The following is a 49,056-nucleotide window of genomic DNA, read 5'->3' as shown; positions in this document are numbered from 1 at the left end:
CCCGCGGTTTGAGTTCATCGAACGTTCTCATCACCGGGACGGGGCACAATCTCCCAAGCCGCCGCGTTTTCGCCCCGTCCCGCCGATGAGAACTTATGCGGTCACAGCATTGTTCCCCATTACTTTCAGCACCTTAGCGAGTAGCCGTACATCTGTCTGTTACCACAGCCGCGGCGAAAGACGAGCCGGACGCCGGCCTTTCGCGACTTTGATTCGTGGAGGACACCCATGCGGAAATGGGGTCGAGCCGCGGCTTGCGGACTGCTATGGTCCCTGGCACCGGCAATGTTTGGGCAAACGGCTGTGGATCTGCGGACCCAGTCGAAATCAGTGGATTGGCGGAATGCGGTAAAAACCTTCCCCGTTCGTTCGGGGATGAATCTCGGCTCGCAGTGCAGCGCGGGCGAGATATTTCTGCGCCAGGACGGTGAATCCGGCCGGGCGTTGTATTACTGCGATACGCAGGGGCAATGGCAGATTGTGGGCATGCCGGCGAACGGCGCCACGGGCCAGGTGTTGTGCCATGACGGCAATGCGCCGCACTGGTGCAGCCTGGGGGGGGACATGACAGGGACGGGCGCGGATAACCGGGTGATCCGGTTGCAGGGACGCCCGGTTAGCGAAACACCCCCTGATGACGGCTCCGTGCTGGGGTGGAACGACGCCCTGCAAAGCTGGACGCCGCAGGCGGCTGGACTCTGGCAGGCCGGGCCGGGCATTGGCATCGTCGATTCCGTGCTTACCGTCGATGATGCGGTGGTACCGCAGTACATGGTCGGCAGCGGAGCAGCTGCCGGGCCGTGTACCCCTGGCCGCGATTCTTATGTCGATATCATCTCAGGCCAGTTCTATTACTGCGGCCAGACTGACACATGGAAGACTGTGGCCGATCTTACCGGCGTGGCCAAAGTTACTGAATCCAATACGTTTTCGGCTGGACAGAAACAGCTATTCACACCCAGTGCAGCCACCGCCGGACTCAACGTCGGAACCCTGGCTGGAGACCCGTCCGTGCCGGTCAACGGCGACCTGTGGTACAACTCCGGAACCGGAAAAGTCAGGGCCCGGCAGAACGGCGCCAATGTGGATCTCAGCGGCGCAACGGGCAGCCCGGGAGGACTCCAAAAGCCCTCCGCAAAACGGTTTGCACTGTTCCAATACACTGGTAGTGGCACCGCGTTGCCGGGCATCGGAGATGCTCTAACAACACAGGGAACCGGATCTGCCTCGCTGCCGGCATCGGATGCCGATGAGACCGCCTTGAACCTGGCTTCGACCGCATCTGTCGACAGCCGGGCCGAGGTAACTGGCAGCGCTATTTGGCGGACCGGCCGGAACCTGCGCCTGGAGGCCAGGACCCGCATGCTGGAGACAACGGGAGTGCGCGCATTTATCGGGATCACCAGTGACAACGGCGCCGGAGCAACGGCGTTGCCTATCGCCACCAGCCGCCATGCCGGCTTTCGTTACGATGCCGCCTCCGACACCACGTGGAAGTGCTATCGCGACAACAATACAGGCACTCCGGGGAGCATGGATTCCGGCATCGCGGCGGACTCCGCATGGCACCTGTTCGCGGTAGCATTCGACGACGCCAACTCAACTGTACGGTGGTATGTCGACGGCGCCCAGGTGTGCTCGGCTACAGGTAACTACCCTGGTGTTGTCGCCGGGACCAATTACAACGTGCACTTCCTGGTCGCAAGCCGCACCACTGAAGCCGTTTCCAAGAACCTCCGCCTTGCCCATTTGTACATGGAGAGTGACCGCTAATGAAACCGATCCTCGTGGGGCTGCTGCTGGCGTTTCCGGCCGTGGCCCAGAATCTCCTTGTAACTGCTGGTGACAAAGCGGTTTTGCAGGCAGAAGCGGCCGCCAATTCGGCTCGCTGGAAGGCCCTCAAGGCCGACTGTGACGCATTCTATCCCCGGATTGTCCAGAATCTGGCGCCAAACATGGCTGACTCCAACTACTCGGAGTTCAATTCGAATGGCCCATTTCCCTACGGCTCGACACAGATCAAGGGTGGATATGAAGGCGGCGACCTGAACAACACCATCCTGCCGCTGGCGGCGTGCTACCTGGCGACGGCGGGCAACCCCGGTTTTACGGACCAGGCCCGCGCGGCGGCCTACGGCGCCAAGGCGAAAGACATTCTGATGAGCGTTTCCAGGCCCACCGCCTGGATGGCGCGGTCCATGCCCGTAGCCAATATTGTGGTCAGCAACGGAACGGCGACAGTGGCGTCGGCCCATGGTGTGAATAATGCACCCGGGGTGTTCTTCACCATCGCTGTAACAGGCACGGGGAACGCGCTGCTCGATACGCGCCAAAGAGCCGTCACTGTGAGCGGATCTTCATTCACGTTTCCCACGACAGCAGCCGCTGGGACCTACACCCCCACGGCATTGGATTTTCTCATTGGGACCGATGGGGAGAGCGGCTGTAACGCAGTCGGCAGGCCCTTCTCAATCGGCCAGATTGTGAAGGGTGCAACGACGCGGCTGAATACGATATCCGGCTCAGCCTATCGCGTGGGGCAGCAGGTGCGAGTGTGGGGCTTACAGGCCCCCTACGATGTACTGAACGGAGTTTGGACGGCCGCGGCAGGCACTTTGAACGCAGTGCTGATGATCCCGGTGAACACGTCCGGCCTCACCACCACCACAACGATCCCGCTGGGCGCATATTCAGCTCCCATCGAGGAGGCCTTTGCAGTGACGGCCGTGACGGCCGGGACTGCGACCACATTGACCGTGTCGGGCGCTGCGTTCACAGTTGGGCAGAACGTCCGGGTCTGGGGTTTGGCCGCTCCCTACGATGTCCTCAATGGAACCTGGACGGCTGCCGCGGGCTCCGCGGGCACCAGCCTGAAGATCAGCTACGACAGTTCAGCGCTGGCGAACGGGACGATTCCGTCCCTGACCGCCTTCGCTGGAGACCTGACGAGACTTAAGCTCAACGCCCAGACGATCAACGGGATCCGCATCGGCGACCTGTTCAGGGTGAGCGGTGTTCGCGGGTGCACCATCGCCAATGACACGTGGAAGATCGCGGCCTTAACCAAACCCCTGACCGTGACCTATCCGGATGGGCGCACAGCACCGGCCCTGCAGGGCGAATGCTCCTATGACGCCCCTCGCCAATCGCCTGACGCCGGTTACCATCTCAGAAACCTGTTGCCGTTGCTGGCAACCGGCTACGACTGGCTGGCGCCGCTGCTGAACTCCGCCGAAAAGCAGGCTGTCGTGGACAAGATGGTGGAGACATTCTGGGTTGCAACGGACGGAGCCATCTATCCCAACCTCGTCCATCCAATGCACAACTACTACACCTCTACGATCACTGGGTTCATTCTCGCGGATGTTGCGATGGGATCAGCACTTCCTCAATGGCTCCGCGACTGGATCGAGGACCGCACCAGGGCCATGACGAGCTATTACAACATCTGGCTGTCCAATGGCGGCTACCCGCAGGGTTTGCGTGATTATGGCAACACGGAGCTCGGCCATCTCTACCGGGCCGCTTTAGCCAAGTACAAGGCCGGTGTGGACTGGCGCGCCGCACCCTACAATTTCGCCTGGCTGAACGGCACACTCCAGTACATGATTGGGACTGTGGCACCGGACGGGGTGCAGGGGGACGACTACGGTTATGTCTCCACGCTGGGCGGGGTACAGACCTCGCAGGACACCCGCGTCTCGGCTGAAGCCACACTCGCCATTGCGGCCTGGGCCAACGCCGTCGGCCACGAAAGCGCACCGAGATTCTCCAGGTTCCACCGCGAAACGCTAGCCAATGTGAAGGCCGCGGCTGCTTCCGGCATCCTGCCTGGCTATACAAACGCCTATCAGGCCGGCGTGCGTTCCGTGCCTGGCTGGGATTTCGTCCTGGAGCACGATTGGAACGAGTCCGCATGGACGCCAACTGCGCTCACTTACTACGGATATAGCGGCGATTTCGCCATTTCGCGAACCGCCTGGAATGATCCCAATGCGGTCTACCTGACCCTGCAGGGCAACATCTTTGTCGACTATGCGGCCCAGGGCAAGCAGAAGATGAAACTGGGAGAGATCACGATCAGGCGGGGCGGCGCAAAGAGGCTGGTTATGACAGCGGATGGCGCTGTGGCCAGGACAAACTCCAAGGCCGCCATAGACGACCTCCACAACACCAACGCCTACAGCAACCAGGGCATTGCCAAGTACAACCGTTTCTATAACGGATTGTGGGCCAGCGCCACGACACTGGGAGGAGGGCAGTATTACCAGAACTGGTGTATTGCCGGAGCAGTGCGAGGCACGAATCCGGATCTGACAGACCGGACAAGGATCCCTTCTTATGAGGCCTCCGTCACCAGTGTCAGGGACGACTCGCGACCGCGGTTGACGCACAAAGTGGATCGCACTTCCTTCAGCTACTGGAAGGCGGAGAACCTGGAGTGCTACTACACCTACTCGGCTACACAGGTGGCTCCGACGACGGACCACAAGAATCACGTGCTGTCGTGGAAACGGGAGGCTGTGCTTCTGCGGCCCTCCGGCGTGGCCGTGGTGCGGGACGTGAGCAAGGTGCGGTTCGATGCCGACGACCGGTTCATTAACTGGATCGTGCCCAAGGGCGGCTCTGTAGCCGACGTACCGGGCGGTAAGCAGTTCACCGTGTCCAACACCCTGCTGGGCGGCGATATCGGCGCCATCACGTTCCTGCAGCCTGACGGGTTGCAGGTAAACCAGGTGGATTGCATCAAGAGCGACCAGAAGACCAGTTACAACGCCTGCGACCGGCTGGAAGTGCGGCCGGCCGCCAACGACCACACCGACGATGTCTTCTACACCATCCTGGATCCCAGCGGTGATCTGGGCGCGCTGCACAGCGCCGCCCTGCTGCCATCCACCAATGGAACGGCCATGGAGATCGGCACGGACGCGCTGGTGGCATTCGCCAGCGAAACGTTGCCCATGACCTACACACTGGCCACGATCAACCAGAGAGACCACGTCATCATCGGGTTGACTCCGGGTGTTACGTATAAAGCGATCACCGGCAGTTCGACCATCACCATTACCACCACCGGCACGCTCGGCCAGAGCCTGGTGGCCGATTCAGCCGGGACGATCAGTTTCCAGTTCGGGCTGGACCCGGCCCAACCGCACATCTTCACCTCGTCCTTGCCCGACGCCGTGCAGAATACCGCCTACACGGCTACCCTGACGGCGGTGAGCGGGACTCCTCCTTACCAGTGGTCTGTCGTATCCGGAACTCTTCCGGCCGGCTTCAGTCTCCAGGCGAATGGAGCTATCACGGGCACGCCAGGACAGGCCGGCCTGTTCCCTTTCCGTCTGCGGGTGCAGGATGCCACGGCGAAAACGGAGGAAGCGGACCTGACAATCAAGGTCCAGGCTCCGGTCCAGACCGTGCAGATCACAACGGCCTCGCTGGCTGACGGCCAGGAGAATCAAAGCTACGAGCAACTGCTGGCGGTTTCAGGCGGCACGCTGCCGCTGCAGTGGTCCGTAACCAGCGGGGGGGAGTGCCTGGGCGGCCTGGGCCTCAACCTCGACCAGGGAGGGCGAATCCACGGCAAACCGCAGGCCAGCGGTGTCTGCGACCTGGCCATCCGGGTGGTGGACGCCGGGCAGTTCAGCGCCAGCCGGCAGTATCAATTGCTGGTGCATGGCGTTGTGCCACTGATGACGGCATCGGCCATGACCGGCAGCTCGAGTGCCGTGATTGCCTTCGGCTATACAGGGCTTAATCGAGAACAAGGCTGTGAGGTAAACGCACTGAACGGAGCGGCGATCCAGGCTTCGGCCTCGTCCGCCTCGGGCTACAGCCGGCGCTCTGTCCTGCTGAGCGGACTGCAGCCGGACACGCCATACCGCGTCTCGGCCTATTGCGGCAACGCCGGACTGACGCAAAGCCTGTCGTTCCGGACGAGGCCCGTGCAGGCAGGCGCATCGTCCATCACCATCAACCTGTCGCCTCCTGCGCGAGTGGGTGCGCGGCAGGCGATGGTCCAGTACGGCATCCAGGGGCTCACCAGTACAATCTCGGAGGATTGCGCTGAAAAGTGCAAGGTAGTGCTGAGCGGGCTGTCCAGCGGAGCACTTTACCAGTACCGCTGGCAGTGGACGGGCGGCAAAGGAACACCCGCTGGTTCCATCCGGTACTTCGTGGCTCCCTGAGGCCGCGGCGGGCGGGGTGGTTTATTGCGCCATTCCGCCCGCGCATTAAGGATCAGACGGAAAACTCACGCTATGCTAGTTGAGGTAATTGTAGAGCTCTGAAACACCCCTATGTCTAACAACCACTTGGACGCCCTGATTGAGAAGATTCGGACCAAGACTGCCCATGTCGGTGTCGTGGGATTGGGATATGTCGGCCTGCCGCTAGCGGTTGAGTTCGGCAAAGCTGGATTCCATGTCACGGGTATCGATGTCTCGGAGGAAAAGGTCCGGCTGATCAATGAAGGTGTCAGCTACATTCAGGATGTGCCCACCGAGGAAGTGGCGCATCTGGTGAAAAGCGGCCTGTTGAAGGCAACCACCGATTTTGCGGCGGTGCGCGAGCTGGATACCATCAACATCGCGGTCCCGACACCGTTGCGTAAAACCAAGGACCCGGACATGAGCTTCGTGGTCGCCGCCTCGCAGGCGATCGCCGAACACGCCCATCCCGGACTGCTGTTGATTCTCGAATCCACGACCTATCCCGGCACCACGGACGAGCTCATTCAGCCGATGATCGAAGCCAAAGGCGTGAAGGTGGGCGAAGAGGTATTTCTCTGCTTCTCGCCGGAACGCGTGGATCCCGGCAACCCGAACTTTCAGACCAGGAACATCCCCAAGGTGGTGGGCGGCATTACGCCGGCCTGCACCCAGGCGGGCGCGGCCCTCTACCAGCAGGCACTGGAAACCGTCGTGCCGGTGAGTTCGACACGCGTCGCCGAGATGGTGAAACTGCTGGAAAACACCTTCCGCATGATCAACATCGGCCTGGTGAACGAACTGGCGCTGATGTGCGACCGCATCAATATCAACGTCTGGGAAGTGATCGACGCCGCCGCTACGAAGCCCTTCGGCTTCATGCCGTTCTACCCCGGCCCGGGTTTGGGCGGCCATTGTATTCCCATCGATCCCTTCTACCTGTCGTGGAAGACCAAACAGGCCGGCATCGAGGCGCGATTCATCGAGCTGGCCGGCTATATCAACGGCTCCATGCCGCACTTCGTGGTGGACAAGGTGCAGAACGCACTGAACGAACACTGCAAGCCGCTGAAGGGTTCGAAGGTTCATGTGCTGGGCGTGGCGTATAAGCGCGACATCGACGATGTGCGCGAATCGCCCGCGTTGGACATCATGCACCTGTTGTCCCGCCGCGGCGCCGTGGTGAGCTACTCCGATCCCTACATCCCGTCCATCCAGGTGGAGGGCCACCGCTATGAGAGCCAACCCATGGAAGCGTCCGTCGCCGCCGCCGACTGTGTGGTGATCATCACCGATCACAAGTGCGTCGACTACTCCGGCACGGTGCGGGATGCTGTGCTGATCGTGGACACACGCAATGCCCTGAAGGCGTTCTCCGATCCGAAGATCTTCCGGCTGTAAGGCTTATTCCACACTGCAAACAGGCCCGTACCGAGCGTTCGGTACGGGCCTGTTTCATTTTCCGGGTGTGATGCTTAGGACGGCAGCAATTGGCGCAGCGTCGGAAAGATCTTCTGGGTGAAGCGGACCGCTTCATCCTGCGCCGCCTGTTCGCCGCGGCTGTCCACATTGCAGATGACTCGCACCAGCGATGTGTCGGTGCGGTGGAAGCGTAACGAATCGATCACTGTATAGAACTTGGCCGCGTACTCGTCGGCCACGACGCGGTGCGGCGTCTGATACCAGTACAACACCACGCTGCTGGCCTCGCCGCGCTGGATGATATAGCGGTTTACGGTGATGGGGCTGTCTTCGCCCGGCACCTGGACCGCCATGCGGCTCGAATCGCGGGGCGTCCAACCTGATCCGGGCAGGCAGACTTTTGGTGAATGCGGCGAAATGCCCGTAGACTGTGTCTTGAAGAAGGCTACGTACAGGCTGGCGGAGGAGTTGGCGGCCGCATCGATGTAGACGCGGTTGATCGCATCATCAGCCTTCAACAGCGCCTGGACTTCCGGTTCAATCGGCACATCCTGCACCATGCGCCAGGAGCCAATCTGCGATGAGAGCCGGCTGAGAGGGTCGAAGTGCGGGATGGCTTCCCCTTTGGGATAAGCGTAATAGGCGACAGCCTGAAGCCCCAGCAGCAGGGTCATCCAGCGAAATCGCGACGCCGAAAAGAATTTAGGCAGGGACATGCGAATGCCTCCTCGACCGGATAGAAAGCGCCATCAGAATCAGGCGGTGCGTGAAGACGAGTGCGACCATGGCCACTACAAACACCACCCAGCCTTCCATGATGTGATAGATGCCCTCGGCGTAGTCCCGATTCCATTCACTGAGAATTCCGGTCATGACAATACGCGAAGCATTGGCCGAAATCGCGATAGGAATGGTCAGGATGAACAACGCCACTCGCAGCCATGTGCGGCTTTCCACCAGATAGCCGTAGATCAGCGACAGGAAGCCCAGCGATAACAGCGACCGGATGCCGCTGCAAGCCTCCACCACCGAAAGCTTCTGGCTGGCCAGCTCCAGCACGTTGCCGTCGCGGAATACCGGGATGCCAATCAGGCTGAGGCCGCTCTCCGCCAGCGAGCTGGAAAGCAACTGCAGCGGCAGCGTGATCTGGCTGTAGACAAACAGGGGAATGCGGATCATGAAGGGCAGCAGCAGCAGCGGGAAGGCCAGTTCCTTCACCATGGGCCATCCACAGAAGGCGAGCAGCACGCCGACCAGCGCCATCAGGAAGCCAACACGCATCACGAAGAACTCGGCGCCCAACTGGCCCGCGACGAGGGCCACAAAGGAGAGAACCACCAGAACCCAGCCCGACCAGTGCGGTGCCAGGGGCACTTTCTGCAACGCCTCCCGGCGCTGCCAGACGACATAGCCGACCATGGCGGGCACAAAAAAGCCGTGCCCCATCTCTTCCATGGTGCCCCACTCCACCACCATCTGATACAAGACGTGGAAGTAGATGAGTCCGATCAGAAGACCAAACCAGAGGACTGGCCACCAAATTCCTGCAACACGTGGCGACTGCGCCTCCGGGGCATCCTGCATATATGGTTTAGTATGCCACAGGGCTTCTAGGCGAGCTACTTAGCGCTATTTCACAAACTTGCAGGGTTTCACGGGCCACATCCGCCCAGCTCCGCCGGTGCCTGGAGGCAATCTGACCGGCATCCCAGCTGCGCCGCAAGCTCTCCTCCAGGGCCGTGCCCAGCTTCACCGGATCACCCGGCGGCACAAGAATCCCGGAATCCTGATCGATGAGATCGGGAATTGCACCCACTGTGGAAGCCACGACCGGACGGCCGCAACTCAGCGCCTCGAGCACCACATTCGGGCAGCCTTCCGAATAGCTGGGCAGGCTCAGGACATCGGACGCCGCCAACCACTCCGCCACGCCGGCGGGCGCGGCCGGCCCGGCCAGGCGTGTACGCGCCGTCAAGCCGAGCGATTCCAGACGCTGGCGCAACAGTCCCGCATCCGGCCCTTCTCCGACATAGACCAGCAGCAGGTCGGGCTGAGAGGCGCTCAGGCGGGCTGCCGCCTCAGCCAGGTCCAGCACCCCCTTAGTGGCCAATAAGTGACCTACATACAATACGATACGCGCATTCGCGGGAAGTCCCAGGCGGGTCCGTGCGGCCGCCTGCTCGGACGGCGTGAACAGGGCCGTATCGCAGCCGTTGGTCACCATATGCACACGCTCCGGCGCCGCGCCCAGGCCGCGGGCGATCGCAGCCAGCTCGGAGCTCACCGTCAGCACTCCGTCGGCGTGACGCACGGTCCAGGCCACGCGGGCCCGCGTCCAGCCGTCCTTGATCCGCAGCAGGTCAGACCCGCGCGACCCCACCACGACAGGCTTGCCCAACTGGCGCCCCAACTGCACGGCGCCAAAAGCTTCGGGATAAAGCCAGTAGGAGAGGATCACGTCCGGGTTCCAGGCCCGTACCTCGGCCGCTACCGAGCGGCGGCTGCTCCAACCGTTCCACAACCGGCCGATCACGGGCAGCGTCGAATAGGCCCGGTAGATGGTGGGGATGCCCCGCGGGTTGTAGTCCGGGCCAGGCAGTTTGGCCTCAAAGGTCTTGGGCTGCAGGAACTTCAGGGGCGGATAGCGGGAGATGGGGCAAAACGCGTGCAGCTCGGCGTGGGCACTCAGCGCGAATGCGGTTTCCAGCACCGGCTTGCCCCGGTAAGGCTCCTGCGGCAGGGGAAATAGAGGTGTAATGAGCGCGATCCGCATCGGCCTTAAGCCTTTTCGACGATTCCGGCCAATTCCAGCAGGCGCCGCACCTGGCGTGGCCGTTCATACGACCGGATGAGCTCTTCGTCGCGCTCTACCAGTCCTTGGTTCTGCTGCTTCCGTTCCAGCATCAGCCGCAGCAGCGCCTGGATCTCCTCCGTGCTGCCGGCATCGGCACACCAACCGGCGCGGGTCTGCTCCATCAGTTGCCGCACCTGGCTGCCCTTGGGCGCCAGAGCCAGAATCGGTTTACCCGTGGCCAGATACTCGAACAGTTTGCCGGAGTGGGCGTTCTCGTCGCCAACGATCAGCAGCAGACAGTCAGCGTCCTCGAGTTTCTTAAAAGCTTCCACCTGGGGCAGGAAACCGCAGCGCTCCATCTGGAACGGACGGCCCTCAAACCACGGTTCGGCATCGCGGGCGATGCGGCCGACAAAACGCAGCCGAAGCCGGTCGCGCTCAGCCGCGGGCAGGCCCTCCACGGCATCCAGGAACACTTTGGGTGAATAGACCGGGTTGGTATAGACCGTGCCAACGTAAACAATGCGCAAAGCTTCGCCTCCGCTGGGGCGGGACTGGAAGCCGGCGAAAGCGGCCGGATCATAGCCGTTCGGCACGCACAGGAACTTGGAATCCGGCTGGTCGGGGTGCCGGTTCCGGATCGCCTGGCGCCACGGCTCCGTCACGGTGGAAACAAAATTGGCGGCATGCACCGCCCCGCGCTCAAGTTCAGCGCCCTGCTGATAGCGCGCAGCGGAGCCCACTTCGTCCAGGCGCGGCAGGTAGTAACTCAGGAACTCGTCGCGGTAGTCGCACAAAATCAACAGATCAGGAAAGCGGCGGCGCAACTCGGCCGCCACCGCCAGGCTGGAGAAGGGCGGGACGTTGATCAGCACCGTGCCGATGTCGCTGTCACGGATCAGGCGGGTGGCGCGGCGCAGGGCCCACGGCGCCCACACCTTCTGCGGGTCTGGAGTGGCCAGCAGGTCCACCAATCGGCCCAGCAGACCGCGCCCGGCGGGCTTGGCCGCTGCCTGCGGCGGGGCGGTAGCCTGCGTGCCCGGACGCTTGCCGCGGGATAGGCGCTTCCAGATCGCATCGCGCCAACGATAGGGGACCTCGGGCGTAAACGTCCGCACTACGCGCACTTCGCGCGGGATACGGCTGGCCAGCGACGGATCCAGAACCGGTGTCGAGGGGTTGGCCGCCGACAGCACCGTCACCCGGCAACCGCACTCCGGCAGGTAGCGGGCATAAGCCAGCGCCCGTTGTACGCCGACACCTCCGGCTGGTGGAAACAGGTAGCTGATCAGGAGGATGTGGCGTCGATTCATCAGGAAGGGTGAAGAGCGGCGCCAGGCGCGCCGAACCGTTGAAAAGTCTAGCACGGCCGGTCCCGGGGACGCGGCGCGCACTTTGTTACCATACACCCTTCAGACGTCGAAATGCGCATCGCTCACATCGTTGGAACCCTGGACATTGGCGGCGCCGAAATGCTGGTGTTGCGGCTTTCCAAACTCCAGAAAAGCCAGGGCCACGAGCCTTCTGTTCACTATCTCTTCGGCACCGGGGTGATGGAGCCCGCCTTTCTCGCGGCCGGCATCCCGGTCCACAGCCACAACGGGGGAGGCAAACGCGACCGCATCCGATCGCTGGCCCGCGCCTTCCCTGCCCTGGGTATTGAGGCCGTTCACTGCCACAACGTGGCGCCGACGCTGCTGGGTACCCTGGCCGCCCGTTGGGCGGGCATCCGGTGCGTCGTCAGCACCCGCCACAACATGGGCCGCTCCGCCAGTCGTGTCGATGACGCCAAGTACGCGCTGGCCGGCCGGCTTTGCCGGAAAGTGGTGGCTGTCTGCGACGCTGCCCGCCGTAACCTGGTCGCCGCTCCGTTTGCCGACGCCAGCCGCATTATTACCATCTACAACGGTACGGATCCCGTCGATCTCAGCGGGATCCAGCCGCCGCCCGGCACAGGCGGCTTCGTCCTGCTGCAGGTGGGCCGCATGGCCGCACCCAAGGATCCTCTCACGCTGTTGGACGCCTTCCACCAGATGCGGCCCGAGTGCCCCGAGGCCCGGCTGTGGGTGGTGGGCGATGGGCCACTGCTCGAACCCTCCAAAGCCCATGCCAAAACTCTCGGACTGGGTGATGCAGTTACCTTCTGGGGCCAGCAGACCGATGTCCGGCCTTTTCTCGCCGGCGCTTCCCTCTTCACCCTGAGTTCGCGCAGCGAGGGCGTGCCCGTCGCCCAACTGGAAGCAATGGCAGCGGGACTACCCACGGTTGTCACCGCCGCCGGCGGCATGCCCGAAGTGGCCGCGCCGGGCGAAGGTTCGGCGATTGTACCCATCGGCGACGCCGCAGCCTTGGCCCAGGCCTACCTGCGCTATGCCCGCGACCCCGCACTGCGCGAACGGGCCGGCCAGGTAGCCCGGCTGCATTTCCAGCAGAACTTCACCCTGGAGCGGATGAACGCCGACTATTTGCGGCTGTTCGCGGCCAGATAGCGGTAGAGGGTCGAACGCGAGACGCGCAAGGCGCGGCATACTTCGGCCACCTGGGCCGAAGGCTGGGCCAGCATGCTTCGCGCCATGGCCGTCTGCCGTTCTGTCAGTTTCCGCGGCCGGCCGCCGCTGCGCCCGCGAGCCCGGGCCGCTTCCAGGCCCGCACGGGTGCGGTCGCGGATCAGGTCCCGTTCAAACTCGGCCAGCGCGGCAAAGACGTGAAACACCAGCTTGCCGCCGCTGGTGGTGGTATCCAACTGCTCGTGCAGGCTTTGCAGGCCCACCTGACGCTCCTGCAGCGCGGTGACGGTCTCCACCAGGTGTTTCAGCGAGCGGCCCAGGCGGTCGAGCTTCCACACCACCAGCGTGTCACCTGCCCGGGCATAGGCCAGCGCTTCGGCCAGACCGCGCCGGTCGTCCTTCGCTCCGCTGGCCGTGTCGTGAAAGAGCCGTTCACAGCCCGCCTTGTCCAGGGCATCGCGTTGCAGATCGAGATTCTGATCGGAAGTGGAGACGCGGGCATAGCCGATACGCATGGTGTCATTCCGTCCCAAAACTCATACTCATCGCATAGTTTTGAAACTCTGATTATAAGACGGCTTTTGGGACACCCACCCAGCCGAGCCGGAGAAAATGGCCGGCTGGATTGGGACTGTCTCAAAAACGACCGTTTTTGACACCACGCCGGGCAGGCGGCTTCCCTGCCCCGATTCCGCTGTTTAGCGGCTCTGGTAGTTCTTCGTGTAATAGGCCTGATAGTCGCCCGAACGGACGCGGGCGATCCAGGCTGTGTTGTCGCGGTACCACTGGATCGTTTCGGCCAGGCCTTGCTCGAACGGCACCAGGGCTTTCCAGCCGGTCGCCTTCTCGAGCTTCTCCGTCGTGATGGCATAGCGCCGGTCGTGGCCCGGGCGGTCGGCTACGGTGGTCATGAGGCTGCTCGGCTGGCCGACGGCCTCAAGGATCATCTCGACGACGGCGCGGTTGGGCAGGGCTCGGGAGCCGCCCACGTTGTAGATCTGTCCGGCCGCGCCCTTGGTGAGCGCGGCCCAGATCGCCCGGCAATGGTCGTCGACGAACAGCCAGTCGCGTACCTGCATGCCGTCGCCGTAGATGGGCAGCGGCTTGCCTTCCAGCGCGTTGGAGATCATCAGCGGGATGAGCTTTTCCGGGAACTGGAAAGGGCCGTAGTTGTTCGAGGCGCGGGTCACCGTCACGGCCATTTTGAAGGTCGTGTAGTAGGAGAGCGCCAGCAGGTCAGAGCCGGCCTTGGAGGCCGAATAAGGGCTGGAAGCCTTCAGCGGATACTCTTCGTCGGCGTCATGAGGCTCGTCGATGGAGCCGTACACTTCATCGGTGGAGACGTGCAGGAAGCGGGCCAGGCGCGTGGCGCGGGCCGCCTCCAGCATGGAGAAGGTCCCTTTCACGTTCGTTTCGACGAAGGCGGCCGGCCCCAGGATGGAGCGGTCTACGTGCGATTCGGCGGCGAAGTGAACAATGGCGTCCGGCTTCTCTTCCTCGATCAGCGCAATCACCTGGGCGGTATCGCAGATGTCGCCCTGCACAAAGCGGTAGCGCGGATCGTTCTCGACGGAAGAGAGGTTTTCGAGGTTGCCGGCGTACGTGAGTTTATCCAGGTTGACGAGCCGGCCGACCCAGTTTTCCTGGAGGGCCAGGCGCACGAAAGCCGAGCCGATGAAGCCGGCTCCGCCAGTGATGAGCAGTCTCATTTGTGCTGTAGCTCCCAGTCGTAGTGAATTCCGGGATCGTTGTAGGCGATGCGCCCTTCGTCGGCCGGGTCATAGAGGCGGTTAGTGAGATACACCAGCATGGCCGGCACGGTGCCGATCACTTTGTAGCCGTGGCCGACGCCGGGTGGAATGAGAATCTGCCAGGGCCGCATCTGGCCGACATACAGCGTATTCTTGACGCCGAAGGTGGGCGAATCGGGACGCAGGTCGACCAGCGCCACCTGGAACATGCCCTGAACGACGGCCCAGACGTCCGTCTGATGGAGATGAAAATGGAAAGCCTTGATCGCGCCCGGATAGGTGAGCGCGGCGCTGACCTGGGTGGTTTCGAAGGGATAATCTTTCACCAATCCCTGCCCCAGGCGGGCGACTTCCAGAAAGTAACCGCGATCATCCGGCCATAGCGAAAACGGCAGCACCTGGACGCCGCTGATCAGATTCTTGGATTCGGGCGAGGTGATCACGTGCCCGATGCCCGCGGGGCTCTCGGGTGTGCGAATTTCAGGCACAGCGCTCATGCGGGCTTCTTCCTGCTTTCAGAGACCAGATGGGAGGCGCGGAGCAGCGAGTCGAAGGTACCGGCGTCGGTCCACCATCCATCCAGGAAGGCGTAGCTGAGGCTGCGCTCCCGGATATAGGCATTATTGACGTCGGTGATCTCCAGTTCGCCGCGCTGTGACGGCTCCAGGGTCTTGATCTTGTCGAAGACCGTTGCATCGTACATGTAGATGCCCGTCACGGCGTAGTTCGACTTCGGGTCCTTCGGCTTCTCCACGATATTCACGACAAAGCCATTCAGGATCTCGGCGACACCGAAACGTTCCGGATCAGTGACTTCTTTCAACAGGATCTTGGCCCCGACGGCCTGCTTATCGAACTCCTGTACGGCTTCACGGATGTTCGTCTCGATGATGTTGTCGCCCAGGATCACACACACGTTTTCGCCATCGGCGAAGTGCTCGGCCAGGCGCAGTGCGTCGGCGATGCCGCCTTCGCCTTCCTGGTATGTGTAGTTCAGGTTCGCCAGCCCGAGCTGGTGCCCGGTACCCAGCAGTTGTAGAAAATCACCAGCGTAGTTGCCGCCCGTTACGATGAGGATGTCCCGGATACCCGCATCGACAAGAGTCTGGATGGGGTAGTAGATCATGGGCCGGTCGTAGATCGGCAACAGGTGCTTATTCGTGATCTTCGTCAGCGGGAACAGCCGGCTGCCCTTGCCGCCCGCCAGGATAATGCCCTTCATATTGACTCCGATAGACAGTGGAAAACCACAGGTTTAGCCATGATAGCGTAGGTTCCGCCAGACTATGGTTCCAGGACGGTAATGGGACGCTCCGGCCATGGCCGCAAAGCCCGCTACACTGAAGCCAAACTCCCTGATGCTAATCCTTTGCGCCGTCTTCGCTATTCTCCTGCTGGGCGGCTCGCTCTACCCTTGGCACTTTCATTCCGGTCCCGACCTCACCAGTGCGGCGATGGATGTCCTTTCGGCCTGGCCGGCCCGCCTGGAACGGTCGATGCTGCGTGACATCCTTGTCAATCTGGTCATCTACATCCCAATCGGATTTACCGGATTCCTGTGGCCCGGCTGGCGTTCCCGCACCGCTCGATGGACGGTTCCCCTGCTGGCCGGCACGACACTCTCCTTCTGCGTCGAGACCCTGCAGCACTACTTTCCGCCGCGCATGCCCAGCACTCCGGACCTGCTCTGTAATGCCTGTAGTACGGCAGCCGGGCTGATTCTGGCCTCCGTTTTCGAATCCGTGCTGGAGTCCCGTCACATCCAGTGGCGCCGCCGCCACTCGATTCACCTATCCTCGGCGCTGCTGCTGCTATTACTGTGGGGCGCCTCGCTGGCCTGGCCGGAACGCATCTTTCCCCTGGCTATCCTGCCAAAGATCCGCCTTCTGCTCAGGGGCAGCGCCTGGTCACCGCTGGAGATGGTGGCCGGTGCCCTGCCCTGGCTGCTGGCCGGAGAGCTGATGGTCTCCATTGCCGGCGCGAGAATGCGCGGCTGGTGGCTCTGGGGCCTGTTATTCGTCCTCTACCCGCTGCAGTTGGTCATGCCGGGCCACACCTTCACCTGGTCCGCCGTCGCGGGGTCCGTCATAGCCGTCGGGCTGCTGACAGCATGGCCCGGCCTGCTGGCGAGGCAGGGTCCGGTATTAACCTGCGGTTGGCTGCTGTGGATCGTGCTGGACGGCCTGCGCCCTTACCGCCTGCTGCAGGCGCCCAACGATTTCCAGTGGGTTCCCTTCCTCGACATGATCACCAGCAACTGGATGGTGTCGGTTGGGGTGCTGCTGCATAAGACCTGGATCTATGGCGCGGCATTCTGGTTGCTCACCCATACCGGACGGCGACGTTCCACGGCGGCCGTCCTGGTTGTGTCCATCGTGACGGCGGTGGAGGCCGCGCAATGCTGGCTGCCCCGGCGAGCGCCCGGGTTCACCGATCCGGCGATTGTTCTGCTGGCGGCTGCCCTGCTGGCGCTGGTGGACCGCCGCTACCGCATCACCAGCTTGCCGCGGGACCATTCGACGGCCCGCGCATCCACTTTCCGCTGACGCGTTGCCTTCAGGCTGCAAAGAACCGGACCAGGCAGTCGCAGACATACTCGATATCGCCATCCAGCAGGCCGGAGTGAATGGGCAGGGCCAGGACTTCGCGGCAGGCCCGCTCGCTCTCCGGCAATGCCCCTTCGGCGTAGCCGAGTGACAGATAGCAGGGTTGGCGGTGCAGTGGGATCGGGTAGTAAATTTCGGTTCCTACCCCCTGAGACGCCAGGAACGCCTTGAGCTCATCGCGGCGCTGGGTGCGGATCACAAACTGATTCCAGGCGTGGTAAGTCTGCCAATCGGCGGCCTGGGGCACGCTGATGGGCAAGCCTGCCGGTGCGAGTAGCTGCTGATAGCGGGCCGCGTTCCGCTGCCGCGCCTCGGTCCAGCCGTTCAGATGGGGCAGTTTTACCCGCAGGATGGCCGCCTGCAGGGTATCCATGCGCGAATTGAAGCCAATCCACTCGTGACGGTACTTTTCGCGGGAGCCGTGGACGCGCAGCGCCGACAGCACGTCAGCCAGAGCCTTATCCGTGGTGACCACCATGCCGGCGTCGCCGAAAGCGCCCAGGTTCTTGCTGGGAAAAAAGCTCAGCGTACCCATGGCACCCAGGCTCATACACGGCCGGCCGCGGTAAGTGGCTCCAATGGATTGGGCTGCATCTTCAATGACGGTCCAGCCGTGGCGGGCAGCCACATCCAGAATGGGATCCATGTCGGCCGAGCCTCCGAAGAGGTGCACGGGGATCACAGCCTTCAGCTTCGGATGGCTGCGGGCGGCCTCCTCCAGGGCGGCCGGGTCGAGGTTGAAGGAGTCCGGCTGGATGTCGACGAAAACGGGAGTAGCCCCGGTACGAGAGACTGAACCGGCGGTCGCAAAAAAAGTAAAGGATGGGACCGCGACCTCGTCGCCCGGCCCGATACCGGCGGCCATGAGGGCCAACAGGATGGCGTCACTGCCGTTGGCGCAGCCGATGGCGTGGGCTATGCCCAGGTGAGCGGCCATCTCGCGCTCGAACTCGGCATGGTCCGGGCCAAGAATGAAACGCTGGGAATCGAAGACACGGGCTACGGCTGCCTCGATTTCCTGCCGGAGCGGCCCGTTCTGGGGATGCAGGTCGAGTAGCGGCACCTGCCTGGTAGAGCTTACTGCGCTAGGGACAGACATAAAACCCCTTCAACCTAGCATAGGCTCCATCGGGGGGCTGTTTGCCAGATCCACTTGTGAAAAGAAGAGGGACCGCGGTACGGGGTGTGTTGTGTTGGTCCGGAAGGATGTTTCTCACAGACAGCCGCGTTCGGCTATAGATATATACGTATACTCTGTATATAGAACTAGTGGCTGTCTAACTAACTGAAAACAGGATAGTAAGCATAGACAAAGGGGTGCCATTTCACCTGTCTAGGGGGTGCCAATTCACCCGTGGGGGTGGTACCAATTCACCCGTCAGGGGGTGCCAATTCACCCGCCGGCTGGGTGCCAATTCACCTGTGGAAAAGTGACGTTTTCCACAGGCTTCTGTGGAAAACTTTGGTCTCGGGCAGGCAGTTCAAGGGCCTCGGAGGCCCAAATTGGACTATGGTCAGGTTCAACCTGTCCACTATGGTCATGCTGGACATGTCCAACGTGACCACTATAGTCACTTTCAATATGACCACTGTTAAGCCAGGGGGTACCATTTCACCTGTTCCCTGCCCTGTCCGCAGGTTTGCGCTGGGGGCGCGGATCACTCCGGCGGAGCGACGGCGGGCCGGCTGGGGTAGATTTTGAGGCCGCCGGTGACGGTCTCCAGCTTCAGCTCCGGATAGACATGCCGCACCTTATCCAGGGCTGCGATCAGCTTGCGTTTGAAGTTTCGGCGGTCCGAGTAGTCGGTTCCGAACTGATTCATGAACTCCTGGTATGTGATCACCTGCGGCTGGCCTTTGCGGTACAGCGAGTAGGTCTTATAGGTAGCCCAGCCATACAGGTCCAAGGCGAGGGGGGAGTTCTTGATGGCCTTCAGGGCCCGCATGTCGATGGGGATCACAGAGGTGGTAACGGCCTGGAAGAACTCCTCGCCCAGTTCGATCCAGCTCTGCCAAAGCATGCCTTGACGGACGTCCTTCGGGTCCCACCACAACTCGCGGCGGGGGGCGATGAGCATCCCCTGGGTCTGCTGTCCCACCATGCCCTGGACATGACGGGTGTACTGAAATCCGATGCTCGAGGAGAACAAGCGCATCATCTGGTCGCGCAACCGGTGGGCATCGCCGCGAATACCCCGCCCGCTGTTCGGATTGAGTCCGATGGAACGCATGAAGGAAGCCAGGTTCTGGCCCAGTTCCAGTTGGCGGCGTTTGGTGCGCACTGCCTCGCGGGTCATCCAATACAGCAGGAGCCTGGGGATTGTGCCGTAGGGGTAACCGACCGGCTTGCCGTGTTCATCAATGCTGGTGCGGCCGATCACCAGGGTGACGTCGCCATTGGTGCGGGTCCAAAGCGGGACATCGCCTGGATCGCGGTGTGGAAGTGTCACCTGTACCAGGTGACGGGCCATATAGGAGAGTTCCGACAGCAGCGGTTCGCGCTGTTGGATATCGGCTGAAGAATCGATCAACTGCCGCACTAGCGGTGTTGTCTCGACACCAGGCAGAATGGCCTGGGCGCTGGCGTCGCGTGTGCCGCGTCCACGGCGGACACGGGCCAGAGGTTGATGTCCGGAAAGGAGATCGCTCACTTTATCCATGGAATTTCCTGAACATGACTACAGTAGTCATGTTGAACTTGTCTACTGTAGTCATGTTTAAACTGTCCATAGGGGTCAAGCTCAGCTTGTCCATAGTGGACAGGTTCAACCTGGGGCCTATGGTCACGTTTCCGGCCGCTCCGATTGGGGGAGATTCCCGGCCGGTTGGGCGTAGACGAAACCGGGACCGATTTTGGCCACAAACAGGCGATTGCGCCGGACCATGCGAGCCAATGCCTCGGCCGGAGAAAAGACACGGTAGAGGGTGGGGCGGCGGGTATAGATGTCAGCCGGCCGCTGGATGGCGACGAGGTCCTTTTCTACGAGCTTATCCACGACACGCTGGACGGTCTTGCGGGAAAGTCCGGTCTGGCGGCAGAGGAGTTCATAGCCGATCTCGCACAGGTAGTCGCCCTGGGGGGCGGGGGTGGTGTGGGCGCACAGCGCCTGATGGGCCACCTTTTCGGCGTCGCTCATGACATCGTCGATGGACTGGATGAGGCGGATGCGGGCGCGCGGCACCATCTCGCCGGCCTCGGTTTGCCAGAAGCGGCAGCTCTGGAGCAGGGAAGCGGCGGAGGCAATGGCGTCGGCGGGAACTGGGGACAGGTTGAACGTGTCCACAGTAGTCAGGTTGAAGTTGACCACAGTGGACAGGTGAGAAGGCGCAGGGGGCGCAGGGGCAGGCAGGGCAGCGGGCCGGAAGAGATGAGAACCCACGCCGCGGCCCACGGCGGGATTGTGGATCAGCTCCTCAAGCTCGCTGGGATCGTAAAGGGTCGAACTCTTCCTAGACCGCGATGTTTTCAACGGTTTGTGCTTTCACCGAGCCATCGAGCAGGGCAATGATCTGGGCGGCCACGAGGTCATAGTCTTCCAGTGCTTTCGATTTGGGGTCGTAATCGACCAGCATGCTGTGGGCCCGCGCCGCCTTGCCGATGCTCTGGTCCGTACGGACGGCGCTAAGTACCGGCAACTGGAAGGTTTCGCTCAACTGAGTGACCATCTTCATGACCACGTCGGTGAGCGCGTAGCGGCGGTTCACGATGGTTGGCAGCAAGCCCAGAATCTGAATGGGTGCACGCACGCTATCACCGATCGTCTTGGCTGAGAAGATAGTGGCGCCAGCGCCGGAAACGCTCAATGTATCCATCGAGATGGGAATCACGACATGGCGGCACAGGACGAGCGAACAAGCCTGGGTGAGGGAGATGGAGGGCGAGACGTCGACGACCAGCGCATCGTAGTCGTTCTCGTAAGGCCGGAAGACGTTGTCGAAGACATGTTCGCGGCCATACATGGCGAAGATGCGCTGCTCCATGGTGGTGGTTTCGCGGTTGCCGCAGATGACGTCGAGGTTTGGCGACACGTTGACCACGCAGTCCTGCAGGCGCAACTGGCTCAGCACGAAATCGGCTAAGTAGTTCTCCGGCCGCAGTTTGAGCAGGACGGCCACGGAGCCTTGCGGGTCGGTATCCACGAGCAGGGTCCGCAGCCCCCGGTCGGCGAAACAGCGGGCCAGGTTGATGGCCGTGGTCGTCTTGCCGACGCCACCCTTCTGATTCCCGATGACTAGCTTGATTTTCACCTTGTCCACCGTTTCAGTCCGGTACGGAGCTCTTCCAGGTCAAATTCGCTCCACATCCGGTAGCCGTTGTCAGGGTTGCGCAGCGGCTCGGGGATCTTGCCGGCCGCGAGCAACCGGTAGAGGGTTCGCACACTGATCCCCAATGCCTTGGCTGCCTGACTGCTGCGGTAAAGCCCCGCTCGTTCGCGCACTCGCCGTATCATTAGCTACACCCATGTTAAATTGCGATTCCGGGCGTCGCAAGCATAAACCTATGACAGAATTTCAAAACTGAGCCATTTGCGCACAAGTCACGACTTTCTGGGCACACCCCGGCAAAATGCGGTGTGGAGGCAGGGCAGGGAAGCGGCGCGAATGGATCTCCCTGCCGGGATGGCTGTTCCGGCGGATAATAGTCGCGATGCCTGTGCCTCGAGTCAGCGTACTGATGCTCACGTTCAACCGCCCGCAGTTTATCAGCCGGGCGATTGAAAGCATTTGCGCTCAAACATTTACGGATTGGGAACTGCTGGTGGTACACGATGGGCCCAACGAGGAGATCGCCGGCATCATGGAGGGTTGGGCGGCGAAGGATGCGCGGGTACGCTATTTCCGCCGCCTGCAGCCGGGCAACATCGCGCAGGCGAACAATTACGGACTACGGCAGGCGCAAGGCGAGTATGTCGCCATTCTGGACGACGATGACTTCTGGCGGGTGCCAGACAAACTGGAGCGGCAGGTCCGTTTCCTGGACGAGCATCCGGACCATGTGGCGTGCGGCGGCGGCGCTGTCTGTATTGACCTGGAGGGCAGGGAAACGCTGCGCTACCTACGGCCGGAGGAGCATACCGACATTGTGCGGCGGGCCCTGCTGGCCAATCCGATGGTGCATTCCACGACGCTGTTCCGGCGAGCGGCGGCCGAACAGTCAGGTTTCTATGACGAATCCCTGCCGGGGTTCCAGGATTGGGACCTGTTCCTGAAGCTGGGCCGCCTGGGGCGGCTGCACAATTTCCAGGAGCACTTCCTGGCCTACCAGATCTGGGAAGGCGGCGGCAGTTTCAAGGCGCAACGCGGCAATACGTGGTCAGCGGTCCAGATTGTGAAGCGCCACGGGCCGCACTACCGCAGTTATCCGCTGGCCCTGGCGATGGCCTGGAGCTACTACGCCTATGCGCGGCTGCCGTTGGGGCTGCGCAAGGCGAGTTTCTCGATCCTGTCGCGAGCTAAGAAGTCGCTTTTCTCGCCGAAGTAGGCGTCTAGTCGCGGGCGTGCAGCAGTTCCGGGCTGGAGACCAGGTAATCGACGGTGCGTTCGACGGCTGCCCGGATGGTCAGCTTGGGCTTCCAGCCGAGGGCCCGGATGCGGGAGCACTCCAGCCAGATGAACGGGTTATCGCCGATCCAGCCGCGATCGCCGCCGGAATAGGAGAATTCGGGCTGTACACCCAGGCGGCCGCAGATATAGCGTACTGAGTCGTTCAACTCGCAGTATTCGTCGGTGCCGAGGTTGAAGACGTTGGTTTTGCCCTCGGCTTTGTCGACGGCGAGGACGATGGCGTCGAGGCAGTCCTGAATGTAGAGATAGCTCTTGCGCTGCAATCCGTTACCGAGGATGTGGAGGTGGGTTGGATCGGTGCCCAGGCGCTTCACGAAATCAAACACGTGGCCGTGGGTGTAGCGTTCGCCCAGGATGGAGACGAAGCGGAAGATGAAGACCTGGATGCCGAAGCCTTCGGAGTAGGCTTGCAGGATGCCCTCCGCGGCCAGCTTGGAGGCGCCGTAGAGGGAGGTCTGCACGGGCATGGGGCAGTCTTCCGGGGTTGGGATGACGGCGGCCTCACCGTAGACGGAACCGGTGGAGGAGAAGCCGATGCGCGGCACCTTCTCGAGACGGGCGCACTCGGCCACATTCCAGGTGAAGATGGTGTTCTGTTCCAGGTCGCGGCGCGGATGGTCGGTGCCGAAGCGGACATCGGCGTTGGCGGCCAGGTGGAGTACGAGATCGGCTCCACGCATGGCGGCGCGGAGTGTCTCAAACTCGCCCAGGTCGGCCCGAACCAACTGAAAGCGCGGGTTTTTAGCGGCCCCTTCCAGGAAGGACTCCTGCCCGGTGGAGAAGTTATCGTAGCCGACGACGGTATGGCCCAATTCCAGATACCGATCGACCAGGGAACTTCCGATAAAGCCGGCGGCGCCGGTAATGAAAACGCGCAATGGATCCTCCAGCCTTCCATCAAAGCATATCCGCGGCGCCGGGCTGAGCGTTACACTGACTGGAGCCCCTTGGGCGTAAGGAGGAATCTGTCCGGTGATCATTGCCAGGAGTCCTTTGCGTGTCTCTCTAGGAGGAGGAGGAACCGATTTACCCTCTTATTATCAAGAACATGAGGGGTTCTTGATCGCAGCCGCCATCGATAAACACGTCTACATCACGGTGCACGAGCCCTTTGTGGACCAGGTGATTGCCAAATACTCGAAGCTGGAGCAGGTGCAGCGGGCGTCGGAACTGCAGCACCCCATTATCCGGGAAGCGCTGGGCTTGGTGGGCATTGAGACCCACATAGAAATCGCCTCGATGTCGGACATTCCGGCCGGTACGGGGCTGGGCAGCTCCGGCAGTTTCACGACAGCACTACTGCGTGGTCTAACCGCCTTACAAAACAAACACATAGCACCGGCGGACCTGGCTGAGCGGGCGTGTCACATTGAAATTGAACGGTTGGGCGAGCCGATTGGTAAGCAGGATCAGTACATCGCCGCCTTTGGCGGGGTCTCCTGCTTCACGTTCCAACGCGACGGCAAGGTGGTGGTGGAGGCGTTGAAGGCCGATACCGAGACCCTGGCCAATCTGGAAGACAACCTGTGCCTGTTCTTCACCGGGTATACGCGCAGCGCCAGCAACATCCTGCGCGACCAGGACCAGCGCAGCAAGCAAAACGACAGCGCCATGCTCGACAACATGCACTTCACCAAGGAGTTGGGCTATCGCAGCCGGGAGGCCCTGGAGAAGGGCGACCTGCACGAGTTCGCGGCGCTGATGCACACGCACTGGGAGCGCAAGCGGGCGCGCACGCAGGGCATGTCGAATTCACAGATCGACATCTGGTATGAGATGGCGCGGGCGCATGGCGCGCTGGGCGGCAAGCTGATTGGGGCCGGGGGCGGGGGATTCCTGATGCTCTACAGTGAGGAGAAGACCCGTTTGCGCCACGCGATGCGGGAGGCCGGGTTGCGGGAAGTGCGATTCCGGTTTGATTTCGAGGGAGCCATCGTCGTCGCCCGCAGTTGACGCAGGAAAAGCATGGGTTACATCGTCTCCTGGATTTACATCGTCTACTACCATCTCTCCCTGCCTGATCTGTTTCCGTCACTGATGTCGCTGCGTATTGGCATGGTGTTGTTGGGGCTGGCCGGGTTAGTGACGCTATTTTCCTTTATCAGCCAGCGGGTGATGGCCGACTACAAGACCCAAGTCCTGTTCTTGCTCATATTCACAGGGTTCATCATGTTTACGCGCCTGATGCACGGCTGGTTTGGCGGGGCACCGGCTGCGTTGGTGACCTACCTGCCGGCCTGCGCGGTGTTCTATATGGTGGTGGGAAATGTGGACTCTTTGGGCAAGATCAATGCCCTGAGAACCGGGCTGCTGTTCGTGGCCATGTTCTTTGTCGTGATGGGCATCCTTGATTTCTATACCGGTCCACGGGAGACGCCGTTTGTCATGTTCCAGGGTTCCCTGGACGAGGCGCGGGCTGCATTGGAAGGCGGCATGCGGCGCACTCGCGGCCTGGGCCTGATGAACGATCCGAACGACTTCGCGCAGTTCCTGGTCTGCCTGATGCCGCTGACTTTGCTGATGGGCCGGGGGAAGCCATTGGTCCGCGTGGTGATTGTCACGCCGATCCTCGGGCTGCTGCTGTTCGGCGTCTACTTGACGCGTTCCCGCGGCGCGTTGGTGGGGCTGTTGATCATGATTGTGCTGGCTGTCTGGGACCGGTTCCGCTGGTTCGGGTCACTGGTGGCGGGCGGGGTGGGCGGGGCTGTGCTGTTGGTGTATGCGAAAGTGCTGATGCAGCGCGACGTCTCGTTGGAGGCTGGAGCCGACCGGTTGGACATCTGGTCGGATGCATTGGGCGAGATCAAGCGTTCGCCGTTGATGGGCGTCGGGTTCGGCAGTTTTGCCGATATCGCCTCACTCACCACGCACAATTCGTTTCTGTTGGCGCAGGTGGAGTTGGGGCTGGTTGGTTTTGTGCTGTGGTTTGGGCTCTTCGTGGTGGTCCTGATTCCTTTATGGAAGATTGCCGCGGCACGGCCGGTGAGTGACACGACGGATCCGCTGACTAATACGGCCCGGGCGCTGCGCACCGCAATTATCGGCTTTCTGGCGACGGCCTGGTTTCTGTCCCGTACATACGCCGCCTTCCCGCTGGTGCTATTGGGCATGGGCGCGGTGGTGGAGCATCTGCACCAGCAGGCCACGGGACAGGTTCTGGTGCCCCGGCCGAAGGTGTGGCTGACAGCGAGCGTAGGAGCAGCGGTGGCTACGGTGATCCTGGCTTACCTGATGGTCCGGTTTGGCAGAGTGTGACAGAACCAAAGAGCGATGGAGCGTATCCGATGGTAAGCATTCTCCCTCCAGTGGCGATTCTGGCTGGCGGCCTGGCCACGCGCCTGCGGCCGGTGAGCGAGAAGATTCCGAAGTCGCTGATCGAGGTGGCGGGCGAGCCGTTTCTGGCGCATCAACTGCGCATGCTGGCCGGGCAGGGCGCCCGCCGGGTGGTGTTGTGCTGCGGCTACCTGGGTGAGATGATTCGTGATTTTGCCGGCGATGGCAGCCGCTTCGGGTTGGACGTGGAGTACAGTTTTGACGGCCCGGCGCTGGCGGGCACGGGCGGGGCCCTGCGCCAGGCGTTGCCTCTGCTGGGCGAGCGGTTTCTGACGATTTATGGAGATTCCTACCTGCCCACGAGTTATGCCGCCGTCGACGCCGATTTTGCGGCCAGCGGGCTGCCGGCGCTGATGACGGTGTTTCACAACGAAGGGCGCTGGGACACCAGCAATGTGGAGTTTTCCGGCGGGCGGCTGCTGGTCTACGACAAGCAGCACCGCACGCCGCGCATGCGGCATATCGATTACGGGCTGGGCGGCTTTCACCGGGACGCCCTGCTGGAGTTCGCGCCGGCCGAAGGGGCCTTTGACCTGGCGGGCCTGTATGGCCGCCTGCTGGCCGCCGGCAGGCTGTATGGCCGTGAAGTGGAGGAGCGGTTCTATGAAATCGGGTCCTTTGCGGGCATACAGGAGCTGGATGAGTATTTGAACAAAGAGAAAGAGTGATGCCATGACTTTCACTGAACAATTTCTGAACGAGGCCATCGAAGTGATTCGCGGCCTGGACCAGGCAGCCATCAACCGCATGGTGGAGTTGCTGGCCGCCACGCGCAGCCGCGGGGGCCGGTTGTTCCTGCTGGGGGTGGGCGGCAGCGCCGCCAATGCCTCGCATGCGGTGAACGATTTCCGCAAGATCACCGGGCTGGAGGCCTATGCGCCCACCGACAATGTCAGCGAATTGACGGCCCGCACGAACGACGAAGGCTGGGCCACCGTGTTCGAGAGCTGGCTGAAGACCAGCCGCCTGCGGGCCGAGGACGCGGTATTCATCTTGTCGGTGGGCGGCGGCAACCTGGAAAAGAACGTCAGCCCCAATCTGGTGGCGGCCCTGCAGTATGCCCGGCAGGTGGGCGCGACCATTCTCGGTATTGTCGGGCGCGATGGCGGCTATACCGCCCAGGTGGCCGACGCGTGTGTGATCATCCCCACGGTGAACGTCACGCATACCACGCCTCATGCCGAAGCCTTCCAGGCCGTGGTGTGGCACCTGCTGGTGTCGCATCCCGATCTGAAGCAGGTACAGACGAAGTGGGAATCGGTACGCTGAAGTGGCCCGCCGTGCTGTATTTCTCGACCGGGACGGGGTGCTGAACCAGGCGGTGATCCGGGATGGCAAGCCTTATCCTCCCGACCGTGTGGAAGAGGTGGAACTGACCGGGGGCGCGGCAGAAGGACTGCAGGCGTTGAAGCAACGCGGATTCCTGCTGCTGGTCGTCACCAACCAGCCGGACGTTTCGCGCGGCAAACAGACGCGGGCAGCGGTGGAGGCGATCCACCGGTATATGGCGGAGCGCCTGCCGGTGGATGAGTTCCGGGTGTGCTATCACGACGACCGCGACGGCTGCGACTGCCGCAAGCCGAAGCCGGGCCTGTTGACCCTGGCGGCGGCCGACTATGATATCGACCTGGCGGGCAGCTACATGATCGGCGACCGCTGGCGGGATGTGGATGCGGGCGCGGCGGCGGGCTGCCGCACGGTCTGGATCGATGCCGGGTATCAGGAACGGGGGCCGGGACAACCGCCCGATGCCCGCGTGGCCAGCTTGCCGGAGGCGGTACGCTGGATCGAGAATGCGGAGGATGTCGGGCGTAAGGAGGGTGTCTGAGCATGGGACGGGGGCAATTGCTGAGAAGTTCGCGGGTTCGTTTCGGAGTCGTGGCGGCTGCGTTACTGGCCGTGGCGGCGCTGGGTAGCGGAGGCCAATGGCAGGTTGTGGCGGGCATGGCGGCCGTATTGGCCGTGGTCTATGCGTTCCGGCACACGCTATTCCGCCTGGTTTTGTGGGCGATTGGCCGGGCCCAGGGCGTGCCCTTGAGCGTGGCGTTGCGGCATGCGGCGCAGGATCGCGCCATGGAGTGCGAAGTGGAGCGGCTGCGGCAGGCGTCGCGCATGGTGGAGAAGGATCCGGCCGGGTATGAGAAGTGGGAAACGCCGCTGGGGGCGTACTGGATTCCTTCCCGCAAGATTGCCGGCGACGCGCTGCTGGAGATGCTGGCGGAAGAGTCGATGGAGATCTACGGCCACGGGCCGGCCGGCGTCAATGCCGGCGATGTGGTGCTGGATTGCGGCGCCAATGTGGGTACCTTTGTTCGGGAGGCCCTGGCGGCCGGTGCGTCGCGGGTGATTGCCAGCGAGCCCACAGCCGAGAACCTGGAGTGCCTGCGCCGCAACTGTCCCGAGGCCCTGGCCGATGGGCGCCTGGTGCTGGTACCGAAGGGTGTCTGGCATGAGGAGACCACGATCCAACTGTTCGTGAGCGATTCTCCGGCCGGAGACAGTTTTGTCGTGTCGGCGAAGAAGGCGGAAGGGCCGGTGCTGGAAGTGACCACCATCGACCGTATTGCCGAAACGCTGGGGCTGGAGCGGCTGGACTTCATCAAGTTCGACATTGAGGGCGCTGAACGCAATGCGCTGCGCGGAGCGGCCAAAACGCTGCGCTCGCTGCGGCCCACGCTGGCGGTTTCCGCCTATCATCTGAAGGACGACCCCGACGTATTGAGCGGCATCATCGGAGAGGCCGGGGCCGGATATCAAAAGACGGCGATTGGGGCGCGTCTCATCGTCCCGGGCCTGCTGAGCAGCTATATGCTGCCCATCGTGCTGTTGTTCCGGCGCGCCTAGAAACGCCGAGTAAGCTCGGGTATCCCGCCGGCGAGTTCGGTTCCATATGCCCAAGTAGCTCAGGCGACGAGGGTGGCACCGCACTTCCGCGGAGAGCGAATAAAAATAGAATGAATGGGTTTGATCCCTCAGCGGCGGTGGATTGCGCGCACCGTGGGGCTGTTTGACTCGAGGGCGGCGATCGGGATCGTCTCTGCCTGAGTGAGAGAAGAAAACGGGAATAAATGGGTTTGATCCCTCAAAGCCGGTGGATCGATCGTTGCTGAAGGGAATCGGCCGAAGGAATCTCTACGAGAAAAAAGGGGGGGGGGAATGGCTTTGGTCAACCATAGTTGTACGACGCTCTCCCCTTCCGAGTTGAGGCGCAGTGCGCCTCCGGAGTGGACATGGAGGTTCAGGATTCAAAGATCGGCTGGGTGCAGGCTTGGCCTGGGATCCAGCGTGCAGATTGTAATCCTCCCTCCCAGGGTAGGAGTGCGTGTGGTTCGCAAGCGATTGAAAATGTGGGTAAGAAATAGTTCGACCGGTGGGGACCGGAAACGAGAAGGCGTTCAGTTTCGGGCATTCCCCCCATAACTGGCCCCACTTACCAGTGGGCGCAGATCTGAGTAGCGCTAGCCGTGTATTTCTTTCACGTTCCCAGCGACAACTGGTCAGGTGCTCGACCGCCCCGAGAGTCATCAGCAGGCTGAGACCAATGCAGAACCTCACGCCTGGCCGCCTTGCCTGTGCGGGTGGAGCAGAGGGCGTGTTCTGGTGAAGAGCAGGCGGTTTATGAGATTCTGATTGGATATCGGAAGGATGCGAAATCGGAGACGTCTGTGCAGAGCACCACTGGTTTGAAAGTCAAATTGTTTGCCGACGGGGCGGAAAAGGCGGCCATGCTGGGGCTGTACGCCAACCCCATGATTCAAGGGTTCACCACGAACCCGACATTGATGCGCAAGGCCGCGATTACGGATTACGAGGCCTTCGCCCATGACATTCTGGCCGCCATTCCGGACCGGCCGATTTCCTTCGAAGTGTTTGCCGATGACTTCGCGGAGATGGAGCGGCAGGCGCGCAGGATTGCGACCTGGGGCTCGAATGTCTATGTGAAGATTCCCGTCACCAACACGCGCCGCGAGCCGGCGGCTCCGCTCATCCGGCGGCTGTCGCAGGATGGCGTGAAGTGCAATGTGACGGCGCTGCTGAGCCTGCGGCAGGTGCGCGAAGTGACGGAGGCCCTGACGGGCGGCGCGCCGTCCAATATCTCGGTGTTTGCGGGCCGCATCGCCGATACCGGGGTCGATCCGGTGCCGCTGATGGCCGAGGCCGTTGCGATCATGAGCCCGCATCCGCAGATGGAGCTCATCTGGGCCAGTCCGCGGGAACTGCTGAACGTCTTCCAGGCGGATCAGGTGGGCTGCCACATCATCACGGCCACGCCGGATGTTCTGAAGAAACTAAGCCTGGTGGGCAAGGATCTGGAAACCTACTCGCAGGAGACGGTCCAGATGTTTTACGAGGACGCCCGCCAGTCCGGTTTCACGCTCTAGGCGGGGCGATTCTCAGCAGCATCATGATCCGATTACCGCGGCACGCCGAAGTCTGGTTGGCTGGATATCTTCGCAGCCGGATGGGGGCGTTGAGTGCGGCGCCCGCGCGCCGTATCTGGGTGGCTCTCACAGACCACTACGAGCCTTACTGGAAGAACAGCGACGAAGACCTGGCGCGCGAACGGGTGGCGCGCTGGAGCCGGACCTGGCCGGAGATTGCACGGCGGCATGCCGATTCAGCGGGCCAGCCGCCGAAGTACACCTTCTTCTATCCGGAGGAAGAGTATCGCACGTGGCATCTGGACGCCCTGGCGGCCATGACGGAGGCCGGCATCGCCGATGTCGAAGTGCACCTGCATCATGACGACGATACGGAAGAGCACTTTCGCGACCTGGTGAGCCGCTACCTGGAGACGCTGCACACGCGTCACGGCCTGCTGCGCAAGGAGAACGGCCGGTTGATGTTCGGCTTTATCCATGGCAACTGGGCGCTGGACAATTCGCGTCCCGACGGCCGCTGGTGCGGGTTGAACAACGAAATCACCCTGCTGGAACAGCTGGGGTGTTATGCGGATTTCACCATGCCGTCCGGCCCCTCACCCACGCAGGCGCGTCAATTGAACCGGCTGTACTGGGCGGTGGACGATGCAGCGCGGCCGAAGTCGTACGACCGCGGTCCGCTGCTGGGGGCAGGGAAGGCGCCGGCGGGTGCGCTGCTCATGATTCCGGGGCCGTTTGCCCTGCGTTGGGAGACGGGGCGGCCTATCCCGCAACGTTGGGTGCCGAAGGTCGAGATTGGCGAAATAGCGGGTCATCTACCCATGACACAGGCGCGATTGGAGAGGTGGCTGGCGGTGGCTCCGCGAGTGGGCGGCGATGTGTTTATCAAGCTGTTCGCGCATGGAGCGCCCGAAAAGAATGCCTCGGCCCTGCTGGACGGACAACTGGATACGCTGTTTACGCTGCTGGAAGGCGAATGCGTGAGGCGGAGTCTGGAGCTGCGCTATGTCACGGCTTACGGGATGCGGTGCCAGGCCCTGGCCTCGGCTGGACTGCGTCCGGATGGAGTGCCATGCGGATAAGCGCCATTATCCCCACCTATAACAACCCGGAGCTGCTGGCCCGCGCCATCCGCAGCGTGCTGGCGCAGACGTCTCCGGTGGATGAGCTGATTGTGATCGACGACGGTTCCACGGACCATACGGAGCAGGCGGTGGCCGTCTTTGGTGACCAGGTGCGCTATATCCGCCAGGTGAACGGCGGCACGTCGGCCGCCCGCAACCGCGGCGCTCGCGAGGCGCGTTTCGAGTGGCTGAGCTTTTTGGACCACGACGACGAATGGATGCCGCGCCGCATTGAGCTGCATCGCGCGGCGCTGGCGGCGAAACCGGAAGCAACCCTGATCTATTCCGCCCTTCATCTAACCGCGGTGGACGGGCTGGGCGGCCGGCTGGTGCATCCACCTCCGCCGGAGAAACTTTATCCCACGCTGCGCCTGCGCAATGTCTGCCCCGGTCCGGTGTTCAGTATCCGCAAGGATGTCTATCTGGAGCTGGGCGGGTTCAGCAACAAGCTGCGCGGCAGTTGTGAGGATTGGGACCTGTTTGTACGCCTCTCGCAGCGCTATCCGGTTGCCTATGTCGATGAGCCTCTCTTGCGCTACTACGAGGTGGAATCGAGCCAGAGCCGGAAGTACAAGATGATGCTCGAGCAGACGCTCTCCATTGTCGATGGCACCCTGCTGAACGGGTTGACGGGCTGGCGCCGGGCTCTGTGGCGCCGCCGCATTCTGAGCGCGCTCTATTACAAAGGCGCCGTGGGTGCGCGGGCCGTCGGCGAACCGGCCTCTTCGTACGTACTGCGCAGCCTGTATTGGTGGCCGGTGCCCAGCGGGCGGCTGGAACGTCTGCGGACTCTGCTGGCGGAATGGCGCAATCCGGGGAAGGCGGCCAGCCGTTGAGCGGGGCGCCCAGGACACGCAGCGTCGAGGTGGCGCGCAACTCTCTCCTGTACGGCCTGGAGATGGTGACCACTTTCATCGCCTCGTTCATCACCTCCATCGCGATTGCCCGTGTGATCGGGCCGGAAAAGCTGGGCTACTACAACTACGTCTACTTCCTGACCAGTGTGGCCGGTATGTTGGGCACGATGGGCGTGCCGCTGACGGCGCGCAAGTTCATGGCCGACTATATCGGCCGCGGTGAGGAAGGCAAGGCCAAGTCGGTGTACGAGTCGTGCTGGCGGGTACAGTTCCGCATCAGCATGGTGCTCACCGTGGTGTGTTTTGCGGCGGCGTATTTCTTCTCCGAGCGCAGCTACTTCGTCAGTACGTTTCTGCTGATTGCCGGTATGCCGCTGCGGATTCTGGCGTTCCTGCCCGCCATGGCTAACATGTCCTGGGACGACATGCAGGGCAACCTCCCGGGGTCGTTCGCCAACCTCGGCGTTTATACAACCCTGGTGGTGCTGAGCCTGGTGATGGGTTGGGGCGTGGACGGCATCGCCTGCGGTATTCTGATCGGCTACATCCTGGAGCTGCTGCTGAAATCGCGCCGGGCCAGGGGCTGGATGAAGGACATTGAGGCCGAGCCCCTGCCGGACGAAATGAAGCAGCGCATGTTCCGCTTTTCGGGCCAGGGTGTGCTGCTGACCCTCCTTTCGCTGACGGTCTTCGACCGCTCCGACCTGGTCTTTCTCCGCATGTTCAATGCCGATCCGCGGAACCTGACGTTCTTCACCACGGCTACCAGCATGGTGGAGCGCCTGCTGCTGGCGCCGCAGATCTTCACGCAAGGCCTGGGCATCTCCATCCTGAACGACTTCGGGAAGGGCGGCACGAAGTCCTATGCCTACATCGCCAGCGCGCTGCGGTATGCCCTGCTGTTCGGGACGCCGGTGCTGCTGTGCGGCGCGGCCCTGAGCGGACCCATGATCCGCATCCTGTACGGGCGGCAATACCTGGCGGTGATTCCGCTGTTCGCGGTGGCCGCCGTGCTGGCCATCCCCAAGGCATCGCGCGTACCCGCACAGACCCTGTTGCAGGCGCACGACCGGCAGGACCTGCTGGTCTATTGGGGCCTGGTCTGCGCTGCCTTGAATATCATCCTCGACCTGGTGCTGATCCCCCGGCATGCGGCGATGGGCGCCGTTATCGCCAATGGCGTGACACAGGCCGTGTCGTGCGTCGGGCTCTGGGTAATCTGTGTCCGGGTGCTGAAAGTGGAAGCGGAAGCTTCGATGGCCGTGCGGGCGAGCGTCATCGGCGGGTTGATCTCGGTGCCCGTCTGGCTGCTGAGCGGGATCGATCCGCCCTGGCTGGCCCTGCTGCTGGGCGCGGCGTCCGCTGTTGTGGTCGGACTGCCGCTGATCCGCTGGGCCCGGTTGATCCGCCAGCAGGATCTGGATCGCTTTGGAAGCGTACTACGGAAACTGCCGGAACCGCTGCGCTCGGCCGGCATGCGCCTGCTGGCGTGGGAAGCGGCGGGCGCCTGAACCGCTATGCAACACTGAATGAGTTCCAAGACAGCCGAAGCATGATTGCCAAGACCAGCCGCCGAATTTTTGATGTTCTCGCCCATCCGCACCACCACCGCTGGGATTTCTGGCGCAGCCGTTGCAACATCTGCGGGCGTCCCACGATGTTTGTCTGTACGGTGCCGCAGGACCGCTGGATTCGTGCCTGCCTGGCCTGCCGCAGTACACCGAAATACCGCGCCATCTACCATGTGTTGACCCGCCATTTCGGGCAGGACCCGGCGCAACGGCTGGCGCAGGGCGCACACATCTACGAACTGACCACGACGAGTCCCATCTGCCGCCGCCTCCAGGCGCATCCAAACTACTGCTGTAGTGCTTACATGTCCGACCGGCCGTTCGGAACGGAGATCCGGCCCCGGGTGTGGAATCAGGACCTGCAGAAGCTGAGTTTTGGGGATGGAAGCTTCGATATCGTGATCAGCTCGGAGACCATGGAGCATGTCCGCAAGCCGTGGGACGGTTTTGCCGAGATCGCCCGGGTGCTGAAGCCGGGCGGGGTGCATTGTTTCACGATTCCCTACCGGGGCGAGGGCCCTACGGTGTCGCGCGTCGACACGTCGGGCCCGGAAGACGTTTATGTATTGCCGAAGGTTTACCACCAGGACCCATACCGGGCGGTGGACAGCCTGGTATACACAGACTACGGCGCGGACCTGCCGGACCTGCTGCGGCCCCTGGGTTTTGAGACCGTGGAACACCAGGTGCTGGAACCCGCCTACGACATCCAGGACGATCGCGGTCCGATGCGGGTGTTTCTCTCTGTAAAGCGCTAGCGCGCCTTACTTCCCCTTGTTCTTCGCGGAATGAACGCCGGACTGTTTCGGCTTCCACTTCTGGGGATAGCGCAGGATAGGCTTAGGGAAGAGCGCCGCCGACTGCGCCGGATCCAGGACGGCTCCGTCAGGCCCCGTGGTGAAGCTCACCGTGCCGGCGCTATCCGCGGTGAGGGCCAGGCCGCCTTCCTGCCGCGACACCGTATAGTCCTGGCCGCTGTTCGTGGCCCAGTATTTGCCGTCCGGAGTGAGGCCGCTAATGACATGGCGCCGCTCACCGGGCCGGCTGAGCGTGTAAGTGACGCGGTGTGCGGTGGCAAAAACGACAGCGGAGTAGCCGCTGATCTCGACGGCGGTGCCTCCGGTGGCCGGGCGCCGTTCCACGGTGGCTAGATTGCCTAAATCCCCGCTGGCATCGATCACTGTGACGAACTCATTGTCGCGGCTGGAACTGCCTTCCGCCGGCCGGACTTCCAGACGGTCGCAGGACTTGTAGCTTTCGCCCAGGGGGCGGACACAATCGGTCTGGGTGACAGCAGCGCGGTCCGGTGTGACAAAGGTGATAGCGCCGATGTCACCGCCCAATTCGGCATTGGAGACGGTGAAGCGGGCCAGCGGATTGTCCGAGGCTGTGGTGCTCATGGCTCCGCCCTGGGGCACCACCCAATTGATGAAGTACTCGTCATTGGGGGTCCGGACAGTGGTCCGATCCCGGACCACCACGACGCCCTGGGGCCGTAGCGTGAGGACTTCGCGGGTCCACGACTGAACATGGTTGAGGAGATCCGAGGAGTATTTGGAGCCCAGCGTGTAGTAGCACTCGAGCTGGGGAGCACGCCAGTAGACGTAATCGACGGCGTCGATGCGCAGATCAATGCGCGGCCGGGCGCTGTCGTCCATGCGCAGGATGGTGGCATCCATACCCGGGATCAGGCGGGAGTTTCTGTCAATCGAGCCGCCCACACACCAGTTTTCGAAGTTCTGGGAACCACCGAAGCCGCCGGGCGCGGCCGCCCAAAGACCGTTGTAAAAGCGATTGAGCTTCATCCAGGTCTGGTTGGAGTAGGCATCTGTGTTGTGCAGTTCATCCACCACGGCTTTGGCATTGTGCCGGGCGACGAAACCTTCAGCGGTGCCCACCAGGCGCTTGGTGCCGCCGCGCCGCACGGTGATCTCGCCGAGTTTCATTTTCTGCTTACCCTGCGGCACGTGATCGATGAAGATATTGCCCATCAACGTGACATAGACGGCGTTGGGATCGTTCCAGGCGGTGCGAGTGACGGCGTAGTCGCCGCTCAACCCATAGTAGGTAGGCTCTTTAGGTGTCCAGTCCGCCTGCGGCCAGGAGTCGCGCTGCAGCAGGAAATCCATCCACTCTTCGGAACGAATCCCGGCCAGAAAAGCATTGGTGTAGGCGATGGGGGCGGCCTTACTGCTGTGCAGGCCCTGCACGGTACTGGCGGCCTGGAAGTGGAACTGACTCATGCGGGCCGCGTCGGGATGACCGACAGCGTTGGCCCAGGCGGCCATCGGCAGGGTTGCCCCCTGGCTGATTTCGACATCATAGGGGGTGGTGGTGCCACCCAACGTGGAGACATAGCCGTAATCTTCGAGCTGCGATCCGTCCGGTGTGACAAACCCGAACAGATACTGCATGGTGCCGTTCAGCCAGCGAAAATCGTAAGGAGCGGCTGACCAGTCGACGCCGGCTTTGTACTCGGCCAGGGCCGCCGTATAGATCCGTTTGATCTCCTCCCAGCCGTAATCGCGCAATCCCTGCGGATAGCCGCCCTGCGCGGCCCATGCATTGTAGTAATCACGCATGAGCGTAAATTGCTGATCGATAAAGGCCTTCAGGCGCGGATCGGTATCGGCGCCAAAGGCCGCGGCGCACTGCACGAAGCTGGTGTAGGAGGAAGTGTAATAGTTCTGGAGCGGGTGTACCCAGTTGCCTGAGGAGGGGTACTCGCTGAGCAGTTTCCATTGTTCCACCGCTTTGTCACGCACCCGCCGTTTCTCCTCGTCACTCAGCAGTGGCGCGAGCCAGGAATAGCCCATGGCCAAAGTTCTGGGAAGGTGACGGAGGTGATACCCGAAATCAGAGGAGACGAGCGGAGCATTGGAGGAGCAGGTGCCATCGATGGACGGGGCGGGAGAGCCGTCCGGCTTCGTCACCGACATCGGCTTTGTGAGCGAAGAGACCCGCCATGTGCCATTGGCCTCGGGGCAGCCCTGAATACCCTCCACATCAATGAGATCGCCCACACGCAGACTGATATTGTTTGGCAGGTAGAACTGGAGTGGCTGGGCCGGATAAGTGACCGTGGCGCCCAAAGGGATGCTGTTCTGAGTGGAACTACTGCTGTAGTCGATCCATAGCGTGGTGTTAGCAGCGGATTTGGTCACTGTCCAGGTGCCGTTCATGCCGGCCCAGGAATCGGTCAGGCCAGCCACGCGAACCTGGCTGCCCACCAACCAGGTGACGGAACCGCCGTTCGCTACGGTATTTTGCACGGTGTCGATCCGTGTCGGCGAGCCGGACACGATCCGCAGCATGCTCGTCGCATGAGGCACGGCATCGGTGAAGATCCGGTACCGCAGGCGCGAGGGGACATAAACGCCATCCGCCGCGCGAGTGGAGAATTTGATCATGAGGCTGGTGACCGAAGGCAGAACCTGCTGGTCGCCATCGAGATCAGGGCTGCCACTGCCTTCGATCGTGAACCACCAACCCGGGCAACTGCCGTTGGGACAGCCCACCGTGACGCCATGGGGGGTGACAATCGTGCCCACTCCATCCTTGACGAGGATGGGCGAAACAGGGATATCACGATAAAGGCGGGGCGCCGGGACACTGGCCGCCATCAGGATATCTTTGGCTTTGGCTCCATAGGCGGCAGCTCGCGTCTGGTTGGAGAAACCAGCATTCTTGATGGTTGCTACGTAGCACAGGGAGAGCTCCGCAATGGCGCGGGTCCAGTCGCCCGTCTCGTAGCCGGGCGATATGATCGCCAGATTGTAGGCGAAAGGCCCATTGGACTGGTTAGCCAGGATGTTGCCCGCCTGGAGGTTGGGCTGTACTTCACGAACCGGTGTATTCACCTGCGCATCACAACGGGTCTTGAGAGCCTGCCACTGAAGAGAGTTGCTGCCGACAGCGTCGCGCATGGCGGTCTCGTCATCCGCGGTCATCAGGAGTTTTTGGGCAGAACACTGAGCGCCTGGAAAAAGTGTGAGGACGAACACACAAAGAATGAATCCAGGGAGCCATGAATGTTGCTTCATAAGGGTCTTACTCTCCAGCCCGACGTCATCGGTGTCAACCCGGGAGGAACTTGCCTGGCACACGATTGTTCACCCCAGTCGAATTATCCCCAATCGTCATCCCGAAATTTTCCTGGCAAGAACCAGGCCTCGTTCAAGCGATTCTCCTGACTATGATAGCCTGTCCCGGTTGAAACCCGTCCGCCAGGGGTGTGATTGGACTGTAAGACAGGTTCGGAATGGCTGACCCTGATGGAGGACTGGTTATCAGGGCCCGTGGTGAAGGCTGAGTCGTACGGGCTGCTGAAACTGCCCGGGTTACGTGTCATCCGCGGAACAATTCGCCTTGTATGCCGCACCAAGTTGCCCGGCGTTGGTGAGGAGCGGCCCTGACAACCAGAAGCGGCTGGCCGCTGGCTGACGCGCTGATTTCAAGAGGGAAGAGGTGGGATCAAGGGCCGGGATCGGCAGTGCTGCCATGCTGACACTATCAGCCAGGATGGGGGCCGGCGTTGAGGCGCCCCCCTGGCTGCGGATCGCCGCTATACCTTACTGTTTCACGATGAAGTACTTCACAAAATTATCGTGGGCGATTGGTTCGCAACGTTCTGGCTTATCAGCAAGGTATTCATCAATCGCCTTATTGCAGCCTGGCCACGGCGGATCATTGTATTCATCGAAAAGTATCACACCGCCACGGGACAGCCGCGGGTAGAAGAACTTCATGCAGTCCATGTAGGCGTCATAAGCGTCACAATCAAGATGAACGAAGGAGAAAGACAAGGCTGAACATTGTTGAAGCGTATGTTCAAAAAAACCTTTATGGAGTTCAACGTTGTGCAGGCCGAATAATTTCAACTTACCCGCCACAAGCTCATAAGATGTCTCATTCATGCCGCCCGGGTGCTTGCAGTCGATATCGGCGCCTCCAAGCTGCTGGTCGCTGACAATACTCTCAGCGAACCCTTCGAAGGAATCGAAGCCGTGGATGGCTTTCCGGACACCTTGCTGGGCCGCATACATGGCTAATGAAACCAGGGTGGAACCCCTGTACACTCCACACTCTGCGATCTCGCCCGGAACGTTGCGTGTTCTGTCGAAAAGCGATAGGACGTTATTGATGTTGGCGGAGCCGATAGGTTGCGGCTCAGGGTGCGGTACAACGCCGCGGGGCACACTAATGCCATGGATTCGACCTACAAACGGCGGCCACGTCGCGAGGGGCCGATGCGGGTAGAAAGAGGCCGTAAGCCTCTGCAGCACGGGCTTTGCAAGCCGTTTTGCTGTTTTTAGCATCTCATCACGCTAGCACGGAGTGGCCGCCTTCTGCCGGAACGGGCGCAATCCGGTAACCGAACCCTGAGCAGCCGCCGGACCAGTCTGAATCCCACGATCGGGCGCCTGGCAGGGTGTGTCAGGAGCCGCACAGTTATTGCTTCCGCACAACTCTCCGCTGAGCCATATAAACGCGTCCGGTCCGGTAGTGCGTTCTACAATGGAGAATCGAGCACTCATGATCCTGATGCCGGAGCAGGCGACGTTATTGTTGCCATTTAAAAGTACCGTGTCCAAGGACACGCCGCCGCTCCGGGTCGGAGTGGTGATTGATTCCAATCAACCCTCGCCCTGGGTGAACGCGCTCCTCGCATTCCTGAAGCAATTACGGGGAATTGAGGTTCACCTTTGCACATTCTCTCCTCAACCTCTTTCCGTGTCGAAGAGGCCAGGCTGGCTGGTAGACCGTCTCTACTCTGCAAGCCGGGCACGATTTGATCCGTTTGGTGTTGTCGCGGCTGATGGAACCGGTACCAGCGCCTTCGAATCCATTGATGACATCAGGGCGGGTGATTACGGAGTGCTGATCTGGCTTGCCAGCCGCCAGGGCCCCAATATCCCTCTCCGGAGTTTGGCTAGAAATGGAGTTTTCAGCATCCGGCTGGGCGAACGTGACCAGGCCATCCATTTTTGGGATGAGGTAGCCAACGGCAGTGTGACCTCCAGCTTAACCGTCTTCTGGCACGACTCTTCGTTCGAGCAGGGCCGCCCGATTCGGAAAGCTGAAACGTCCACCTCGCAAGGGCTTTTTGTCACTGAGAATGCGGAACAACCCCTGGTGGCCGCCATCAGGCTGCTCGCCGGCCTGTGTCTGGAAATTCAGCGTGACAGCGAGCAGTTTATGCGATGGGCTGGCGGGGTGGCTGCGGAACGGCTCGAGGTGGGCGCCCGGCTTGACTATCCTTCGAACCTGGACGCGGCTCAGTTTGTTGTGAAGAAACTGGCGCGGAGCGCCTATCTGCGCTGGTCGGTCGGGAAGAAAAAGAAGAACTGGTTTGTGGCGCTGCGGCCGAATCGAGGCAACTCCATCACCGATCCGGCGCAGCTGGACTTGAACGGGTTTACAGATGTTCCCCTGCCTGAAGGGGTGGACGCCATGGCTGATCCCTTTTTGTGGGAGGCCGGCGGCCGCCAGTACCTGCTGTTTGAAGAGGTGGCAAAGGGACAGTCCCGGGGCCGGTTGGGGTGTGTTGAGGTACTGCAGAACGGCTCGTGCTCGGAGATGAAGATACTCCTGGAGCGGCCCTATCACCTCTCTTATCCATGTGTTGTGCCCTCGGACGGCGAACTGTTTCTGCTGCCTGAAACATCAGAAGCAAAACGCATCGACCTCTACCGCTTCTCGCGCTTCCCGTGGGAGCTGGAACTGGTTGCCTCTCCCATTGAGGGTGTGGCGCTCGTGGACACGACGCCCATCTCAGTGGATGGGCTCTGGTATATCTTTACCACCACGACCGAGCCCTTCATGGAAACCCTGCTGTTTTCAGCCACCCGGCTGGAGGGCCCCTGGAGCCTCCATCCGGGCAATCCAATATCCACCTCAGTACTAAGCTGCCGTTCCGCCGGACACCTTTTCTGGCGGCAGGGACGGCTGTTTCGAACAACGCAGGACTGTTCAGTCCGCTACGGGTATGGCATCACGGTGAATGAGGTGACCAAACTGACACCGCATGAGTTTGAGGAGCACCTGGTCTGCCAGATTCCGCCAACCTGGGCGCCGGGACTGCTGGGAACCCATACCTGGAATGAGAGTTCCGCATTTCAGGTGATCGACGGAATTCGATACGGTCAATGAAGTCCCAATTCCGACAGACTGACCCGGGTGACGGGCCTGCGGTTGCAGCGTTTCTGCAACGCATCTTCGAGCTGGATCCAGGCTCACCCCTGACTGCGCCAAGGCACCTGCACTGGAAATGCTGGGAAGAATATCCTGGCTGGACGGGCTCCCGCGGCTTTGTGATGGCCAGGGAAGATGGGATTGTGGCGCATGCCAGCGCCGTGGCCCTCTCGTTGGTGAATGCCCACCAGCGGCTCAGGACAGTCCACCTCATCGATTGGGCTGCCGATCCGGGGTCGGTCGGGAGCGGCGTAACCCTTCTAAAACGAATCGCGCAAATGGTGGATGCGGTTCTGGTTGTTGGCGGCAGCGAGATGACGCAGAAAGTGCTGCCGGCGCTCGGGTTCAAAACTCTTGGAGAGGTGACCAGGTTTGCCAGGCCGATCAGGCCGCTGCGGCGGCTGGCAGGCCAGAAAGCGGGCTTGCGTGCGGGAGCGCAGTTTGCCAGGGCTTTGTTGTGGTCGTTGCAGGCCCCCTCGATTCGGACGCAGGGATGGGGTGCACAGCGCATCGCGCCGGAACAATTGGAGTCAGCCGCCGTACGATGGCCGCGGCCCGGGGAGGGCATCTCCCTCTTTGAAAGAAATGCGAAGACTGCCGCTTACTTTCTGAAGTGCCCGGCTGCGCCAATGGAGCTGTACTCGGTCACAAAAGACGGTTCCAGCCGCGGCTACTTCATGCTGGCGTATACGCCCAGCCAGGCCCGCATCGTGGATTTCTATATCGATGGAGAAGAAGGAGGAGAGGCCTGGCGCATTCTCCTTCAACTGGCGATAACGCAGGCGAGCCGCAACCCATCCATCGCGGAAGTGGTCTCCATGGGCAGCGACCCAGTTACCAGCCAGGCACTCACCGATTGCGGCTTTCATGCCCGCGGGCAATCAACCCTCCGCCTTCTGCCTGGCAAAGGCGTAGAGCTGCCAGCCGCGCCGATTCGCTTCCAGATGATCGATAGCGACGCCGCGTATCTGCACGCGGATCAGCGCAGCTATTGGGCCTGAGCGGGACGTACTCTGCGGCTACAGCTGGCCGCCGGTGAGTGGCAGGATCTGGCCGGTCATGAAGGCGCCGCTCTCTGAGAGCAGATATTCGATGCTGCCCGCGATATCGGCAGGCGTACACAATCGGCCCAGCGGCACCTTGGCGGTTTCCGTCAGCACGGCGTGACGGGTCTTCGCGTTGTTCATCCCCTGCGGCATGAAGGAGGGGAGCACCGCATTGATGGAGATTCCCTTGCCGGCCAGCTCCGGCGCGAGAAGGCGTACCGTCTGTTCCATCGCGGCTTTGCCGAGTGAATAAGCAGCCAGGTTCAAAGCCGGTTTGATTGTTGCAGCCGTCGTACCAAGAACCACCATGCGGCCCGAATCCCGGGTGTGGCGCACCAGCCAGCGAGCCAGGCGGATGGTTGTCAGTGTGCCGAATTCGACCTGCCGGGAGACGGTTTCCGCATCCAGTCCGAGCAATCCGCCCTGGGGCGCGCCGGGCCAGGCGGCGTGAATCAGTCCGCATACCGGGCGATCGCCGAGGGCGGCGTCCGCTGCCGATTCCCAATCCTCATTCATGAGGTCGCACTCCACCAGTTCGGCGCTGTTCTCGCCGAGCAACTCGGCCGTTCGCGAACGCGAGCGGACTAATCCAAGCACGTGATAGGAAGAGGACAGCCGCTGCAACAGGTGCAAACCGATGCTGCTGCCCGCTCCTGTCAGGACCACCACCGGGAGACCGGTATCTTTGGCCACCGATGGTCCTGTGCTCACGGATTTCTGCCTGTTTTCGTGCAGGCTGAAACCGACATGAATCTCCGCTGTCAGGATCGACTGGGAACTTTCAATAACCCGGACCCGGACCGTACCATTCCCTGCCTGTGGCAGCCAGGTGGTAATCTCCCCCTGGACTATGACGTTGGAGGGGAAGAAGAGCGGGGTCGGGAAGCGGGAGCGCATCGAGCCAACCACCACATTCCGCCCGGGCAGGTGCATGCCCACCATTGTGGAAGCCAGCCCAATCTGAAATGCCCCGTGAACAATACGCCGGCCATAGTTGGTCTGCCCGGCATAACTCTCATCGGTATGGAGCGGGTTGTGGTCGCCGGATAGAGTGGCAAAGTTCTCGACGTCTTCGCCCGTGACCTGTCTCTCAAAAGAGGCCTTCAGGCCAACGGCGATCTCGGATGCGTCGAGGACCCGCGCTTCAGCTCTGTCCAACTTGGTTCTCCACGGAATCAACGATCAGCAGGTAAGAGGTCAGCGATTCGAAGGACTCCTCATCCAACTCGAGCTGAAACTCCTCGGAAATCGCCGACAGAAGGGTTACGTGGGCAACCGAATCCCACTGGGTGAGGGAAGCCTGACTGGCCCGAGGCAAATCGGCGGCCGTCAGATCGGGGAAGACATTCAGGAAGCACTGGGAGACTCTGGATTGGATGTCAGTCATTGTTTTGCAGCCGCACTTCATGCGGCAAATACTCAATATGGCTCTGGAATTGTTCTCGCGACAGAAGGGCCGCGGAGCCGTCGTCGATGGCCAGTCCGAATGATTCCAGGCAGCTCTGCAGGGGCTGGTTGCGCTCTGTGGGACGGAAAGCCAGCCGGACGGCCCCAACACGGAGCTGATTGAAAAGATAGCTCAACATGTGGTGCTCGATCCTGCGTGAGAACGCCCGGCAGCTGAGCACCCAACTGGTTACCTCAAACTGGTCGCCGGCATGATATCCGGCCAGTACACCAATGGTGCCGAGCGGACCGAACTTCTCTTCATAGGAAACACCAACCACCTCGGCCGCCTCGTCTTCCAAGAGCTTAAGCCACTCGCCCTCACTCAGGCGGACACCGTTCAGGTTGAACTGGTTGGTCTTGTTGATCAGTTCGAGAAGCCGCTTGTTGGAAGGATCCTTCCGCGAATCAAATGTGACCCTGCCTTGCAGGCCTTGGACAAACTCCGCCGCGGGGGTCTGGCCCAGCGAAGATTGCAGGGTGGCATTGGCCCGGATACTGGCCTGGCGCAACGAGTCATCCCGATGCACCGCGGCCTTGCCGAAGAGGTCGCGCAACTGTTTCAGCAGCCCCAGCGTCTTCGCCGGTTGTTTCTTCGAGAACTGCAGGCACTTCATCGCCGGGAATGCCGACCGGACCTCGTCCAGCTCCATCGCGCTGTCGTCCACAAACACAACACTGTCAGCGCCAATATTCCAAACGCGGAGGATCTCGGCGACGGTATCGGATTTGGGACCCCAATTCGCACTGACCGGGAAAAACGACTCCGCCGGAACAAGCAAGTCGTCCCGTTTCAATGCTTTCTCGACTACAGCCTGCTCATTCTTCGACGCGATGGCAAGCAGCACGCCCATCTCGGAAAGGTGGCGCAGCATCTGCTGGTAGAGCGCATGAATCTGGGAGTGTTCAGAGAGGCTCCAACTCACACCCTGCACGCCCACCTCGCCTACAAGACCGGACCAAAAAGTATCGTCCAAATCCGTAATGAGGCCCTTCATGGGGGGCGGTGGAAATAGCAGGTTTAACACCTGACTGGCCACGGCGGAGGCATGCGCGATGCTATAGGGGAAACCGGCAATCATCTCCATCTGCGCATCCAGCCGTAATGGCTCCGGGCTGACACTCGCCAGACTGGAGCAACTGAGAACGGAGACGCCACCAATGCCCGCCGCTTCCGCGAGGAAGCTAGCGGCCTGTTTCTGCAACTCCAACTCATTGGGGCTCGCCTGCCAACCAGCCGTGTGCCCCAGGAAGAGCATTGGCAAAGTCGGTGGAACCAGGGCCACGGGCATTTTGGCAGCAAGGTCCTTCAACCCCTTGAGAAGGCGGGCCCATTGCTCACGGCAGCTCTCAAGAATATCCGCCTGGACGGAAAGCGCCCAGCCGCCCGCGCTACGCAGCCCTAATCTCGGGTCCAGATCACTCCACTCGATGACGACGGCCGCAGCTTCCGCCTGCGATTCGGCGGCGGCGGTGAAAGTACCGCCAAGGTCGCCATACAAACCCGTCAGGATTTCAGCTGCCTGCTTAGGGAAACGCTCCGCAAAATGCCCCTTGAGGAAGGTGACCAGGTGCAGGGGTTGAAAACCACACACCAGGAAGATCCTGCGCCGTTGATCTGCCTCCGATTCCAGTTTGATGAGGGCAAGGGCTTGGCCTAGTGTCATTATCTTTGTTGATGATACCGCGGGATGTGAAAAATCCTGGTGAAACGCCGGTCTCCGCTATTTGGTCTCACTAGCGGAACGAAGCCGCCGTTCCAGTTCTCTCACCAGGGACCTTTCGGTGCTCCGGAAACGCCATAAACCCAGGAAACCGGCCGGTGTGTTGTGCCGGAAGAAAGGCATGCGGTACTTCAGCAGTTTCAACAGATAGTGAGGCAGCGGGTCCACCAGCAGGACGTCGTTGCGCAACAGGTCCAGGGCCTCGGTGAAGCCGGAGGGGTGGCCGCAGCAGACCGTCGTGCGGCGGGCGATTTCGAGTTCGACGCCCCAGCTTAAACCCTGCATATGGGTGCAGTTGGCAGCGGGCAGATCCAGCCCGAAATCGGCGAACTTGCTGCCCACGCGGTGGCGGTTCGCCTCGGTGGTCTGAACCTTCATGCCGAAGACCAGGACATGGCAACCCGTACGGCGGATGAGTTCGGAGAAGGCGCGGGAGTACTTTTCCGCCAGCAGGTCAGCCGGCTGCTGCAGCCACGGCTGGATAGCGGTGCCGGGCCGCCGGTGCCGCCACAGAAACGAGACGGTGGGTTTCTGGAAGATCGCTTCACTAAGTCCGCTCTGGCGCAGGACTTCCGGCAGCCGGTCCAGCCCTTCCGTGCTGAGGTTGATGCGGCCGGCCTCGTCCAGCGGCATGAGCTTGGGCAGGTAGCGCCAAGGAAGCAGATTGGGCAACCGGTCGATCATGGCCTGTGCACGTGCCGGCAGATGGGGAAAGATGTCGGCGCGAAACTCGCCGTCAGCGGACTGAAACTGCCAGAAATCGTCCACCGAGTCCTCGCGGATCGACCCCCAGTGCTCGAAGGACTCGGCGAAGGAGAAGTCCAGGACACGCAACTCTTCCAGACGGTGCGCGTCACCAGCGTAAAGCTTCAACCGCAGCCCGGGCTGTGACCGTAGATAGTGCTTCAGGCAGGTCGCCTGCTCGTAGTAGTCGCCGTAGGCGCCCTGCAAAATACTGCCAATCACACGCTGGGACAAAGAGGCTGGAGTTCCTTTCCGGCCGGGCCGGCTGAATCGAGGGTAACGCCATATTATACCGTGGCCCGAAATGCCAGTGAACTAAACCGCTAACGCGGTATCCCCCCTCGGCCTTTTCCGAACTCCCTGCGATCATCGGGCCCCGGCGAAACCGGCTCCAGGCTCACACTCAAGTTGGTTGTTATCCGCAACCCACTTTGTCGATTGAAGGAGCGACCATGAGCCTCTTGCGCCAACGCATGCTCGAAGACATGCAGATGAGGAACCTTTCCGCCGGAACCCAGCGTAGTTATATCCACTACGTCGCTGACTTTGCAAATCATTTTGGCCTCAGCCCCGCCAGGCTGGGCCTCGACGACATCCGCAACTACCAGTTGTTCCTCATCGAGCAGCGCCAACTGTCACCCGAATCCATCAACTGCTTTCTCTCCGCCGTCCAGTTCCTCTATACCGTTACCCTGGAAATGCCTTGGAGCAACGCCCAGTTCGGACGCATGAAAGTCGGCCAGAAGCTGCCGTCCGTACTCAGTGCCGACGAGGTGGTCCGGCTCTTCAGCCACATCCACATCCTCAAGCACCGTGTCGTGCTGATGCTCTGCTACGGCGCCGGGCTCCGCATCTCCGAAGCCGTCTCGCTCAAGGCCGCCCATATCGACTCGGGCCGCATGCTCATCCACGTCGAGCAGGGTAAGGGCGGCAAGGACCGCTTCACCGTCCTCAGCGCCCGCCTCCTCAGCTTGCTGCGCGCCTACTGGAAACTCCAGCACCCGGTCGACTGGCTGTTCCCCGGCACCAAGGCGGGCACGCATCTCCAGCCGGCCAGCGTGCAGCAGGTGTGCCGCCAGGCGGCTCAAATGGCGGGGCTCACCAAACACGTGACACCCCACCTGCTGCGGCACAGCTTTGCCACTCATCTGCTGGAAAACGGCTCCGATACGCGCGCCATTCAAGTGTTGCTCGGCCACACCCGAATCGACACCACCGCACGCTACATCACGATCTCCCCGCAGACCGTGGCTCGCATCGTGAGCCCTCTGGACAGCCTGCCCGCCGAGGCGCCGCCCAAGAGAAAGCGCGGCCGTCCGCCGAAGAATCAGACAGTGCAGTTGCCCGGCTAAAGTCTTGCCGAGGCCAACCCTTGAGGTGGCCAGCATCTTCCGCCGCCATGGCGAACGGTTTCGCGCCCGGCAGCGTCTGCCCGTTCAGCAACTCCGGCTGATGCAGGCGGTCGAAACCTGCCGCACTGCCGCTCTCGGCGGCCATGTGGAGCGCTGCAGCCACTGCCAGCATCAACGCATCAGCTACAATTCCTGCCGCAACCGCCACTGCCCGAAGTGCCAGAATCTGGAGCGCAACCGGTGGCTGGAGCACAGGCGGGCCGAACTGTTGCCAGTCCCCTACTTCCACGTCGTCTTCACCATCCCGGACCAATTCAACGCGCTGGCCTTGCGCAATAAGGCCGTCGTCTACGGCATCCTGTTTCAGGCCAGTGCGCAGGCCTTGCTGACCATCGCGGCCGATCCCCGCCATCTCGGCGCCCGCATCGGCTTCTTCTCGATCCTCCACACCTGGGGACAGAACCTGCTGCTGCACCCGCACGTCCACTGCGTTGTCACCGGCGGCGGCCTCAGCCCGGACGGTGAGCGCTGGATCAGCTGCCGTCCGGGTTTCTTTCTTAGCGTCCGTGTGTTGTCGCGCCTCTTCCGGCGCCTGGTTCTTGATGCCCTTCGCCGCGCTTTCGACAAAGGCCAACTGCAGCAAGCCGGCGATCTGTGTCCATTGCTGGCACGGCTGTCAAAACGCGAATGGGTCGTTTACGCCAAGCCGCCTTTTGGCGGTCCCGCCCAGGTGCTCGACTATCTCGGCCGCTACACCCATCGCGTGGCCATTTCCAATAACCGACTCCTCGGCATGGACGGCGAGCAGGTGAAGTTCCGCTATAAGAACTACCGCGCCAAGAACAAAGACCGGCACCGCACCATGACGCTGGAGGCGGGTGAATTCATCCGGCGTTTCCTGCTGCATACCATTCCGCCGGGCTTTCAGCGGATCCGTCACTATGGTCTGCTGGCGAGCCGGCAGAAACAGGCCAACCTGGCCCATTGCCGCCGACTACTGCCCGGGGCACGGCCGCCAGAGGCGCCACTTGCCCCAGCAATCCATGTGCCGAGTGGACCGGATCTCATGGCTCCCTACCTGCGCTGCCCAGTCTGCGAGACCGGTCAAATGCAGAGGGTAGAGGTGTTGCTGCCGCGCCTGTACCGCTGCCGGGAGATGAACTCCTCATGAGGCCATCGGCTTCGCCCACAGGTCTGGAAGCGACCCGGCATTGGGCTGCAACTTGGAGTGTGTTCGGAACCACTCAACTCCCGCCAGAAGGAAGCCGTCAACTCCCATTGCGACCGAACGGAAGGCGTCAGCCGGCATTGCCATCGGCCGGCGTTACGCGAAGAGTTCGCGGAGCCATCTTCGTGGAGCCGGAACACCAAGCCCGGACAGCCAAACCAACTGGCGAACCAAGCAAAACCCATATCGCCAAGCCCTGAG

At 61.8% G+C, this 49,056-nt stretch carries 41 protein-coding genes; 21 read left to right on the top strand and 20 right to left on the bottom strand.

What is annotated here, in order from left to right; genetic code table 11:
- The first annotated feature begins 228 nt into the window (after nucleotides 1-228).
- From ACR9Y2_RS40140 to ACR9Y2_RS40130, 3 genes are all read left to right on the top strand, one after another.
- Nucleotides 229-1,773, top strand: coding sequence for a LamG-like jellyroll fold domain-containing protein (locus ACR9Y2_RS40140; RefSeq protein ID WP_435047541.1), 1,545 nt, complete (start codon nucleotides 229-231; stop codon nucleotides 1,771-1,773).
- Complete coding sequence (locus tag ACR9Y2_RS40135; protein ID WP_435047540.1) at nucleotides 1,773-6,188, top strand: Ig domain-containing protein; 4,416 nt, start codon at nucleotides 1,773-1,775, stop codon at nucleotides 6,186-6,188. The genes ACR9Y2_RS40140 and ACR9Y2_RS40135 overlap by 1 nt, the downstream gene beginning before the upstream one ends.
- 111 nt (nucleotides 6,189-6,299) lie before the next feature.
- Complete coding sequence (locus ACR9Y2_RS40130) at nucleotides 6,300-7,610, top strand: nucleotide sugar dehydrogenase (RefSeq protein ID WP_435047539.1); 1,311 nt, start codon at nucleotides 6,300-6,302, stop codon at nucleotides 7,608-7,610.
- Between the two features lie 74 nt (nucleotides 7,611-7,684).
- Here the strand turns inward: ACR9Y2_RS40130 and ACR9Y2_RS40125 are convergent, their stop codons facing one another.
- Genes ACR9Y2_RS40125 through ACR9Y2_RS40110 form a run of 4 tightly spaced genes read right to left on the bottom strand, consistent with a single transcriptional unit; the run spans nucleotide 7,685 to nucleotide 11,738 of the window.
- Nucleotides 7,685-8,347, bottom strand: a complete 663-nt coding sequence (locus ACR9Y2_RS40125; RefSeq protein WP_435047538.1) for an exosortase C-terminal domain/associated protein EpsI — start codon at nucleotides 8,345-8,347, stop codon at nucleotides 7,685-7,687.
- Nucleotides 8,334-9,215, bottom strand: coding sequence for an exosortase/archaeosortase family protein (locus ACR9Y2_RS40120; RefSeq protein WP_435047537.1), 882 nt, complete (start codon nucleotides 9,213-9,215; stop codon nucleotides 8,334-8,336). The genes ACR9Y2_RS40125 and ACR9Y2_RS40120 overlap by 14 nt, the downstream gene beginning before the upstream one ends.
- A 7-nt stretch (nucleotides 9,216-9,222) precedes the next feature.
- A complete protein-coding gene (locus ACR9Y2_RS40115) occupies nucleotides 9,223-10,404 on the bottom strand; it encodes a glycosyltransferase (RefSeq protein ID WP_435047536.1) in 1,182 nt (393 codons plus the stop codon).
- 5 nt (nucleotides 10,405-10,409) lie between these two features.
- Complete coding sequence (locus tag ACR9Y2_RS40110; RefSeq protein ID WP_435047535.1) at nucleotides 10,410-11,738, bottom strand: glycosyltransferase; 1,329 nt, start codon at nucleotides 11,736-11,738, stop codon at nucleotides 10,410-10,412.
- A gap of 111 nt (nucleotides 11,739-11,849) precedes the next feature.
- Between ACR9Y2_RS40110 and ACR9Y2_RS40105 the strand changes: the two genes are divergently transcribed.
- Nucleotides 11,850-12,914: a glycosyltransferase gene (locus ACR9Y2_RS40105; protein WP_435047534.1), complete on the top strand. Its 1,065-nt coding sequence runs from the start codon at nucleotides 11,850-11,852 to the stop codon at nucleotides 12,912-12,914.
- Here ACR9Y2_RS40105 and ACR9Y2_RS40100 read toward each other — a convergent pair.
- From ACR9Y2_RS40100 to ACR9Y2_RS40085, 4 genes are all read right to left on the bottom strand, one after another.
- Nucleotides 12,887-13,447, bottom strand: coding sequence for a recombinase family protein (locus ACR9Y2_RS40100; protein ID WP_435047533.1), 561 nt, complete (start codon nucleotides 13,445-13,447; stop codon nucleotides 12,887-12,889). The genes ACR9Y2_RS40105 and ACR9Y2_RS40100 overlap by 28 nt on opposite strands.
- 183 nt (nucleotides 13,448-13,630) lie before the next feature.
- Complete coding sequence (gene rfbB / locus ACR9Y2_RS40095; protein ID WP_435047532.1) at nucleotides 13,631-14,641, bottom strand: dTDP-glucose 4,6-dehydratase; 1,011 nt, start codon at nucleotides 14,639-14,641, stop codon at nucleotides 13,631-13,633.
- The gene (locus tag ACR9Y2_RS40090) at nucleotides 14,638-15,180 is read right to left on the bottom strand and encodes a dTDP-4-dehydrorhamnose 3,5-epimerase family protein (protein ID WP_435047531.1); all 543 of its coding nucleotides are present in this window, start codon (nucleotides 15,178-15,180) and stop codon (nucleotides 14,638-14,640) included. The genes rfbB and ACR9Y2_RS40090 overlap by 4 nt, the downstream gene beginning before the upstream one ends.
- Nucleotides 15,177-15,905, bottom strand: coding sequence for a sugar phosphate nucleotidyltransferase (locus tag ACR9Y2_RS40085; RefSeq protein WP_435047530.1), 729 nt, complete (start codon nucleotides 15,903-15,905; stop codon nucleotides 15,177-15,179). The genes ACR9Y2_RS40090 and ACR9Y2_RS40085 overlap by 4 nt, the downstream gene beginning before the upstream one ends.
- 136 nt (nucleotides 15,906-16,041) lie before the next feature.
- Here ACR9Y2_RS40085 and ACR9Y2_RS40080 point away from each other — a divergent pair, with 136 nt between their 5' ends.
- Nucleotides 16,042-17,229 carry a VanZ family protein gene (locus ACR9Y2_RS40080; protein WP_435047529.1) on the top strand — a complete coding sequence of 396 codons (1,188 nt, stop codon included), beginning with the start codon at nucleotides 16,042-16,044 and terminating at the stop codon, nucleotides 17,227-17,229.
- A 10-nt stretch (nucleotides 17,230-17,239) separates the two neighbouring features.
- On the opposite strand, the gene ACR9Y2_RS40075 is transcribed toward ACR9Y2_RS40080, so the two are convergent.
- The 5 genes from ACR9Y2_RS40075 to ACR9Y2_RS40055 all read right to left on the bottom strand — a co-directional run bounded on the left by ACR9Y2_RS40075 (nucleotide 17,240) and on the right by ACR9Y2_RS40055 (nucleotide 21,728).
- Nucleotides 17,240-18,388, bottom strand: coding sequence for a DegT/DnrJ/EryC1/StrS family aminotransferase (locus ACR9Y2_RS40075; protein WP_435047528.1), 1,149 nt, complete (start codon nucleotides 18,386-18,388; stop codon nucleotides 17,240-17,242).
- Nucleotides 18,389-18,947: 559 nt separating this feature from the next.
- A complete protein-coding gene (locus ACR9Y2_RS40070) occupies nucleotides 18,948-19,949 on the bottom strand; it encodes a replication protein RepA (protein ID WP_435047527.1) in 1,002 nt (333 codons plus the stop codon).
- Nucleotides 19,950-20,072: 123 nt separating this feature from the next.
- The gene (locus ACR9Y2_RS40065; protein WP_435047526.1) at nucleotides 20,073-20,759 is read right to left on the bottom strand and encodes a hypothetical protein; all 687 of its coding nucleotides are present in this window, start codon (nucleotides 20,757-20,759) and stop codon (nucleotides 20,073-20,075) included.
- Nucleotides 20,740-21,537, bottom strand: a complete 798-nt coding sequence (locus tag ACR9Y2_RS40060; RefSeq protein WP_435047525.1) for a ParA family protein — start codon at nucleotides 21,535-21,537, stop codon at nucleotides 20,740-20,742. The genes ACR9Y2_RS40065 and ACR9Y2_RS40060 overlap by 20 nt, the downstream gene beginning before the upstream one ends.
- A complete protein-coding gene (locus ACR9Y2_RS40055) occupies nucleotides 21,534-21,728 on the bottom strand; it encodes a helix-turn-helix domain-containing protein (RefSeq protein ID WP_435047524.1) in 195 nt (64 codons plus the stop codon). Before ACR9Y2_RS40055 ends, ACR9Y2_RS40060 begins: the two co-directional genes overlap by 4 nt.
- Before the next feature lie 209 nt (nucleotides 21,729-21,937).
- On the opposite strand from ACR9Y2_RS40055, the gene ACR9Y2_RS40050 reads away from it, so the two are divergent.
- Nucleotides 21,938-22,771, top strand: a complete 834-nt coding sequence (locus ACR9Y2_RS40050; RefSeq protein ID WP_435047523.1) for a glycosyltransferase family 2 protein — start codon at nucleotides 21,938-21,940, stop codon at nucleotides 22,769-22,771.
- 4 nt (nucleotides 22,772-22,775) lie between these two features.
- Here ACR9Y2_RS40050 and ACR9Y2_RS40045 read toward each other — a convergent pair whose 3' ends face one another.
- A complete protein-coding gene (locus ACR9Y2_RS40045) occupies nucleotides 22,776-23,732 on the bottom strand; it encodes an NAD-dependent epimerase/dehydratase family protein (RefSeq protein ID WP_435047522.1) in 957 nt (318 codons plus the stop codon).
- A 94-nt stretch (nucleotides 23,733-23,826) separates the two neighbouring features.
- Between ACR9Y2_RS40045 and ACR9Y2_RS40040 the strand changes: the two genes are divergently transcribed.
- From ACR9Y2_RS40040 to ACR9Y2_RS39990, 11 genes are all read left to right on the top strand, one after another.
- Complete coding sequence (locus tag ACR9Y2_RS40040; protein WP_435047560.1) at nucleotides 23,827-24,807, top strand: GHMP family kinase ATP-binding protein; 981 nt, start codon at nucleotides 23,827-23,829, stop codon at nucleotides 24,805-24,807.
- A 12-nt stretch (nucleotides 24,808-24,819) separates the two neighbouring features.
- A complete protein-coding gene (locus ACR9Y2_RS40035) occupies nucleotides 24,820-26,109 on the top strand; it encodes an O-antigen ligase family protein (protein ID WP_435047559.1) in 1,290 nt (429 codons plus the stop codon).
- Nucleotides 26,110-26,138: 29 nt separating this feature from the next.
- Complete coding sequence (locus tag ACR9Y2_RS40030) at nucleotides 26,139-26,855, top strand: sugar phosphate nucleotidyltransferase (protein ID WP_435047558.1); 717 nt, start codon at nucleotides 26,139-26,141, stop codon at nucleotides 26,853-26,855.
- Nucleotides 26,856-26,859: 4 nt separating this feature from the next.
- Entirely contained in the window at nucleotides 26,860-27,456 is a 597-nt protein-coding gene (locus ACR9Y2_RS40025) for an SIS domain-containing protein (RefSeq protein WP_435047557.1), read from the top strand.
- Between the two features lies 1 nt (nucleotide 27,457).
- Nucleotides 27,458-28,015: a D-glycero-alpha-D-manno-heptose-1,7-bisphosphate 7-phosphatase gene (locus ACR9Y2_RS40020; protein WP_435047556.1), complete on the top strand. Its 558-nt coding sequence runs from the start codon at nucleotides 27,458-27,460 to the stop codon at nucleotides 28,013-28,015.
- 2 nt (nucleotides 28,016-28,017) lie between these two features.
- Nucleotides 28,018-29,031, top strand: coding sequence for an FkbM family methyltransferase (locus tag ACR9Y2_RS40015; RefSeq protein WP_435047555.1), 1,014 nt, complete (start codon nucleotides 28,018-28,020; stop codon nucleotides 29,029-29,031).
- A gap of 821 nt (nucleotides 29,032-29,852) precedes the next feature.
- Nucleotides 29,853-30,569, top strand: coding sequence for a transaldolase (locus tag ACR9Y2_RS40010; protein WP_435047554.1), 717 nt, complete (start codon nucleotides 29,853-29,855; stop codon nucleotides 30,567-30,569).
- 23 nt (nucleotides 30,570-30,592) lie between these two features.
- Nucleotides 30,593-31,651, top strand: a complete 1,059-nt coding sequence (locus ACR9Y2_RS40005) for a hypothetical protein (RefSeq protein WP_435047553.1) — start codon at nucleotides 30,593-30,595, stop codon at nucleotides 31,649-31,651.
- A complete protein-coding gene (locus tag ACR9Y2_RS40000; RefSeq protein ID WP_435047552.1) occupies nucleotides 31,642-32,529 on the top strand; it encodes a glycosyltransferase family 2 protein in 888 nt (295 codons plus the stop codon). The genes ACR9Y2_RS40005 and ACR9Y2_RS40000 overlap by 10 nt, the downstream gene beginning before the upstream one ends.
- The gene (locus ACR9Y2_RS39995) at nucleotides 32,496-34,061 is read left to right on the top strand and encodes a lipopolysaccharide biosynthesis protein (RefSeq protein WP_435047551.1); all 1,566 of its coding nucleotides are present in this window, start codon (nucleotides 32,496-32,498) and stop codon (nucleotides 34,059-34,061) included. The genes ACR9Y2_RS40000 and ACR9Y2_RS39995 overlap by 34 nt, the downstream gene beginning before the upstream one ends.
- Before the next feature lie 41 nt (nucleotides 34,062-34,102).
- Nucleotides 34,103-34,879, top strand: coding sequence for a class I SAM-dependent methyltransferase (locus tag ACR9Y2_RS39990; RefSeq protein ID WP_435047550.1), 777 nt, complete (start codon nucleotides 34,103-34,105; stop codon nucleotides 34,877-34,879).
- A 6-nt stretch (nucleotides 34,880-34,885) separates the two neighbouring features.
- Here the strand turns inward: ACR9Y2_RS39990 and ACR9Y2_RS39985 are convergent, their stop codons facing one another.
- Both ACR9Y2_RS39985 and ACR9Y2_RS39980 read right to left on the bottom strand, forming a co-directional pair.
- Nucleotides 34,886-38,071 carry a hypothetical protein gene (locus ACR9Y2_RS39985; protein WP_435047549.1) on the bottom strand — a complete coding sequence of 1,062 codons (3,186 nt, stop codon included), beginning with the start codon at nucleotides 38,069-38,071 and terminating at the stop codon, nucleotides 34,886-34,888.
- A gap of 621 nt (nucleotides 38,072-38,692) precedes the next feature.
- Nucleotides 38,693-39,439, bottom strand: a complete 747-nt coding sequence (locus tag ACR9Y2_RS39980) for a TylF/MycF/NovP-related O-methyltransferase (RefSeq protein ID WP_435047548.1) — start codon at nucleotides 39,437-39,439, stop codon at nucleotides 38,693-38,695.
- Between the two features lie 610 nt (nucleotides 39,440-40,049).
- Between ACR9Y2_RS39980 and ACR9Y2_RS39975 the strand changes: the two genes are divergently transcribed.
- Both ACR9Y2_RS39975 and ACR9Y2_RS39970 read left to right on the top strand, forming a co-directional pair.
- On the top strand, nucleotides 40,050-41,273 hold the full coding sequence (locus ACR9Y2_RS39975) for a glucosamine inositolphosphorylceramide transferase family protein (RefSeq protein ID WP_435047547.1): 1,224 nt from the start codon (nucleotides 40,050-40,052) through the stop codon (nucleotides 41,271-41,273).
- Nucleotides 41,270-42,316 (top strand): hypothetical protein, encoded by a 1,047-nt coding sequence (locus tag ACR9Y2_RS39970; RefSeq protein WP_435047546.1) that lies wholly within the window; start codon nucleotides 41,270-41,272, stop codon nucleotides 42,314-42,316. Before ACR9Y2_RS39975 ends, ACR9Y2_RS39970 begins: the two co-directional genes overlap by 4 nt.
- An 18-nt stretch (nucleotides 42,317-42,334) precedes the next feature.
- On the opposite strand, the gene ACR9Y2_RS39965 is transcribed toward ACR9Y2_RS39970, so the two are convergent.
- Genes ACR9Y2_RS39965 through ACR9Y2_RS39950 form a run of 4 tightly spaced genes read right to left on the bottom strand, consistent with a single transcriptional unit; the run spans nucleotide 42,335 to nucleotide 46,509 of the window.
- Nucleotides 42,335-43,519, bottom strand: coding sequence for an SDR family oxidoreductase (locus tag ACR9Y2_RS39965; protein ID WP_435047545.1), 1,185 nt, complete (start codon nucleotides 43,517-43,519; stop codon nucleotides 42,335-42,337).
- On the bottom strand, nucleotides 43,506-43,748 hold the full coding sequence (locus tag ACR9Y2_RS39960) for a hypothetical protein (RefSeq protein WP_435047544.1): 243 nt from the start codon (nucleotides 43,746-43,748) through the stop codon (nucleotides 43,506-43,508). Before ACR9Y2_RS39960 ends, ACR9Y2_RS39965 begins: the two co-directional genes overlap by 14 nt.
- The gene (locus ACR9Y2_RS39955) at nucleotides 43,741-45,474 is read right to left on the bottom strand and encodes an HAD-IIIC family phosphatase (protein WP_435047543.1); all 1,734 of its coding nucleotides are present in this window, start codon (nucleotides 45,472-45,474) and stop codon (nucleotides 43,741-43,743) included. The genes ACR9Y2_RS39960 and ACR9Y2_RS39955 overlap by 8 nt, the downstream gene beginning before the upstream one ends.
- Nucleotides 45,475-45,531: 57 nt before the next feature.
- Entirely contained in the window at nucleotides 45,532-46,509 is a 978-nt protein-coding gene (locus tag ACR9Y2_RS39950) for a hypothetical protein (RefSeq protein WP_435047542.1), read from the bottom strand.
- A 218-nt stretch (nucleotides 46,510-46,727) separates the two neighbouring features.
- Between ACR9Y2_RS39950 and ACR9Y2_RS39945 the strand changes: the two genes are divergently transcribed.
- Nucleotides 46,728-47,627, top strand: a complete 900-nt coding sequence (locus tag ACR9Y2_RS39945; protein ID WP_435039120.1) for a tyrosine-type recombinase/integrase — start codon at nucleotides 46,728-46,730, stop codon at nucleotides 47,625-47,627.
- A gap of 4 nt (nucleotides 47,628-47,631) precedes the next feature.
- Entirely contained in the window at nucleotides 47,632-48,798 is a 1,167-nt protein-coding gene (locus tag ACR9Y2_RS39940; RefSeq protein WP_435039121.1) for an IS91 family transposase, read from the top strand.
- Nucleotides 48,799-49,056: the final 258 nt, after the last annotated feature.

The sequence above is a fragment of the Paludibaculum fermentans genome (genome assembly GCF_051172195.1).
GTDB lineage: Bacteria > Acidobacteriota > Terriglobia > Bryobacterales > Bryobacteraceae > Paludibaculum > Paludibaculum fermentans_A.
The sequence above is the reverse complement of the archived record's forward strand: the minus strand, read 5'-3'. Positions and strand labels throughout refer to the sequence as shown.

Bases quoted from the DNA above. Each gene is read 5' to 3' on its own strand.
- rfbB (WP_435047532.1), bottom strand. From the start codon at position 14,641: ATGAGACTGCTCATCACTGGCGGAGCCGGCTTCATCGGCTCGGCTTTC.
- ACR9Y2_RS40090 (WP_435047531.1), bottom strand. From the start codon at position 15,180: ATGAGCGCTGTGCCTGAAATTCGCACACCCGAGAGCCCCGCGGGCATC.
- ACR9Y2_RS39995 (WP_435047551.1), top strand. From the start codon at position 32,496: ATGGCGCAATCCGGGGAAGGCGGCCAGCCGTTGAGCGGGGCGCCCAGG.
- ACR9Y2_RS40035 (WP_435047559.1), top strand. From the start codon at position 24,820: ATGGGTTACATCGTCTCCTGGATTTACATCGTCTACTACCATCTCTCC.
- ACR9Y2_RS40125 (WP_435047538.1), bottom strand. From the start codon at position 8,347: ATGTCCCTGCCTAAATTCTTTTCGGCGTCGCGATTTCGCTGGATGACC.
- ACR9Y2_RS39970 (WP_435047546.1), top strand. From the start codon at position 41,270: ATGAAGTCCCAATTCCGACAGACTGACCCGGGTGACGGGCCTGCGGTT.
- ACR9Y2_RS39955 (WP_435047543.1), bottom strand. From the start codon at position 45,474: ATGACACTAGGCCAAGCCCTTGCCCTCATCAAACTGGAATCGGAGGCA.
- ACR9Y2_RS40130 (WP_435047539.1), top strand. From the start codon at position 6,300: ATGTCTAACAACCACTTGGACGCCCTGATTGAGAAGATTCGGACCAAG.
- ACR9Y2_RS39980 (WP_435047548.1), bottom strand. From the start codon at position 39,439: ATGCTAAAAACAGCAAAACGGCTTGCAAAGCCCGTGCTGCAGAGGCTT.
- ACR9Y2_RS40140 (WP_435047541.1), top strand. From the start codon at position 229: ATGCGGAAATGGGGTCGAGCCGCGGCTTGCGGACTGCTATGGTCCCTG.
- ACR9Y2_RS40115 (WP_435047536.1), bottom strand. From the start codon at position 10,404: ATGCGGATCGCGCTCATTACACCTCTATTTCCCCTGCCGCAGGAGCCT.
- ACR9Y2_RS40025 (WP_435047557.1), top strand. From the start codon at position 26,860: ATGACTTTCACTGAACAATTTCTGAACGAGGCCATCGAAGTGATTCGC.
- ACR9Y2_RS39945 (WP_435039120.1), top strand. From the start codon at position 46,728: ATGAGCCTCTTGCGCCAACGCATGCTCGAAGACATGCAGATGAGGAAC.
- ACR9Y2_RS40100 (WP_435047533.1), bottom strand. From the start codon at position 13,447: ATGCGTATCGGCTATGCCCGCGTCTCCACTTCCGATCAGAATCTCGAT.
- ACR9Y2_RS40000 (WP_435047552.1), top strand. From the start codon at position 31,642: ATGCGGATAAGCGCCATTATCCCCACCTATAACAACCCGGAGCTGCTG.
- ACR9Y2_RS40085 (WP_435047530.1), bottom strand. From the start codon at position 15,905: ATGAAGGGCATTATCCTGGCGGGCGGCAAGGGCAGCCGGCTGTTCCCG.
- ACR9Y2_RS40110 (WP_435047535.1), bottom strand. From the start codon at position 11,738: ATGAATCGACGCCACATCCTCCTGATCAGCTACCTGTTTCCACCAGCC.
- ACR9Y2_RS40080 (WP_435047529.1), top strand. From the start codon at position 16,042: ATGCTAATCCTTTGCGCCGTCTTCGCTATTCTCCTGCTGGGCGGCTCG.
- ACR9Y2_RS40135 (WP_435047540.1), top strand. From the start codon at position 1,773: ATGAAACCGATCCTCGTGGGGCTGCTGCTGGCGTTTCCGGCCGTGGCC.
- ACR9Y2_RS39960 (WP_435047544.1), bottom strand. From the start codon at position 43,748: ATGACTGACATCCAATCCAGAGTCTCCCAGTGCTTCCTGAATGTCTTC.
- ACR9Y2_RS39990 (WP_435047550.1), top strand. From the start codon at position 34,103: ATGATTGCCAAGACCAGCCGCCGAATTTTTGATGTTCTCGCCCATCCG.
- ACR9Y2_RS40005 (WP_435047553.1), top strand. From the start codon at position 30,593: ATGATCCGATTACCGCGGCACGCCGAAGTCTGGTTGGCTGGATATCTT.
- ACR9Y2_RS40015 (WP_435047555.1), top strand. From the start codon at position 28,018: ATGGGACGGGGGCAATTGCTGAGAAGTTCGCGGGTTCGTTTCGGAGTC.
- ACR9Y2_RS40075 (WP_435047528.1), bottom strand. From the start codon at position 18,388: ATGTCTGTCCCTAGCGCAGTAAGCTCTACCAGGCAGGTGCCGCTACTC.
- ACR9Y2_RS40070 (WP_435047527.1), bottom strand. From the start codon at position 19,949: ATGGATAAAGTGAGCGATCTCCTTTCCGGACATCAACCTCTGGCCCGT.
- ACR9Y2_RS39985 (WP_435047549.1), bottom strand. From the start codon at position 38,071: ATGACCGCGGATGACGAGACCGCCATGCGCGACGCTGTCGGCAGCAAC.
- ACR9Y2_RS40105 (WP_435047534.1), top strand. From the start codon at position 11,850: ATGCGCATCGCTCACATCGTTGGAACCCTGGACATTGGCGGCGCCGAA.
- ACR9Y2_RS40050 (WP_435047523.1), top strand. From the start codon at position 21,938: ATGCCTGTGCCTCGAGTCAGCGTACTGATGCTCACGTTCAACCGCCCG.
- ACR9Y2_RS40030 (WP_435047558.1), top strand. From the start codon at position 26,139: ATGGTAAGCATTCTCCCTCCAGTGGCGATTCTGGCTGGCGGCCTGGCC.
- ACR9Y2_RS40120 (WP_435047537.1), bottom strand. From the start codon at position 9,215: ATGCAGGATGCCCCGGAGGCGCAGTCGCCACGTGTTGCAGGAATTTGG.